Here is a 57,671-nt window from a genome sequence, read left to right as displayed (position 1 = left end):
TGGGAGCTGATAGTTATAAAGATGTATTTAAAAAAATGCACGAAAGCAATTGGGATGAAATAATTGGGCTTACTGATGCGTTTACATTAACTAAGAGAAAACAGTTCTTTCAGGAAATTGATGATATCGAAACTTTTGATTTGATTTATTTTGATGCTTTTGGATATCGGGTGCAACCAGAGCTTTGGAGTACCGAAATATTCAAAAGAATGTATGATGCTTTAAAACCTAACGGAGTTTTGGTAACTTATGCTGCGAGAGGAGTCGTAAAAAGGAGTATGATCGAGGTAGGATTTAGTGTTGAAAAACTTGCTGGGCCACCTGGAAAAAGAGAGATGTTTAGAGCGCGTAAAGTGATGTAAATCACGCTATTTAGATTAATTTTAAATTGCTATATGTGTATTTTAAAAAACGTTTTCGTGATAAATAAAACAAAAAAATAAGTTAAAAGCTGACTAGTTGTGTGTAAAATGCTTATTTTTACGTCGAGTTAAAAAATAATGAGATAACCCCATAATCTTAAATTATTATGTCTAAAATAATGTTTGATTACACGAAATCAATACTCGAAAGAGTAAGTTTCGACCCGATACTTTTCTTAAAAGAATTAGAGAAAGCTATCAAAACACTATTACCATACGAAATGGAACAATTGCAAGAGTGGTTATTAAATTTTACAATCGGAAAGCCCGAATTAAAAGAATGTCTACTGATAGCTAAAGTATAGATAAAAAAAAGGAACCTAATTAGGTTCCTTTTTTTATTTCTTTTGGATTGGACTTATTATCTGAACGTTTTGAAAAACAATAGCTCCTTTTACAACACCAGCAATTGTGCTTCTTATGGCATCGATAATTTGAATTTTTAATTCGCTTTTTGGGTAAATTAAACTTACCTCTCTGGCAGGTTTAGGTTCCTTAAAGTGGCGAAGCTTTAATTTGTCTGTTTCTTTTAGATCTAATGTATGTAAATACGGCAACAAAGTTGTGCCCAAGCCTTCGTCGGCTAATTTTATAAGTGTTTCAAAACTTCCGCTTTGTATCTGGAAAGCATTATTTTCTACATCTGTACCGTTTTTACATAGATTTAAAATACCATCTCTAAAACAATGTCCGTCTTGTAGAAGCAAGATTTCATTGATATTTAAATCTGATACTTCGATTTCTTCTTTCTGAAAAACAGAATGTTGTTCTGGAATATAGGCGACAAAAGGCTCAAAGTACAGAACGATTTCTTTTATTTTTTCGTCTTCTAATGGTGTTACAGCGATTGCAGCATCAAGGTGCCCGTTTTTTAATTTGGTAATAATTTCATCCGTATTAAGTTCCTCAATTAATAGTTTAACCTTTGGGTATTTCTTAATGAAATTATTTAAAAACATAGGTAGAAGAGTAGGCATAACCGTTGGGATAATTCCTAGTTTGAATTCGCCACCAATAAAACCTTTTTGTTGTTCTACAATATCTTTTATTCTATCGGCTTCGTTTACAATGTTCTTTGCTTGATTTACAATTTTTTGTCCAATTTCTGTAAGTTGGATTGGTTTCTTGCTTCTGTCGAATATCAAGATACTAAGTTCTTCTTCTATCTTTTGTATTTGCATACTAAGTGTAGGCTGCGTAACGAAACATTTTTCGGCAGCAAGGGTAAAATTTTTGTGTTCAGCTACAGCAAGAACATATTGGAGTTGAGTTATTGTCATTGTTTTAATAGTATTTTCTGATACAAAAATAATAAAATATAATTTTTTTTTATGGCATTTTTGAAAAACTTATTTTAAATTTACAATTAATAGAATTAAAAAATAATAAGTATGAAAACTAATATTTTAGGATTACCAGTAAAAGAGTCAGAATTAATTGTAAAAGAATTGAATGTCTTACTATCAAATTTTCAGGTTTATTACCAAAACTTGCGAGGACTTCACTGGAACATTCGTGGAAAACGTTTTTTTGATTTGCATGTAAAATTTGAAGAATTATATACAGATGCCCAATTAAAAATAGATTTAATTGCCGAAAGAGTTCTCACAATTGGAGGAACACCACTACATACGTTTGAAGATTATATTAAAAATAACAAACTTGTAATTGGAAAAAATATCTCGAATGATGAGAAAGCGGTTCACCTAATTGTAAACTCATTAACTGATTTACTGAAGATTGAAAGAGAAATTTTAAAACAATCGGATGAAATTAATGATGAGGGAACTAACTCGATGATGAGTGATTTTATCTCAGAACAAGAAAAAACGATTTGGATGATGAAAGCGTGGTTAGAAGAGGATTTGGAAAAATAGTATAACTAAAAAACCAGAGTAGCATTAAATAGCTAGTCTGGTTTTTTTTTGTTAATGTTAAATTTGTTTAAAATTTTTGACCTACAGTTTTGATTTTATCAGTTTAACTCTATTTTTGCACTAATGAAAAAAATTGCATACATATTATTAATCATATTTATCGCTTTCTTATCGACGCCACCTATCGTGACGATGATTGAGAAAAAGAGTGATGTGTCTGCATTTTATAGCTTATCAGAAGAAGAACATTCGCATAAAGAAATTAAGGTGTATGTATTTCATCCTGTATTTCAAGGTGAGTTTGTTTTACCATTGTTTGATAAGTCAAATCCTATATTGTCAGAGAAATTATCTAAGCATGATAAGATTTCTGCAAGTATCTTTGCCCCACCCCCTAACTTCGTATAGTACATCCGGTTAATTTTTTAAATGTTCGCTGTGTTTTAAATAACATAGTAAACCTTTTATGAACTTTTTACTATTGTATTATGAAAAAAAGAGTAAATCTTTTTGCTAACCTTAAGTCAGATTTTGCTTCAGGGTTAGTAGTGTTTTTGGTTGCCCTCCCGTTGTGTTTAGGTATTGCAATGGCTTCTGGAGCACCATTGTTTTCTGGAATTATTTCTGGAATTATTGGAGGAATAGTTGTAGGATATTTGAGCCAGTCACATATTAGTGTATCTGGGCCAGCTGCTGGTTTAACAGCAATTATCCTTACTGCAATTACCGATTTGGGAGCTTTTGACGTATTCTTAACCGCAGTTTTTATTGCTGGATTAATCCAGTTAGGGTTAGGTTTCTTAAAAGCAGGAAGTATCTCTAATTACTTTCCTACTAATGTTATCGAAGGTATGCTTGCTGGTATCGGAATTATTATTATTCTGAAACAATTGCCACATGCATTTGGATACGATGCTGATTTTGAAGGAGATCAGGCATTTGTTCAAAGTGATGGAAGTAACACAATTTCTTCTTTGTTTGAAATCTTCAACCATATTCATATGGGAGCTGTTATCATTACTTTAATCTCTTTTGTAATATTAATTGCTTGGGATAAGGTTTCTTTCCTGAAAAAACTTAAATTAATTCCTGGAGCTCTTGTAGCAGTAATTGCAGGGATCATTTTAAATGAAATTTTCATTTCATCAGGAAGCGCTTTTGCTATTGGGAAAGAACATTTAGTATCATTGCCAATTCCTACTTCATTTGAAGAATTTAAAGCAATTATTGTAACGCCTAATTTTGCAGGAGTAACTAATCCTCAAGTTTGGGTTGTAGGTTTAACGATTGCTATTGTAGCTTCTATCGAGACATTATTATGTATCGAAGCATCAGATAGAATGGATGCGCAAAAGAGATATACAAATACTAACGTTGAGCTTAAAGCACAAGGTATCGGAAACATGGTAAGTTCACTTTTAGGAGGTTTACCTATGACATCAGTTGTTGTAAGATCTTCGGCAAATAATAATGCTGGAGCAAAATCAAAAATGTCTGCAATTATCCATGGTGTTTTGTTATTGATAAGTGTATTGGCAATTCCAGTAATATTAAATAAAATCCCATTAGCAACTTTGGCTACTATATTAATATTAGTAGGTTATAAACTAGCTAAGCCTGCAACTTTTATACACTTCTGGGAAAAAGGAAAATACCAATTTGTACCGTTTGTTGCAACTTTAGTATTTGTTGTAGCGACAGATTTACTTAAAGGTGTTGCTATTGGAATTGTAATTAGTGTAATTTTTGTTTTAAGAGGAAACTTAAAAAGAGCTTACAGTTTCAAAAAAGAAGAATACGAAGATGGAGATGTAATTCATATAGATCTTGCTCAAGAAGTTTCTTTCTTGAATAAAGCGGCTATCAAGCTTACTTTGAACTCTGTTCCAGAAAATTCAAAAGTAATTATCAATGCACAGGACACAGTGTATATTGCTCACGATATTCTGGATTTAATAAAAGAGTTTAAAGAAACCAGAGCAGTTGATCAAAACATTAAGGTGAAACTTAAAGGATTTAAGAAAGCTTACGAGTTAGAAAACACACCAGATTTACCTAATCATGTATCTATAGAGCATTATTATGATGTTGCAAAAAGAGCTATGGTTAAAAGAACAGAAAAAGAGAAGTTTTAAATAAGTTGGTTAAATAAAGCTGTAGGGAAGTGTTTATTGAGGATTAAAAATAAGTAACTTTACGAGAACCTTTTTGGAGTCCTCATAAACACTGAAATACTCAGCAACAAAAAATTAAAAAAAAATGAAAGAGTTTTATAAACAAATATTAGAAAATAATAAAAAGTGGGTTGAAGATTCATTAGCTAAGGATCCTAATTTTTTCGCAGATTTAGCCAAAGGACAAACTCCACCATTATTGTGGATTGGTTGTTCTGATAGTCGTGTTCCGGCAAATGAAATTATTGGTGCAAAACCAGGAGAAGTTTTTGTACACAGAAATATTGCTAACATGGTTGTTCACTCAGATATGAACATGTTAAGCGTTTTAGATTATGCAGTAAATGTTTTAAAAGTTAAGCACGTAATTGTTTGTGGACATTATGGTTGTGGTGGTGTAAAAACAGCAATGGGTAACCAATCTGTGGGAATCATTGATAACTGGATTCGTCATATTAAAGACGAGTACCGTTTACATGACAAATACTTAAACTCAATTGAAGACGAAACGGAGCGTTTCAATGCTTTTGTTGAGGTAAATGCTAAAGAGCAAGTTTACAATTTAGCTAAAACTTCAATTGTACAAGGAGCTTGGAAAAATGGACAAGACCTAATGTTACACGGTTGGGTTTATGGTTTAAATTCAGGATTTGTAACAGATTTAAATGTGACTATTAGTTCTAATGATGAACTTGATGATGTTTATCAATTAAGTAATCTATAAAATTTAAAAATCGCCTTAATTAAGGCGATTTTTTTTTTATTCGTTTTCTTCTAAGTTTTCATTAAATGCCGATGGCAATAAGGTAGGGATGAACTTAATTAGTATTGGTAATAATAAGCTTCCGCCTGGAAGTAAGAATATTGTTAATGATGGAATCGTTTTACAGATATCCAATAATTGTTTTTTTATTTTCTTCTTTTCGCTAGGTTCCAGATCTCTACGAGTAGAATAGGCTAGGAGAAGCATTAATTCCTTACTTTGGATAATTTCCTTTATTAACCTGTTTTTATTGCGCTTTATAAGCGTAATAACTCCCATAGTCATTTGATCATAAAAATGTTTTACAGGATTGGAGTAATTAAAATATGGAATCTCTTTTTTATGTTCGTTGATAAAGGCATCCGTACTTTTGATACTTTCGGATACAAATTCATCCGATACATTTAAGATATTAGCCAATGTATGTAAAAAATAAGCTTCTTCATTCTCTACAACACCATCACTCCACAAAGCCATTCCAGCCATATCTATTAAATAGTATCTTTCTAATTCATTAGAAAAATGGTGTAATTGTAAATTTTCTAAAGTTCCAACTGTAACTTTTGAAAATTTGCTGTAGCGTATCGATGCCTCAAAAAGTTTAATCAGTAAATCATCGTATTGAGATTTATTGGTTTTGGTTTTTAATGCCAATGCCACAATGCTCATTACCGTTTCTTCTATTTTCTTAAGATATTTTTCGGGAATAGACCCATGTATAAGATATTGGCGAAAAGCTAAAACATCTATAAACAAAAGAGCATTTGTAACTAGATGAGAGAAGTTTTTGCTAATAATACTGTCGTTGGTCTGAACTCGTTCATCGATTATATTCTCTAATGTTAGAGAATCACTACTTTTTGGGAGTAATATCTTGAAGAGGTTAAAACCTTCAGGATTCATTTGATTGTAAAAAGCTAATGCTTCTGTAATAAAACGTTCTGAATTAGTATCATTTTTGGTAAGGGAATAAATGCCGAATAAAGTGTTTAATAAAGCTACTTTTGAAATTTCGGTTTTAAACCAACCTTTTATTTTTATAGGAACAGGAGTTTCTATTGTTATTATATGTCCATAAATAAATCCTGTTGCTCTAACTTTTTGGTAAAAGGAATTGCTAGTTTCAGTAACTACTTTTTCTTGGAACTTTTGTTCACTAAAAAATTTATCTATCCAACCAGTTGCCGAAGGGTTAATCATTACTTTAATTTGAAGCTACAAAGCTATCTTTTTTTATGATTTGAATATTGATTAAAATTAAAAAACCATCTTACTTTGTGAATAAAATGGTTTTTTAATTAAAGTTTTTATTTTATAATTGCAGAACAAGCTACTCTTGCACCAGCATTACCTGTTGGTTGAGTCGTAAAATCATCTGGATCTTGGTGTACAATTAATCCTTTTCCTAATATATCTTTAGTTGCATCTCCACAACCAATGCACCATTCGTTTGTTGTTAACGTAATTGTACCGTTTCCTTTATCATCTGCAGTAAAGTTTCCGATATCTCCTTTATGATATTCTCCAACACCCCATTTTCCGTGTTTTTTAAATGTTGGATTCCAGTGTCCACCAGCAGAAGTTCCATCAGCAGCAGAACAATCTGATTTTTCATGAATGTGTATTGCATGAACTCCTGGTTTTAAACCACTAATTTTTGCTACAAAAGTTACTTCTCCTTTTTTCTCTACAAAAGTTGCTGTACCAGATACCGAACTGTTACTTTTAGGTTCAAGTGCGATGGTTAATTTTTTAGAATCATCAGTATTATTTTTGGTTTTACATCCGATAATAACTGCAGCAATTACTACAAGAGATAGAATTATTTTTTTCATAATTATGTGTTTTTGATTAAATCTAAAGTAAAGTTAGTTTAAAATTATTGAATGAAAATCATCTGAAAGTTAAAATACATTTCTGTATTAAGTAAAAAATAAGTTTAAATTTACAAAAGAAGATGAAATATTGCTTAAATTCGTGTTTATATATTTAATAGTAAATAATGCTAAACTTGTTCATTGATAATTGTTTGTAAAACTTAAAACTTTAAATTATGATAAAAAAAATAGCAATGTTCGCTGCAATTGGAATTGTTTTATTTTCTTGTAATTCTGCTCAAAATAAAACTGCAACAAAAGATTCTGAATCAAAACTTAATGGTACTTGGGAGTTAAACTATGTAACTGGGCCAAGAATTACCTTTGATGGTTTATATCCTAATAAAAAGCCAACAATAACTTTTGATACGAAAGAAAATAGAGTTTCTGGAAATAATAGCTGTAACTCTTTTACAGGAAAATTAAATGTAGATGGTAATAGCATCAATTTTAGAGATGGATTGGCAACTACTAAAATGATGTGTCAAGGCAATCAAGGTGAACAGGTTTTTATGGATGCTTTGCAAAAGATAACTTCATATGATGTTACTGATGATGGTAAAACCTTGAATTTTATTTCTGGTGATATTGCAACGATGCGTTTCGTTAAAAAATAAATTAATCAATACTTTTTGCTCACATTCAATATTTTGTTGAAGCTAGTTTCTTGTGATGTAATAAAGCCAATTGAGAATAAATCAATAAAAATATTATAAATTTTAAATCTTAAATTATGAAAAAGTTCCTTATCGCATTGTTATTGGTAGTTTCAGGAAGTTCTTTTGCTCAATCTTTAGCAAAAGAAGATGTAGATGTTATACAGAGTATTTACGGAAAATCAAAATCTGACCTTGTAAAGCAATATATGAATTTGTCAGATGAGCAAACACTAGCTTTTCAAAAAATATATGATGATTATGAAACAGAACGTAAAGCGTTGGGACAAAATATAATTAAGGTAGTTGATGATTATGCTACCAATTATGCTACTCTTACTGATGCTAAAGCTGATGAATTAGCAAAAGGAACATTAAAAAGCAATCTTGGATATGAAAAATTATATGATAAAACATATACTAAAGCCAAAAAGGCAATAGGGGCTATTAATGCAGCTAAATTTATTCAATTAGAGGTTTATTTACAAACTGCAATTCGTGGTCAAATTCTGGATTCTATTCCTTTCATTGGAGAAATTGAAAAATCTAAAGTGAACTAAAAAGGGTAATTTTAGTCCAAAGAAAATGCGTTAACAATTCAAGAAACTGTTAACGCATTTTTATTTTATTGTAATTCTTATTTTTTAGTTTTCAATTCATAAATGGCATCAACCATTCCGCCTTTGAAAGTGTCTAAAGGTAATTCCCAAAACATGATTCCGCCTAATTTTTTATTTATAGCGTATTCTGTTTTTTCTTTTATAGAAGGAAGATCATCTCCAGTAGCAAACATTTGTTCCTTTTCGTTATACCAATATCCTGCTTTTGCTTTATTATCCCAGAAATACTTCCAACCTTTTGCTTCAGTAAAATTTGCTGCATAGTCTCTAAATGGAATACCTTCAATGTGTTCCCCAGATTGGTATAAACCATTATTTATGTTGGCAACATTTTTCCAGACTCTAGTGTAAAAAGCACCACCAATTACTAATTTATTAGCAGGGATTCCCAATTTTAATAAATACTCTACCGCTCTGTCTGTAGATTGAGCGTCTGGAGTTCCGCCATATAAAGGAGCATGGTGACCAGTTACTTTTGAATATCCATTTACTAAATCATAGCTCATTATATTTACGCGGTCTACTAATGGCATAACAATTTTCCATTCTATAGATTCGTCTAAGAATTTCTGAAATCCTCCAGCAGCAAAGCTAAGTTCATGTTTTTTGCCTAAACTTGTACGTAATGCTTTTACAAGTTCAGTAAAGTTTGGTTTATCTGCAGCTTGATATAAATGTCCAGGAAGACCTTCGATTGCTGGATATTCCCAATCTAAATCTAAACCATCAGTTTTAAAATAATCATTTATTTCTTTTACCGATTTAGCAAAAACATTTCTTCCTTGTGCAGTCGAGAAAACTTCAGAACAAGGTTCGCATCCTCCCCAACCACCTAGAGAAAGCATGATTTTAAGCTTAGGATTAGTTTTTTTTAAGCCAACTAAGTGCTTTATAGAAAGAGAATCTTTAGGAGTGTCTACGCTTAGTTTTCCATCTTTTAGGTGACAGAAACTAAAAATTATGTGAGTAAGCTTGCTTACATCATATTGATCAATAAGTTTATCATCGCCAGTGTAATATGCGATAACGTCAATTTTTTTTCCTGATTGCGCAAAAGTGTTCGTGGTAAAACAACACAGAAAAAAGAAAATAATCGGTTTTAATCTTTTCATTTTTTTAAAATTTTTTAGTTTTTAATAGGTTTTTGAATGCTAAATATAGAACATTTCAAACTAAATATTAATTAAATAGATACACAGTATTGACCTAATTTGTTACAGTTTTTGTTTTGTGAAGTAACTTTTCTGGCGTTTTAAGAGAAAAATTATTTCTTTTTCGTTAGATTTACAATTCTTCTGTATACAAATTATCAAAGTTGTATTAATAAAAAACTTCCTCAATCTGAATTTAAAATTTGGATTTACTTTAGATAATAACAGTGAAAAACCATTTTATCATGAATAAATCTACAAGCTCAAAGGTCTTTAAAACCAATTTTACAAAATCTGTTGCATTACCAAGTTTAGCCATCATTATTGCAATCTCATTGTTTTGCATTTTCTTTTCAAAGGATGCAGAGCAGGCACTTAATTTTGCAAAAAACATAATATTTAAAAACTTAAGTTGGCTTTATGTATTACTAGTGACCATTTTTGTTTTGTTTTTAGTCACATTAGCCATTAGTAAATTTGGTAAAATTAAATTAGGTGCAGATGATTCTGAACCTGAATATTCTTTCTTTTCATGGATAGCAATGCTTTTTGCTGCCGGAATGGGAATTGGGTTGATGTATTTTGGCGTAGGGGAAACCATGGCGCATTATGCAACTCCAGCCAACGCTAATTTGGCAGATAATTTACGAGCGAAAGAAGCGCAATTGTACACTTTTTTTCATTGGGGTTTTCACGCATGGTCTATATATGGTGTTGTGGGACTCTCATTAGCCTATTTTACTTATAGACACAATTTACCTCTTGCAATTCGAAGCGGATTTTATCCAATTTTAAAAAGTAAAATTCATGGAAAGTTTGGAAACATTGTAGATGTTTTTGGCCTGTGTAGTACTTTTTTTGGTATTGCAACAACTCTTGGTTTCGGAGTTGTGCAGTTAAGTGCCGGATTAGTAAGTCTTAATATAATTCCAGAATCTAGTTTTAATTACCAAATTATTATCGTTTTGGTGGTTATGATAATTGCTGTTTCTTCGGCGATTTCGGGTTTAGGAAAAGGAGTTAAAAAACTAAGTGAGCTAAACATTATTATGGCCGTTTTATTAATGTTGTTTATACTTGTTTTTGGACCAACTATTTATATTCTAAGTACTTTTACAGAAGGTTTAGGACACTATATAAGTCATTTTATTTCGCTAACGTTTAATACTTATGCCTATGAAAAAGGAAGTCAGGAATGGTTTTCTAATTGGACTATTTTATATTGGGCATGGTGGATTTCCTGGGCGCCTTATGTAGGTTTATTTATTGCTAAAATTTCTAAAGGAAGAACGATACGAGAATTTATTTTGGCGGTATTATTTATTCCTGCCTTTTTTAATTTTTTGTGGATGACTGTTTTCGGGAGTAGTGCCGTATGGATAGATGAGCATATTGCGCATGGTGCCCTAAGTGTATTTGCTAAAAATCCAGATACACTTTTGTTTAATTTCTTTACTTATTTCCCGTTAACCACTTTTTTGAATATTTTATCAATTCTTATTATTTGCGTGTTTTTTATCACATCTGCAGATTCGGGGATTTTTATAATGAATGGTATAGCATCAAAAGGAGCCGTAAATTCACCAAAATGGCAAAGTATATTCTGGGGTGTTTTATTGTCTCTTCTGTCTTTGAGTTTGTTGCATTCCGGTGGTTTGGCTTCTTTGCAGACTATGACATTAATTACCGCTTTGCCCTTCGGAATTATTATGTTGTTGTTGTGTTATAATTTATGGAAAGCGTTAGTTGTAGATAGTGAATACAGTGCTAAAAAATATTCGCATGGAAGTTTAAATTGGAATAATACGAATTGGAGGGAACATTTAGAAAAGATTGTGACTGTCTCTAAAAAGAAAGATATTCATGAGTTTTTGAATGGAACTGTAAAAAAAGCTTTTGAAGAATTAGTGGTTGAATTGGCTAAAAATAATATTGAAGCACATATAAATTCTTTTTCTACTCCTCAGCGAGCTATCGAGTTAGAAATTGAATATGATGAGCTGAGAAACTTTAAATATGGTGTAATGGTTCAGGGGCAAACTGTTTCTGAAACATTGCTAAAGGAAAAAAATACTCCGGATATGGATTTGGAAACTATTTTTCAACCCATTACTTACTTTGGAGATCATCGTAAAGGATATGATATTCAATATTTGACTAAAGATGGAATTATCTCAGATGTTTTGAGGGAATATGAACGTTTTTTAAATTTAAGTTCAGAAGGTGATCATGATTTGATTATGAAGCCAAATAGTTAATTGTTAATTGTGAATGGTTGATTGTTAGTTGTAAAAAAAAACATTTTAATCTTGTAATCTGTGGCAAAAAAATAATTCAAGTTGTTATTAGGTCAATAATGAAGAGACGCACAGCAGTGCGTCTTTTTTTTGTGCAGATATGTTGATGTGTGTCTCTACTGTTTGATAGTAATAAAAAAACCGCACTGTTTTCGGGACAGGTGCGGTTTAAACAAATTAAAATTGACTAAAAACTATTTTTAATTTAGTAGCAGTATTCGTTTTCTGCAACTAATTTTGAAGTAATTGTTTCTCTAAGAGCCACCACATTTGGATTGTTTGTGTATTTTGTAAAACGTTTTAATCCCATTAACATCATACGTTGTTCGTCACCCTCAGCAAAAGAAATAATTCCTTCTTTTCCTTTTGAGTTTACGATATCTACAGCTTTATATAAGTATAATTTTGCCATAGCAATTTGCTCTTGTACTTTTGCTTCTCCTTCTTTTTTAGCTAATTTTTCAGTTCTAAGAATAGTACTTTCAGCCATATAAATTTCGATTAAGATATCAGATGCAGCCATTAATAATTGTTGGTGAGCATCTAAGTCTGGACCGTATTTTTGTACAGCACTTCCAGCAACCATTAAGAATACTTTTTTAAGGTTTGCAACGATTCCTTTTTCCTCAGCAAATAATTCAGAGAAATCTGGAGTGTCAAAAGATGGAATACCCATTAATTCTTCAGATACTTTCATTGCAGGACCTAATAAATCAACATGGCCTTTCATAGCTTTCTTGATTAACATACCAACAGAAAGCATTCTGTTGATTTCGTTTGTACCTTCGTAAATACGAGCGATACGAGCATCTCTCCAAGCACTTTCCATTGGAGTATCTTCAGAGAATCCCATTCCACCAAAAATTTGAATTCCTTCGTCAGCACAATTCTGAACATCTTCAGAAACAGCAACTTTAAGGATAGAACACTCAATAGCATATTCTTCAACACCTTTTAATTCTGCTTCTTGATGCGTAGATCCTTCAGCTTCACGAGCGATAATTCTATCTTCGATATCTTTTGCAGCACGGTAAGAAGCACTTTCTCCTGCGTAACAGTTTGTAGCCATTTCTGCTAATTTAGAACGAATTGCTCCAAATTGAGAAATTGCAGTATTAAATTGGATTCTTTCGTTAGCATATTTTACAGCTCCAGAAGTAACTCTTCTTTGAGCATCAAGACAAGCAGCAGCAAGTTTAATACGACCAACGTTTAAAGCGTTCATTGCAATTTTGAAACCGTTTCCTCTTTCAGAAAGCATATTTTCTACTGGAACTTTGGTATCATTAAAGAAAACCTGACGAGTAGATGAAGCACGAATACCTAATTTGTGCTCTTCTTCATTCATCGAAATTCCATTATCAGCAGTATTTTCTACGATAAATCCAGTAATATTTTTATCATCACCAATACGAGCAAAAACGATAAATACACTACAAAAACCTGCGTTAGAAATCCACATTTTTTGTCCTGTAATTTTGTAGTGAGTTCCGTCTTCAGATAAAACTGCTTTAGTTTTTCCTGAGTTTGCATCAGATCCAGCTCCTGGCTCAGTTAAGCAATAAGCTCCAAACCATTCTCCTGAGGCTAATTTAGGAACGTATTTTTTCTTTTGTTCTTCAGTACCATATAAAGTAATTGGCATAGTTCCGATACCTGTATGAGCACCAAAAGCAGTTGAGAATGAACCTGTAGCTCCAGAGATATAATCACAAACTAACATAGTCGATACGAATCCCATTCCTAATCCACCGTATTCTTCTGGAACAGCAACTCCTAAAAGTCCAAGTTCACCAGCTTTACGCATACTTTCTTCTGTAAAAGCGTAATCTTTTTTCTCGAAACGATTTTTGTTAGGCCAAATTTCTTTGTCTACAAACTCCTTTACAGAGTCACGCATCATTAATTGCTCTTCCGAAAAATCTTCTGGTGTAAAGATGTCTTCGCACTTTGTTTCTTTAACTAGGAATTGACCTCCTCTTGTTTTGTCTGACATGGCTATATTTATTTTTTAAGATGATAGATAATAGACGAATAGATGATAGACGTCAAATTATTAATTATTTATTTAATGTATTTTGAAATGACATTGTTGCTTTTTGAAACTCCTCAATCTTTATTTCAATCTGATTCAAGAATTCGTCTGTTAAATATTTTCTATGATTTGCTAATAAAAGTTGTGTTTGTAATTCAAAAGATGAGCCTAGAGATATATCTAGAAAATGACTGAAAGATTTATTAGTTCTACTTGATCCTTCAGCTATGTTTGAAGGCATCGAAACTGTTGACCGATCCATTTGACTTTTTAATCCAAATTTTTCAGAAATTGGAAATGTATCTGTTAAGTCTAAAATTACTTTAGACACATCCATTGCCATTTGCCAAATCTTTAATTTTTTGAAATTATGTCTTTTAAATTCGGTCATCTGTTTTTATCTCGTAAAAGTCTATTATCTATTCGTCTTTCATCTTTTAGTCTCTCTTACAACACCTCGTAAATCCCAGCACTTCCTTGTCCAGTTCCTACACACATAGAAACGATTCCGTATTTACTACCTCTGCGTTTCATTTCGTCGAATAATTGAACAGAAAGTTTAGCACCAGTACAACCTAGTGGGTGACCTAAAGCAATTGCTCCACCATTTACGTTTACGATATCAGGGTTTAAACCTAACTCACGAACAACGGCTAATGATTGAGAAGCAAAAGCTTCGTTTAGCTCAACTAAATCAATATCTTTTAATTGTAATCCTGCTTGTTTTAAGGCTTTCGGAATTGCTTTTACAGGACCAATACCCATAATTCTTGGTTCAACACCAGATGAAGCAAAGTTCACTAATCTTGCAATAGGCTCAAGGTTTAATTCTTTTACCATATCCTCGCTCATGATTAAAACAAAAGCAGCACCATCACTCATTTGAGAAGAGTTACCAGCAGTTACACTTCCGTTAGCAGCAAAAACAGGTCTTAAGCCTGCCAAAGCTTCTTTAGAAGTTCCAGCACGAGGACCTTCGTCTTTATTTACGATGTATGATTTAGTTTCTTTTTTACCATTTTCATTAATGAAAGTTTGCTCAACAGTAATCGGAACGATTTGTTTGTCGAATTTACCTTCAGCTTGCGCTTTTAATGCTTTGATATGAGAGTTATAAGCAAACTCATCCTGGTCTTCTCTAGAAATTTTATATTGGTTTGCAACCGCTTCAGCAGTTAATCCCATTCCCCAGTAATAATCTTCGTGACCTTCGGCAGCAAGTTTGTAATCCGGAGTTGGTTTGTAACCTCCCATCGGAATAAAACTCATGCTTTCGGCACCACCAGCGATGATACAATCTGCCATTCCTGATTGGATTTTTGCAGTTGCCATTCCGATAGTTTCTAATCCAGATGCACAGTAACGGTTTACAGTTACACCAGGAACATCTTCTACTTTTAATCCCATAAGAGAAATTAAACGACCAACGTTCAAACCTTGTTCAGCTTCTGGCATGGCATTTCCTACCATAACATCATCAATACGTTTTTTGTCAAAATCAGGCAATTCATTCATCATAAACTGAATGGTTTCTGCAGCTAATTCATCAGGTCTTTTAAATCTAAAAACTCCTTTAGGTGCTTTTCCTACCGCAGTACGGTATGCTTTTACTATATATGCTGTTTTCATTTGTTTTGTTTTTAAGAGTATAGAAGATAGAGTATAGAAAATAGACTTTACCAAGTCTGAAATCTATATTCTATTCTCTTTGTTCTATTTTCTAATTTCTTAGTGGTTTTCCTTTAGTTAACATATATTGAATTCTTTCCAATGTTTTTCTTTCAGTACAAAGAGATAAGAAAGCTTCACGTTCGATATCCAATAAATATTGCTCAGATACTAAAGTAGCTTCAGATAAATCACCACCAGCCATTACGTAAGCAAGTTTGTTGGCAATTTTCTTATCATGCTCAGAGATGTATTTTCCAGCTTCCATTTGATCTGTTCCTACTAAGAACATTCCAAGAGCTTGTTTTCCTAATACTTTTACATCTGTTCTTCTTATTGGTTGAGTATAACCAGCTTCAGCCATTAACAATGCATGTTTTTTAGCTTCGGCAATCTGACGATCTTTGTTTATTACAATAATATCTTTACCATGTTGAAGAAGTCCAGTATCAAAAGCTTCGTAACCAGAAGTAGATACTTTTGCCATAGCAATAGTTAAGAAATACTCCTGAAGAACGTTTAATTCCACATCGTTTTTACGGAAAAGGTCAGATGCTCTCAAAGCCATTTCTTTAGATCCACCACCACCAGGAAGTACACCAACACCAAATTCAACTAATCCCATGTAAGTTTCAGCAGCAGCTACAACCTTATCAGCATGTAAGCTCATTTCGCATCCACCACCAAAAGTCATTCCGTGAGGCGCTACAACAACAGGAATTCCTGAGTAACGTACACGCATCATAGTGTCTTGGAACATTTTGATAGCCATATTCAACTCATCATATTCTTGTTCAACAGCCATCATAAAAATCATTCCGATATTAGCACCTACAGAAAAGTTTGCAGCTTGGTTACCAATAACTAAACCTTGATATTCTTTTTCAGATAAGTCGATTGCTTTATTGATAGCTTGTAGTACATCGCCACCAATTGTATTCATTTTAGATTGGAATTCTAAGTTCAAGATTCCATCTCCTAAATCTTGGATAATTGCTCCACTATTACTCCAAACTTTTTTGCTTTCGCGAATGTTGTTTAGGATGATAAATGAATCTTGTCCAGGAACTTTAGTTTGAGATTTTGTCGGAATGTTGTAAAAATAAGTAGCCCCTTCTTTTACAGTATAAAAGCTTTTGCTTCCAGAAGCTAACATATCATTTACCCATGCAGCAGGAGCTAACCCCTCAGCTTTCATGATTTCGATTCCGTTTTCGACACCAATAGCATCCCAAATTTTGAAAGGACCATTTTCCCATCCGAAACCAGCTTTCATAGCATCATCAATTTTATATAATTCGTCTGAGATTTCAGGAATTCTGTTTGATACATAAGCAAACATTCCAGCGAAACTCTTACGGTAGAATTCTCCCGCTTTATCTTTTCCTTTAACCAACACTTTAAAACGATTGATAGGTTTATCGATAGTTTTAGTTAGTTCAAGCGTAGCAAAATTTGCTTTTTTAGCAGCACGATATTCCAGAGTATCTAAATCAAGAGTAAGGATATCTTTATCTACTTTTTTGTAGAAACCTTGTCCTGTTTTACTTCCTAACCAATTATTCTCCATCATTTTTGTGATGAAATCAGGAAGTTTAAACAATTCGTGTTGCTCATCAGTTGGACAGTTTTCATAAATACCATTAGCAACGTGTACTAATGTATCTAAACCAACAACATCAACTGTACGGAAAGTAGCCGATTTTGGACGACCAATAACTGGGCCAGTCAATTTATCAACTTCTTCTATAGTTAATCCCATTTCTTTAACTAAGTGGAATAAACTTTGGATTCCGTAAATACCAATTCTGTTTCCTATAAACGCTGGAGTATCTTTAGCAACAACAGATGTTTTTCCTAAAAATTTAGAACCGTATTCGTTTAAGAAATCCAATACTTCAGTTGAAGTTTTTGGACCAGGAATAATTTCAAATAATTTTAAGTAACGCGCAGGGTTAAAAAAGTGAGTTCCGCAGAAGTGTTGTTGAAAATCTTCGCTTCTACCTTCACTCATAAAATGAATCGGAATACCAGAAGTGTTAGATGTTACTAAAGTTCCAGGTTTACGGAATTTCTCGATTTGTTCAAAAACTAGTTTTTTAATATCAAGACGTTCTACAACAACTTCTATAATCCAATCAACATTGGCAATTTTTGCCATATCATCAGTCGTATTTCCAGTCGTAATTCTATTTGCGAATTTCTGACTGTAAATAGGAGAGGGCTTAGATTTTAATGAGTTAGCAAGATGTTCGTTTACAACTCTGTTTCTTACGACTTTGCTGTCTAGAGTTAAGCCTTTTTTAGTTTCGGCCTCTGTTAACTCACGGGGAATGATGTCTAGGAGTAAAACTTCCACACCAATGTTAGCAAAATGACAAGCTATTCCTGAACCCATAATTCCGGATCCAATTACGGCAACTTTTTTAATTGTGCGTTTCATTTTCTATTTTTTCTGTTTGATTAAATATATTTTTATCTTGTATTAATTCATTTATGATTTCTGCCACCTCAATAAAATGTTTTAATTTTTCTTCAGAAACGTGGTTTCTAACTGTTTCATTAAATTTCAAGACAGTATTTTTAGATAAGTCTCTTTTTTCTTTTCCAAATTCAGTTAGATAAATCAAAACACCTCGGCCATCGGTTGGATTTTTCTTGCGAACAATCAATCCTTTGTCTTCCATAGATTTAAGCGTTCTGGTTAAGCTAGTAGCTTCCATACCCATTCTGGGACCTAATGCTGTCGATGGGGTACCTTCCTCTTTATCGATGCTTAATAAGGCAAAACCAGTTGCCATTGTCGCATCATATTTTGCAGCCTCTTCATTGTACATTCTTGATACAGCCTGCCAGGTCGCTCGTAAAATATAATCTATAGTTTTTTCTTTCATTTGGTAGATCGTATTTGTTTATTTAATTTTAATGTGAAATACATTAGATAATATTCTTTACATTAATTTAAATCGAATTCGTTTTTGGCAACTATATCGATTTCAAATATAATAAAAAAATATTATGCATGCATAGTATTTCTAAAAATATTTTTTGGTTATTTTAAAATTTGTTATGAAATAGAACTTGTTAAGCTCTGTTTTTGAATGAAATATAATATTTTTTTTTGAAATTTTAGTTATTATAATATGCTAAAAATAAAATCATTACAGTAAATTAAGGATTTAGATTATTATATCTTGAAAGATAATTCTTCGATTTAAAAACAAGAGCAATCAATCATCATATTTAAGTAAAGCTTTCCTAAGTTTATCTTTTATTCGCAAACGCAAACCATTGGGGCTAATAACTTCCAGTCCGTCTCCAAACCCCAAAAGCAAACGCTCAAATTCATAATTAGTTTTAAGCTTTAAAGTAATTACAATACTTCCGTCTTCATTTTCTTTTTCCAGTTTTTGCGAAGCATGAAAAGGTTTTGTCAAAACATAAGGAGCATTATCTTTATCAATCCAGAGTTCAATTTTTTTAGCATGCATTCCTTGGTTTACCGTAACCCCAACCACATCTTTATAAAATTCTTCGGCATCAAAGTTTTCTTCTATATAAGGTAGCGTAAAATCAAAATCGATGCTGGTAATTCGGTCAAGGGCCAAATTGGTTATCGGTTGAGAACCTTTTTTCTTTCCAACCAAAAACCAACGATTATTAAACTCTTTTAAAATAAAAGGATGAAAAAAGAATTTTTGTTCCTCTCTCGATTTAAAAGATTTATAAGTAATAACTAGAACAATCTTCTTGACAATAGCCTGATAAATTTCGTCTAGATAATGCAAACCTTTAAGATTCTCGTTTTTATCCAAATAAATAACCGAATTGGTATGCGATTTCTCCGAATAGATTTTATCCTCCAATCGCTGTAAAATATCCGAAACATCGCTAAACAAAGAGAAATCCTTAAATTGTTTTAGCATCGATACCGTTTCGGTTAGGACATTCATATCCGTTTCTGTAAGCGGAATATCGGTAATCGAGAAATCTTCCTCGTCATACTTATAAAACTTCTTATCATATACGACAATAGGAGCATTATACCCCAATTTCTCACTTCGCATAAGTTGAATATCCATTTGTATAGTCCGCTTGCTTATACGGTTTTCGCGACCTTCATATTCAAATAAAGCATCCGAACAAGCCTCGATTAAATCATCGAGAGTCCAAGTACGATATTGATTCTGCAAGCATTTATCGATTGTTTTATAGCGTATTAAAGCATTCTTGTTTTGTGACATATTATATTTTTTGTCGTTGAGACACTAAGTTTTTTTTTGGCAGATTAAACAGATTTTTTTGAATCATTTTAATCCTTTAATCTGTGGCTTAAAAACTTTGTGACTTTCTGTCTTTGCTAAATTAATTTGGGCAATAATTATTTGGGCGTGTCCCTTCGGGTCGGGCTTTTCGTTTCAATCTTTTGTTTTTTAAAGGAAAAAACAAAAGGATTTTCACTACAATCCCTCACGCAAAACAACTTTTGTGATAAAAATAAGTCTAATGATCTTTGTACGCAAGAGGTTTGCGTACAAAAAATAGATTTTTATAATAAAATGAAATTATACTTTAAAAATAGAAAGGTTATTGATGTTCAGATTCATAAGAAAAAATGCTAATATTTTGAATATTATTCATTTTAAAAATTAAAAAAATAAGGGATTATTACTAGTGTTCCCTTTGATTTCAAAAAAAACGCACATACTTTTGCCACCTTAAAAAATTGATTTACACTATATGGGGAAACTTTACTTATTACACCTACATTTTTTTTTTATAATTACAAGTTCAGTTTATGGATTTAATACAACTGATAAAAGTAATTTCCCCACTAACAAAGATTATAAGAGTCTAGTTTTACCACCCAATGTCGATTTTAATTTTACCAATGACGGAACTTGTTCTGGAACCCCAGTAACATTTAATCCAGTTGTAAGTGGTATTGCCCCTTATACCTATCAATGGGATTTTGGCGATGGGAGCACATCTACAAATAATAATCCAAACCATACATTTAATGCAGTTGGTTGCGGAATTCAAAACTTTAGCGTAAGCTTAACCGTTACAGATGCCAATGGTGCATCAAATACAATAACAAAAACTATTTCGGTAAAGGAAAAACCAGATTTAAAATTCGGAAATACAAATGCTCCGGGCTCACTCAAGCCTTTTGAGCGATGCGGAGACAATAATTCTAATCCTAAATACAGTATTAGTGTTGCAAATAATTCGGCTTCAGTAGGATGTATTACATCTTATAATGTAGATTGGGGCGATGGTAATTCCGAAACTAATGTTACTTTTCCTAAAATACACGAGTACCAGAAATTAGGTTCTTTTAATATGGTAATAACGGGAATAGGAAATAATGCTTGTAGCAACTCTATTACCTATGTAGTTAAAAATTCCAATAACCCAATCGGAGCACTTATAGCTCCAGGTAATACAATCAATTTATGTATACCAGTAGATCCAATGCAATTTGCTATTGGCTCATGGGGACTCAATCCATCAGATACTCAATATTATGTTAATTATGGAGATGGAACAAACGATACTTATTCGCAAGCGCAATTAGAAAGTTCTCCTTATTATAATTCGGCAAATCCAGAAGCTTCGCGCAATTTCCCTATACCACATAAATATATTAGAGCAAATTGTGATACTAACGGAAGTACGGTTAGCTTAACAATAATGACATCTTGTGGAACCACAGATCTTAAGGCAGGGCCAATAAAAATATTAGACGTACCCCAACCAAATTTTAGCGTACAAAGCATAGCATGTGTAAATTCAGCTGTTAGTTTTAGTAATTATACTTATGCGGGATATACTAATAATTGTAGCACATTTAATGTTTATACGTGGGATTTTGGTGACGGAACTACTTCTAGAGATGTTAATCCTTATCACGCATATTCTGCGCCAGGTAAATACACAATAAAACTAAATGCAACAACACCTTGTGGAGTTGGTGTAGAGACAACAAGAACTATTTGTGTTGAGCCTGTATTGCAGCCAGACTTTACTTTTGGTAATGCGTGTGCTTCAACCAATGTGCAAATAACTAATACTACAGACACAAGTTTTAGTTGCGGAACCGAGAGTTATTATTGGGATGTTACTAATTACTACGAAGGATATTGTGGTAAAGAATCAGTACCAGGATTAGGAAGAGGACAGTGGAATTTTGCAAATGGAACTTATTCATCATCAAAGGATCCTGTTTTTAACTTTACAATGCCGGGAACTTATTACGTAAGGTTAACAACTAGAAATTCTTGCGGAATAGTGCGAGAGATTATAAAAGCAATTCCAGTAAAAAAACCGCCAGTTACGACTCTAAAACCAATTTCAGATTATTGTAATTCGGCAACAATAAACCCAGTAGGAACAGTAGAAGAAACTTGTTCACCAAGTTCAGAAATTACTTATCTATGGACTTTTGTAGGAGGAACACCATCTACATCTACATTACTTAATCCAGGACCAATAAATTATACGACTAGTGGTAAGTATGAAGCTATCTTTAGTGTTAGTAATAGTTGTGGAACTACAACAAAAACAGCCCCTTTTTCTGTAGATTTAGTGTTATCTCCAGTTATAAAGGATAAAACAGTAAAAATATGTAGCGGTAATAGTTTTCAGATTACGCCAGTTACAAACGGGATAGATAATGTACCTGCAGGAACAACCTATGTTTGGTCTACGCCAGTAATTTCTCCGGCAGGAGCGGTGAGTGGTGCGAGTGCGCAAGGAACACCAAGAACAAGCATCGGCCAGACATTAGTAAATAACACGCCCATTCCGGCAACAGTAACCTATACGGTTTCGCCAATATCTACAGTTTGCCCTGGGCCTAATTTTACAATTACAGTAACAGTAGATCCATTAATAAGTGTAAAAGAAACAATAAAAAATAGCACGTGTTTTGGTGCAAACGATGCATCTATTGCAATAAATGTAACAGGAGGAATTCCTTTTGCAACAGCAATTCCTTATACATTTATCTGGACAGGTCCTAACGGGTTTACAAGTACCGATAAAGATATTTCTAATTTAAAACCCGGAGGATATAATTTAAGAGTTGGCGATAATGGCAATTGTCCATTTTCAATGACCTATTATGTCAGTGAGCCAGGGCTATTCCAATTTTCAGATGGTAAAAACGATATAACTTGTTTCGGGGCAAATAACGGAAATATCAACCTATATGTAACAGGAGGAACGCAACCCTATACTTATGTATGGACAAAAGACGGAAATCCATACAGCGCAACTACAGGAAACCCTAGCAATCTAGGGCCAGGAGTTTATGGAGTTACAATTACCGAAGTTAATAATTGTAATATACTTAAAGGTAGCTATACAATCATCGAGCCACCACTATTAAAGGTAAAATGGGAAAGCCAAGTAGATATTTTATGTTACGGATATTATACTGGTGAAATTAATGTAAGTACAACAGGTGGTCGATTTACCGAAACATCGCCAGGAGTTTTTAATTACAGATATAGCTGGACTGGACCAAACGGATTTAGAAGTAATCTTCAGAATTTAAAAAATTTAGCAGCAGGAACTTATGATTTAACCGTTACAGATAATTCAGGATGTACTGATAAACTGAAAGTTGTATTACTACAAAATGATGAAATAGTTCTAAATTACAGTAAAACCGAAATTGCCTGTTATAATTATGCCAATGCATCGATTACTATTAATAGTATAAAAGGAGGAGTTCCGTTTGCAACAGGAGATCCATATATTATAAAATGGAGCAATTTAGGAACAGGCTTGGTACAAAACAATTTGTCAGCAGGAACTTATATTATTACCATTACAGATGCATTAGGTTGTCCTAAAGTATTTCCTATAGTAATAGATAATGCGCCAGTTTTTACCATAAACCCAGATGTAAAGAACGTTTCATGTTTTGGTGCAAATGATGGTCATATCCGATTAAACCTTATAGGCGGAAAAGCACCCGTTTCTTTAGTTTGGGATGATAACTCTACAGCAGGAATCGAACGTAATAATATAGGACCAGGAAAATATAGCGTAACAATTACCGATGGTAAAGCATGTGTAATAAAAGAAACCTTTATTATAATAGAGCCATTGTTGCTAGAATTAAGAGCCGATGTTTTAAATCCGTTAGATTGTGTTGATGCTAATACAGGAGAAATCAACTTAGTTGTAACAGGAGGACAGCCACCATTTAACTACTCTTGGTCTAATGGCGCAAAAACCGAAGACTTAACTAAACTTCCACCGGGTACTTATGCAGTTACCGTTACTGATGCCAATGGTTGTAAAAAATCAGAAGAATGGAAAATTACTCGATTCGATCAACTTACACCAACAATCGAAGTCTTAACAGATTTTGATTGTAATACCAAGTACGTACACCAAACCTATGTAGGACACGTAAAAGGAGGGATTCCACCATATACCTTAAAATGGTCAGATGGTGTTGTTTCAGGGCCTAATAACGAGATAATGAATACCGAAAATAATGGATTAATCATATTTACTGTTACCGATAGTTTTGGTTGTACAGCCGATTTTCCATATAATGTTAATAAACCAGTTTTAGGAATAGCCAATTATTCTACAAGCTCATACAGCAAAGATGTTTATGACTTGTATTCTATTTACGACCCAATTTTATTTACAAACTTGGCAACAGGAGATTTTACAAATATATCTTGGGATTTTGGAGATGGAAATTTTTCAAACGAAGAAAATCCAAAACATATCTATACCAGAGAAGGAACTTATACAATAAAACAAACGGCGACATACCCTTTTGGATGTCAATATAGTTACACCTCTACAATAATAGTCGAAAAAGGATATAGTTTAGTAATGCCAAATGCTTTTACGCCAAATAATGACGGTTATAACGACACCTTTGCACCCGTATTTTTAGGTTTAGAAAACATCACCCTCGATGTTTATGATACTTGGGGAGGAATTGTATACTCCGAAACAGGAAAAAATATTAGTGGATGGAACGGGCAGATAAAAAATCATCCAGCCGAAAACGGAAACTATTATTTTAAAATCACGGCAAAAACCTTTTACAACCATACAGTAACCGAAAAAGGAGCATTCACATTACTTAAATAAAAGCAACAGATTACAATGAGATTAAAACTATATATTACAATAATTATTACCTGTTGCTTTTTTTCGGAAACGAGAGCGCAAGACCCAATTTTTACACAATATTTTTTAATTCCCGAAACACTAAATCCAGGTTTTTCTGGATTTATGGAAACAACATATGCAGGTATTGTCCACCGCGAACAATGGCCAGATTTAGATTTAAAAATAGATACCGATTATGCATTTGTAAATACTTGGAACGAGAATATAAATAGCGGTTATGGTATAAGTGTTTTAAATCAAAGAGAAAACCTGACCAAGTATAATTACACACAAATAAATGCCAATTATGCTTATAGGGTAAAACTAAATGATAGTTGGTATTTTAGACCAGCTATCGAAGCAGGTTTCGGATTAAAATCATTTGCATTTCAAAACCTATTGCTAGAGGATCAAATTAATATAAGAACAGGAGTTATAAATTCAAGTTCAATGGATCCAATGTTAAAAAACGATAAAGTCAGCTTTTTCGATTTCTCAGCAGGAATGGTTTTTAATACCGAAAGTCTATGGATTGGTTTATCAATGAAACACCTTAACAGACCCAATATTTCCTTTGCTTCAAACGGAAATGTACCTCTGGATACGTTCTTCTCTTTAAGTTCGGGTTACGAATTTCTTCTGGCAGATTATGTCGATGTATTATTCCTTCCGTATGAAACCAAATTGCTTATTACCTCAAATTATATGCAACAAGGGCGTTATAATCGATTTGATTTAGGAACATCAATCCAGTTCGAAAAAATATTTTTTGGAGCAACAGCAGTTACCAATCCATCAAAAAACGGAATAAACAGAGAGTTACTTACCTCAATAAATCTTTTTACAGGACTACAATATCAGAACCTAAAATTAGGACTTTCTTACGATGTAAATACATCAAACATGGGGAGAACAGGAGGTGTTTACGAAATCTTGTTAACCTACCAATTTAACCTAAGTGTAAAATGTTTTGGTTGTCCTAATTATACAGGACGATAAACAGGAAGTTATTTATTGAATTACAGTTTTTAGCCTAATAAGGGCGTGTCCCGCCGAAAAAGGCGGGTCGGGCTTTCCGTTTCAATCTTTTGTTTTTTAAAGGAAAAAACAAAAGGATTTTCACTACAATCCCTCACGCAAAACCGATAATAGAATAAACTACCGTTTTTATTTTGTTGTAAACGATTTGTTTTTCGTTCCCAATTTTCCGTAGAGACGCACCGTAGTGCGTCTAACACTTTGTAGATAATCCTTACGTAGACGCACTACGGTGTGTCTCTACATTAATAATGAAATCTCTTTTTCGATATTCATTCTTGCTTTCTCCTCATATAAATTTCTGAATTCCTCCGTCTGGAAAATATATTCATTCTCAAGGAAATGTTTTAAAGCTTTCGCACGTCCTGGTTTATAGAGAAAATCAGGATAAATGCGATATTCTTTTCTGATTTGTTCAAAATAAATTTGATAATCCTCCCAATCTCGGGCGAGAATCTTCAAATCAAAATCAATTAACCAATTGATATCTTCAATTTCATTATGCTGATGAAGTTGCGTCGCACAAATAGCATCAAAAACCAATTGTTTATTAAAACTGATATTTTTAGGTAAAATCGATAATGTATATTCAGCACTTTTCAGTTCATTATCTTTTTTAGAACTCTTATACACATAATCATGATAAAAAATAGAAAATAATATTTCATCAGGATTCCGAAGTTTGTCTTGATATGTTTCAAAACTTAAAATCATATCCGTTATATGCGATAAGTTGTGATAATGCCTTGATTTACTAGAATACGCCTTTTCCAAATCTGACCAATTTTTCTGAATCTCATTCTCTTTAAAACCAATATTTAAGAGTAATTCTCTATACTTTTCTTTTAAATCCATAAGGCTAATTTACATAAAAATAGAATTATTTTTTATTACGCAAAATAATTGCGTAGTGCTTCTGAAATCTTTGTATCATCAAATTAAGATAATTAACATTGAGAAATACTTTTCCATACCCGTATTATATTTATGGTTCAGATGATTCTACAGACAAGGATGTGATTATTGTTGTTCCAAAAGAAGAAATGCCTAAAACGCAAGAAGAAAGAAAAAACAAAGTACTTTTCCTTTCTAAAGAATATAATTTGAATTGGAATGCAACCTTAGCCGTTATTGAATATGGAAAAATTTCAGATACTATTTTTACAAAATCATGGATAGATTCGCTCAATAATGCATTATTAGAAACGTATAGTTTCCATCAGCAAGATTATCCTTTATTGGTAACCGAAAAGCATATAAGAAATAAAACGTTGGCAATTTATAAAGCCGTTCGGACAGTTTTGACAATGTTGACGCGAACAGAATACCGAACTCAGATTCGCCCCATTATAAAAGGAATCCATGATTTTAATCTGAAATTGGAAGCACTTGGCAAAATAGATTTTGTTTCACTTTCAGAATTCAATCAAAAGAATACAAGAGATTCTGATATTTGGAAAATTATAGCTTTTTATGTCGGGCAAAATATAGCTTTAATTGAAAATGATATTGAAATATATACCAAGAAAAAATTAGTAGAGTATTATAATGAATTGGATATATTTATTTATAGAAAAACAATTACAGTAGATGATAAAATGATTTTGCAAGGGTACATTAACTATTGGTTAAAATTGCTTCAGAATTTTGGAGAGTTTAAATCTTCTAATGGCTTTTTGACTTGTAATAATGAATGCATTGATATGGTAAATGAAAAGTTTTAATTCTTCAGTTGTCAAGAAATCTTTGTCAAAGATTTAAAACTTTGACAAAGATGGCGATAAAGATTTAAATAATGTATTGAATTGCCTCCTGCTTTAGCTGGAGGGAAAAATAAAGTTTATCTAATTGACTTTAGTCAAAACTTATATTTTAGCTAAAGTCCCTTGTTCACCCAAAATCAAAATTTTAATTATGGATATTAATAAACATTTACCGTATATAATAAGAGCTTTACTTTATCATATTACTAAAAATATGAGAATTATTTATATTACTAAAAATAAGTACGAAGAATTCTGTCTTAATATTATATTTGAAGAAATTCCAACTCAAGATGAAATAGAATTGTTGATTGATACAACAGGAGAAATGGACTGTGATTTGATTTTTAAAAATACTACTTATAAATATTTAGTAACAAAAGAAAGTACTGGTGAAATATTTAAATCAATTAATAATGATTTTTATTTAGTTTACGCAAGAAATGAAGACTAGATGAAGTGTCCTTGCTAATAAAATTATCGTATACACTGGCAAACATCTCTGACTTCGTATCCACTGCAATTAGTTACATGCATAATTAAATAATAAAAGCAACCTCTAGATTGGTTGCTTTTGTTGTTATTAGGATAAGTAAAAAACTAAATAATAAGAAGAGAACTAATCCCTATGAATCTTATTATGTCAAAGAAGTGTATTTCTTTTTTCACTGCGCAAAATAATTGCGCACCGGTTATAAACCTTTGTATCATCAAAATAAAGGCCTTGTAGCTTAAAAGGAAAAGCCTACAGAAAAATTACTGGCTGTAGAGTTTGCGGATATTCCGGTTAGACCCGTGCGGACTAATGGGTAGAATTTACAGAAGCACCGAAATCGTTAGGGAAAGTAGGGAAGCGTATTTAGAGCCGCAATGCCTGAGAGGGAATATGAGTTCGAATCTCATCAGGGTCACAAAATAAAACAAATGAATGTTTACGAGTAATTTCGATTACTCAAAATAAGATTCCTTTTTTCTGCGTAAAATAACTGCGTAGTAATTTTTGAATCTTTGTTTAAAGAAAAGAAGAAATGAATATAGTACTTTTAAAAGAGATGATATCCCAAAATTATATTAGAGTAAACAAACACCCTAATTATGATTTATATATCTATAATTATACCCAAAGTGCTCAATTCGAAAGAATATGGAATGATGTTACATTAAGTTGTAGAGGATTAATCTTAGATGAAAACTTTAAAGTTGTTGCAAGACCATTTCCTAAGTTTTTTAATTTGGGAGAAATGGAAAATCAAGTGCTTCCTGATGCAACTTTTGAAGTTTATGATAAAATGGACGGTTCAATGGGAATTTTGTATTGGATAGATGAGGTTCCGTTTATGGCAAGTCGAGGTTCTTTTGCAAGCGACCAATCCGATAAAGCAAACGAAATGTTGCATAGAAAATATAAAGACTCATGGACATTATTGGATAAAAGAAAGACGTATTTATTCGAGATTATTTATCCAGAAAACCGCATTGTTTTAGATTATGGTGTAGCAGAAGAATTAGTTTTACTGGCAATTATCGATACACAAACAGGAGAAGAATTTCCGCTAGAAGATATTGGTTTTCCAGTAGTAGAAAGATATGACGGAATCAAAGATATTCTGACTTTAAAAGAAATGGATATTATGAATAAAGAAGGTTTTATTATTAAATATTCGAATAATTTTAGAGTGAAAATCAAATTTGAAGAATACCTTCGTTTACATCGAATCATTACACAAGTTTCTAATTTGAATATTTGGGAATATCTGAAAACTAATCAATCAATGGAAGAAATTTTGGAACGTGTTCCAGATGAATTTTTCGATTGGGTTAAACAAACCAAAGCCGATTTAGAAAATAAATATTTGATAATAGAGAACCAGAGCAAAGCAGATTTTAAAATATTAGAATCTCGGAAAGAAACAGCCTTGTATTTCCTGACTTGTCAACATTCGGGAGTATTATTTGCAATGCTAAATGGTAAAGACTATTCAGAGATTATCTGGAAAATGATTCGACCAACATTTGAAAAACCGTTTAATAAAGGAGAAGAATAAAATGAGAAAAGTAATTTTAATGAAAGGATTGCCAGGAAGTGGAAAATCGACTTTGGCAAAAAAGATAATTTCAGAAAATCCAGAAACATATAAAAGAATCAATAGAGACGATTTGCGTGCAATGTTTGATAACGGAACAACGAGTAAAAATAACGAGAAGTTTGTAAAAAAAGTTCGTGATTTATTAATCGTTAAATGTCTAGAGGAAGGAAAAAATATTGTAGTAGATGATACAAACTTATCCGATACAAACTTGAAACGAGTTACACAATTGGTTCAGGAATACAACGCTAAATTTAGTGAAAACGTAACTGTTGAGGTTATCGAAGTAAATACAGATGTTAGGGTTTGTATCGAGCGAGATGCTTTAAGAGAAAAGCCAGTTGGAGAAAAAGTGATTAAGAAAATGCATCGACAATTTTTTAAAGATTCTCCTGAATACGCAATCCAAGACCCAGAATTGCCAAAAGCAATAATCTGTGATCTTGATGGAACATTGGCTTTAATGAACGGAAGAAACCCTTTTGATGCTAGTAAATGTGATCAGGATTTAATAAATGAGCCTGTGGCAAACGTATTAAGGAATTATAAGAAATTGGGATATAAAATATTATTGGTTTCAGGAAGAGAAGATAGATACAAAGAACCGACTTTGCGTTTCCTTGAAAAACATGCCATAGAATTCGATGACTTAATTATGCGAAAAAGTCAGGATAGTCGAAAAGATTCGATTATAAAAACTGAAATCTATAATGATTTTATCAAAGATAAATACTTTGTAGAGTTTGCTCTCGATGATAGAAATCAAGTAGTTGATACCTGGAGAAACGACCTGAAATTACCATGCTTTCAGGTGTATTATGGGGATTTTTAAAAATAGGAACAAAGGTTCAGAGAGGCAAAGGTTCAAAGGCTTTTAACCGCAAAGTTTGCAAAGATTTATTTCACGCAGATTTTGCAGATTTCAGCAGATTTAATTCGATTTTTTTAGAATAATTTGCCAACATCTGCTGAAATTTTTTTAAATCTGCGTGAAACAAAAAAACTTTGTGCCTTAGCGTCCAAATGGCAAAAAAAAATAATAAAAAAACAGAAAGACTCAAAGAGCTAAAAACTCAGAACCTTAGTTTCTTAGAATCTTACTAACTAAAAAAAAAATGAATACATATATAGATATCGGAATTAATTTAACCAATAAACAATTCCAAAATGACATAGACGATGTCGTACAAAACGCTTTAGATGCCGATGTATCGCAAATGATACTAACAGGAACAAGTGTGAAAAATAGTGAAGCTTCGGCTGAAATAGCAAAAGAATATCCAGGAATATTATACGCAACAGCAGGAATTCATCCGCATGATGCGAAGAGTTTTGACGCACAAAGTATCTCACGACTGCGAAATTTATTAAAACAAAAACAAGTCGTTTCGGTAGGTGAGTGCGGACTCGATTTTGATCGTGACTTTTCGCCCAGAAACGTACAAGAAAGCTGTTATAAAGCGCAATTAGAATTAGCAATCGAAGTTCAGAAACCTTTGTTCTTGCACGAGAGAGCTGCTTTTACAAGATTTATGAGTATTACTAAAGACTATTTACCACAATTACCAAAAGCTGTGGTGCATTGTTTTACAGGAAGTTTACAAGAAGCCAAAACTTATCTTGATAACGGATTTTATCTTGGTTTTACAGGAGCAATATCAGATAGTAAGCGTTTTGACCTTTTAAAAGAAGTGATTCAATATACACCGCTTGACCGAATAATGATCGAAACCGATGCGCCATTTATGCTGCCGAAAAATGTTCCAAATAGTCTCATGAAAAAATACCACGAACGCCGTTGTGAACCTGCTTTTCTGCCTTTTGTTGCAGCAACAGTTGCTCAGTTTAAAGGAATTTCAGGAATTAAAGTTGCAGAAGAAACTACTAAAAACGCTAAAAGCTTTTTTGAGATTTAGAGTTTCTTGTTTTTTTTAAATTCCAAATAATAATAATAATAATAATAATAATAATAATAATAATAATAATAAGGTTAATTTACAACGAGTAAAAAGATGAATATAGTTGCCCTTTTTAATGAATTTAAAGCAGTAATTCCTGATTTAAGTAAAGAATGGAAGGACAAATATAGTATGTTTTTAACAGACGAAAATTTGCTTCTTTTTTCAGAAAATCTAGTTACTTTTTACAATCAAAAAACGGAGATTTCGAGATTGCCTTATTTTAATGATGAAATTATAATTTCATTGCAAGACAGTATATTTTACTTTAGTAAAGTTTTGGAAGCTTTAGAAAAGGATTTGAGTCTATTGAAATCAACTATTATTGAGGCTTTAGAAGAAACTCCTTTTGAGATTATTCTGCTTATTTTGGGACAACGGCTGACTTCGGCAAGCAGACGTGACGAAACAGGAATTCCACCTAGAAAAGAGATTCTTTTAGAAAGTTGCTTTCTACCTTTCAACACCGAAATATCTATCGCTGCAAGAGCTTGGGAAAAACATGTGGGCAGAAAAAAAGATAGTATATTTGGAACAATAAAGGGCAATAGTAGCCAAAAACAACAAGCCGTAGAAAAATTGATAAATTATATCATAAACCATAAAACATGGTGGAACGTATTTTATCATTATAAACATGATTTGGTATACGAAATTAGAGTAGAAAACGGACAAGGAATGCGTTGGTCATCTGATGGAAAACGATTCATAGGATTTTTAGAAGACTTTTTAGAAGAGTAAAATGGAAGAAAATAAAAATTATGCTTTTAGCGATGAAGAATGGAAAACTTGTATTAAGGTTTTAAAGACTTTGAAAGAAGCTCCGTTTGAAAATCCTGATAACGATTTGTTTGCTGGTTTGATTACTAAAATTCATAAAAATGCAAAAAAGAATATCCGTAGTACGAGTTATAGTTCTAAAAAGCAGGAAGATCTTCAAACAAGTCTAAATGCTGAACTGGTATCAAAAGCTTTAAACGGAGAAACATTATTTTCGGAAAAAGAAAATCCAAACGAGCAGCAGTTTACAGCATTAAATCTGCCTAAAAATTGTTACTGTTGCAACCAATCGTATAAATTGGCACATAGTTTTTATACAAGACTTTGTCCGGAATGTGCAGAAGAAAATTATGAAAAGCGTTTTCAGAATATAGATTTAAAAGGACGAAATGTAATTTTAACCGGTGGTCGGGTAAAAGTTGGGTTTGCAACAGCTTTAAGGCTATTACGAAATAATGCCAATGTGGTGCTTACAACACGTTTTCCTGCTTTGGCGTTAGAACAATTTAGTCAGGAAAATGATTTCGAACAATGGAAAGATAATCTGATTATCTATGGTTTAGATCTAAGAAATCTCAATGCTATACATGAGTTTGTATCTTTTTATAAATCTAAATTTAAAAGTTTAGACATTTTGATAAACAACGCAGCACAAACAATAAAATACCCAGACGAATATTATTTGCCTTTAGTTAAAAAAGAAGACAAATTACTTGGGGAATTCATATCAAATCTAAATTTAATTTCAAATCAAACAGCGATTGGTAAAGAGATAAAAGCTTTAGAATATGGCTTGGAAGAAAAAACCGAAATAGCGCTCACACGTTTTGGACAACCTGTAGACAATCGCGAAAAAACAAGTTGGAATTCGACTTTGGAGGAGATTAGTATGTATGAATTGGTTGAGGTTAATTTGATTAATCAGATTGCGCCTTACCTTTTAATAAAAGAATTAAAACCATTGTTCTTAAATTCAGATTTTAAGGAACGTTTTATTGTAAATGTGACATCATCAGAAGGGATTTTTAGTTATACCAACAAAACCATTTTTCATCCGCATACCAATATGACAAAGGCAGCGCTAAATATGATGACGCTAACTTCTGCCAAAGAATTTGCTGATGATTCTGTTTTTATGACCAGTGTAGATGTTGGTTGGATTTCGACAGGAGCCAAAGAAAGTCTGCGAAAGAAACAATTTGAAGAAGGGTATATTCCGCCATTAGATTCTGTAGATGGCGCAAGCAGAATTTTTGATCCAATAGTACAAGGAATCAAAGGAAAAAGTATATTTGGAGTCTTATTGAAAAACTACAAAGTTTCTCAATGGTAAAATACGGGATAGTAGTTTAACTGGAAAAACAATTGCTGCCACTGTGGTAGTTTTGGGTTCGAGTCCCAATTGTCCCACTAAGGTGTTAGCTCAATTGGAAGAGCGTCTGTTTGCTAAACAGGAGGATGCAGGTTCGAGTCCTTGCACACCTTTTTTTGTTTTAAAACTTAAAAACTTTACTTCATAGTGCCTTCGTAGAAAATCATACAAAGGTGTTAGCTCAATTGGAAGAGCTCTTGCCCATCAAGCAAGCGGTTGCGGGTTCGAGTCCATGCACACCTTTGTTTTTTAGAATCAAAGAAACTTCTAGAAATGCTAAAAGCTTTTTTGTATTAAAATAAATCACACTATTTTTTGAAGCTTAAAATCTAGAGAGAGTAAAGAATGAACTTACATAAATTCTTTTCTCATTTTTGAATAGGCTCCTGTACCTAATAAATCTCACGCAAAGTCGCTAAGTCGCCAAGTTTACGTGTAAAATCTTTGCGCTTTTGCGTCTTTGCGAGAAAACAATTAACCATAATTAGCTCAAAAAGGCTTAACTTAATGACATTGAGCTAAAGCAGAAGGCGATTCAATATTTTAAAATCAATATATTTTAGAAACTAATTTGGTTTTACATTTAAGCGAATTTATTATAATGATTTGTGGTTTTTTATTTGTTAATTTGGAATTGTATTACATCTAATAAGTGCCAAAAAAGCATTTAAATTTAAATATTTTAACAGATAAAAGATAGATTAATTAATGAGTTTTAAATCAGTATATTATAATAGCAGTAAAATAATTCTTCTTGTGTTTGTTGTTTTAGCATTTTCATGTAAAAAAGAAGTTAAAACAAAACACAAAAAAATCACTAAGGATACCATTTCGGCTGTAGAACCTGAAGAGGAAAAAGTAATTCCGACCGAAATAGAAAGCAAATTTTTAAAAAGACTTATAAACGAAGAAATTGGCAGCCAGAAATATGAAGAAATGCAAATAAACGAATCGCCTTATTATGTTTCATTTGCTAATGATGGCGATCCTTATACAGTTTCATTCTCGATTTTTGAAAAAGGAGATTTTAATAATGACGGAATCATTGATTATGTAATTAACAGATCATCTGAAGGAATGTTGGGAGGAAATGCAAACACAAATCGAGATTTTATTTTTTATATTATGAAAGATGAAATTAAGGAGAAAGAATCGCATAGTATTCTTGGATATGCACCTTTTTCTTATAATATAATTGATGAAGCAAATTTTATTGGTAATAAATTTAAAATTAAGGTTTCACAAAATTTCAGAACGTATTCTAATTCTGTAGAAAATTTAAAATCGGCTTCATTATCATTTATATACAAGAATGGTAATTTATATGAAGAATCGTATTTGTCGAGTTGCAAAGTTGCAAAATTAAAATCTAAAACCATTTTTAATGATATTCCTGGAGTAGAAACGCGTACCAGAAGTATTGAAATACATAATTATACCGAAACTATCTTTGAACTATACAAGAAGAATGATACCATAATTAATGCAAGTGTAGGAGGTTGCGATAATTTAATGTTAGAGTTTAATGCGTTTTATAAAGTAGATCCGGATATAATAAACGATACTGAATTTAGAGAAGAAACTGCCATGCAATTTTTAGAATTCTTAGCTAAGAATACGCAGTTTTCAAAAGAAATTAATGTTGCAATAAACTATTATGAAAACAATGCCATAACCGATAAATACATCGAAAAAATAAAAGGGTATGGATTTAGGATTTTTATTCGAAAAAATAAGGAAGACAAAGAGGAATTAGAAATTTCAGTTCAAATTGATAAATTAGATAATCCATATCAAAAAGAGAATTGGGAAATTACAACACGCAATAAAACTGCTCCACCTGATGATGAAGATTATTGATTATATGATGGCAAAGAATAAAACTTAAAAATTTTGTGTTTTAGTCTCGATAGCTATCGGGGGATGGTGGCAAAAAAATTAGGCTTTAAATCAGATATTTGTACTTGGTTTGAAGGCTATTTGGGTTAATTATATTGCTTAAGAGTTATTATATGAAAATTTTTAAATAATTAGCAAAATGTTACGCGCCTTTGATTAAAGTAATTTTAGTAAAAAAGAAAAATTAAGACGAAAAGTATCTATAGTCAAAAGAAGATTATTGAGGAGTGAAGTTTGTTTTGTGAGAAACGATTTAAAAGTAAAACATGAGTATAAAAAAATTACATATTTTTTCAAAAAATACAGATGCTTTTGCATCACAGAGAGGATATAATTATCAGACGTTGAAAACTCTTGAAACATGGGTTAATAATTTTTCAGAAAATATTGAAGAAGATATTTTTTGTGAATATGAGGAAGATATATTTCAAAAAAATAATCTAAATGATAGTATTAAATTTAGACAAATTAAGCTTTATTCAAGTAATTTTTCATTTAAAAGTGATGAGATAAAAAAATGTATTTCACATTTTTTTATGCTTCATATAAAAACTGAATATAATTCTTTTGATAAAGAATTTATATTTGAAACTAATTCAGAAATAGCAAGAGTTCATTTAAATAATGAAGCAGATTTATTAAAAGAATGGTTCGAAAATCAAAATAATTTAAGTGAAGAACAAACAAAAAGAATTGCAGTTAAAGTTAAAGATATTGTCACCAAATATGTAGAGGAACAAGAAAAAAATATAACAAAAGATAATAATAAAGAAATTGTTAATGAAGCGGTAGCTTTATTTAATACAATAGAGGAATCTTTTTGGATTGAATTTATTAAATTGATAAAGTGGAAGTTTCTTGGAGAAACATCGAACATTGAATTTGAAAACGCCAAATCCAGAACAGAACAACTATTATATAAATTAGATTATAAAATAACAGGGGATAATATACAGCAAGTATTTGGAGTCTTGCTTGAAAGAGTATTTACAAAAGCTTCTCAAGAAAAATCAGAGGATAGAAAATTAACAACAAATGAACTTGATTTATTAATACTTGATGTTGGAAACAAAGAAGATAAGTGGTATTCTGAAAAGTATGCATATTATAGTAAAATTGGAAAGATAGAAGAGTTTAGGATTGGAGAGTTTTATGAAATAATAGATTTAGTTAATTATTGTCGAAGAAAGAAATATTTGATTAGGCATAAAATCAATTGGAATCTTCTTTTGGGTTTTTATATAAATAATGAAGAAATAGATGAAACTTATGTAAGAAAAGCAATTTATGAATGTATTTTTTTAAATAGTGAATCTCATGAAATCGATTATGATAACTTAAATGATAGAGATCGTTTAAAAGGAAATTTATCAGGTATAGAAGATCGAATAAGGTATTATTTTCAAGATTTCTCATCTTTTAAGAGTACAAATGAATTAGAAAAAGCTCAAAATATTTTAAATATTTTATTACCATATATATACAATGAGAAAACAAATATCTCAAAAGATGAGTTTAAAATATGGAATGATTTATTTTATGAAGAGATTTGTAAAAGGTTACTTGAAGTGCAAGACAATAGTGAAAAATGTCATTTATTGGAAGAAAAAGGTAATTTTCTACTTTTAAGAAATTCTAGTGGAAATGAATTTGATTTTATAGAATGTTTTGAAGAGATTTTAAAAATTATTGATGTTTCTCCATTGTATAAAATTTCCCAATTTGGTGACAGAATAAATAAATATATTAAAATTTTTATCAATATTGATCCGATTGATCAAAAAGGAATTATTAATTCATTAGAGACTTTTTCTGAAAAACTTTACCCTTATGTTGAAAAACGTGAAGGAAAAAGTAGAGTGGCTAAACAACAAGTAGAAAAAGGAATTTCATTTTTGAAGACAAATACCTCATATGGATTGTTAAAAGCATTGGAGAATTTCCATAAAGCTAAAGATAATTATCAACAAGAAGATACGATTGAAGGATTTATATTGGCGTTATTAAATATTTCTAATCTGTATAATAATATTGGAATGTACTTAGCTGGTAAGTACTACGCACTGAGTGTGTTTAGAATAAGTATTAATAAAGAATTCATTAAATATATAGAAAAAAGCTTAGGTCTAATGTTTCACTCTGATTATAAACAGGGTTCTTGGTTCAATGCGATTGATATTTACGATAAGTATATTTATTTACGGAATCAATCAAATTTAGTAGTAGCAAATTATGAAGAGGAAGGAAAGATAAATCAAAGATTATCCTTTATATTATATTCAATAAAGAAAATGTCATCACAATTTAATTATTTTATTGATGATTATATTAAATATCTTGATTATATAGGTGATGAAATTGTTAAGCCAATATTTAATCACTTAGATATAGAATTAGATAATGATGAAAAATTTGGCAAATTTTTAGAAAACAACTTTGACGATGTACCTTTAAATGATGTGGGAAAACAAAGGATAATTTCATTTTATGCTTTAGGGAGTTTATGGGAGATTATTTTTGATAATAATCATTATATGTTATCTATAGCGGAAGAATATATTGCAACGATTCAAATCATTTTAGCAGAAATTTCATTGTTTAATATGGATTTTCATTTTATAAAGAGTAAAGTAAATATAGAATTAATAATTTCTGAAAATGATGATTTTCCAATTTTAGAACCTTCAAATGAAAGTATTAATTGGAAAGTACATGTTCATTATTTCGACAGTTCAAATGCATTAGAATCTAATAAACATATTATTTTTAATTTAATGTCTTTACATATTATTTTAGATAGTATTAGCTTATTGGAAAAAGAAGAATTCCAAGAATTGTTTTTCGAATTTATTAAAGAAAGAGATTTACACAGTAAACAGACTTCCATCAATTTATATCAAAGAATTCATAGAGATATTTATTTAGAAGAAGATTTTAACTTTTCTCAAAGAGAAAATTTTCAAAAAGAAGATTTTGAAATGACTTTTTTAAAAGAAAATAAAGTTATGCAATGGAATGATTCTATAAGTTCTAAATATAATCAAGAATTTGCAATTGAAGCAATAAAAAATAGATTTGAAAATACATATATATCTACTTATAAAACGTTAGAAGATTTAAAAGAAAATAAAAATTTTCATCACTTGATCAATGATTTAAGAAGAGAGGGGTGGAAGGATTGGCAAATAATTACAAATATTCATAATTTTATTATAAATTATAAAATAAATAAATTTGAAAAAAGTAAGTTTATTGATGAAGAAGAAGTTTTGAAAAATTTTCAGGAAATGTATATAAAATATTGTGAAATAGATGAGAAGGATCGCTATGTAAAGTTCCCTTTAGAAGCATTTAAAACAGTAGAATTTTTAAATCAATTTGAAATAAGCTTTGGTTCTATCATACAGACATATGGTTTGGAATTTAAATCTATAACACCAAATTTTAAAGCAATAAAAGAATTTTTAGATGTCAAGTTTAATTTTATAAATGATGATTATAATGAAAATAATCCGTTGAAAGATATTAAATTTGAGTAAATGATTATTTTAAATCTTCAATATTACTCTGCGAAGTCTATCAAGTTTGTGGCAACAACTATAGACAAACAAACGATTCTAAATTAGTAAAAGGCTATTAGTAATAATCTGAATTCCAATAAACAAAAAAATGCGCAATGGGAATTGCGCATTTTATATATAATCTTGAAAATAAAATATTATTTCCCTTTCAGCAACTTCTCTAAATATTCAACCTTTTCTTTTTCAGCCTGAACCAAACGTTCGTAAAGCTCGACAACTTTATCAAGAGGATTGAAATTACAAGTATTTCCAGTTCCTTGAGGACCATTATTAGAACTGGTATCGTAATAAGTGTTGAAATAATTAAAAACAGATTCTTCCGAGAAATTTTCAATAGCTTCTACAGTAACGCCAAGTGCTTTTGCAATTTCTAAAAGTTTTTTAGAATCAACTTCTTCGCTTCCTTCAATTCCGGAAATAGCTTGTTGGTTTGAACCAATTGCCATTGCAAGTGCTTCTTGTTTCATCCCTCGAAGCTCTCTTATTCGGCTTATATTTCTGCCAATATGTTTTGGTTTTGCTGCTGTGCTCATAATTCAAAGGTATTTAAAATTCTTTAAAAAAATACTTAACGGTAAAAAACATGACAGATTTGATAAAATACTCTTCGGTTGTTTTTTTGTACTGTGTAAATATATGCTTTTTCTTACTTTGATTAATGAGGTATTTTTCGATTCTGGAAAACTTAGGAGATGATTTTTCTTACCTAAACCTTCTTTAAATTAACTCGATTTTCACTACAAAACAGGTGTTTATACGCTGTTTTTTATTTTCAAATAGCTCTAAATTTGATTATAATATCAAATAATTAATGTTGGGTACTAACTTGAGTTTAGAAATGGAAAGACGGAATAAAATCATATTAGTATTTTCTTTTTTGTTCGTTAGTACATTTTTGTTTTCTCAAGATGAAAGATTAATTATTGGGAGAACAACGGGAAAGTTGGTTATTAATAGCAATTTAAAAATAAGAACCTTTGGCTTTGCAAACTCGCTTTCGGGACAAGTTACTTTACCAGGATCTTATATTGATGTAAAGGAAGGTGATAGTGTAAATATCGATTTTTGGAATATTTCTCAAGGTAATCCTGTCTCATTGTATTGTAAGGAAATTGAATTCTTGCAACGGAATAAGGAAAAGGAGGTAATGACGAAGAAAGAACCGGTTCATCATATGGAACACGGTTTTTATTCTTTTCAGGCCAAAAAAGCAGGAACATATCTTTATTATAGTCCAGAAAATTATCCTTTTAATCTTCAGGCAGGTATGTTTGGAGTAATTGTTATACGCCCAAAAGAAACAGATAACGCAGCGGTTAAACTTCTGAATGAGCTACTCTGGTGTAGTTACGAAATAGATACTAAATGGCATACTGATGCTATTATGGGAACAGAATATGATGCTACAAATAAGCCAATAATTCTTCCCGACTATAAGCCTAATTACTTTTTTATTAATGGCGAAATAGCCGCGAAAAATAAAGGATTACAATCGATAAAAGATAAGAAAGAAGCAGTTTTTGTTCGTTTGGTTAATGCTGGATTATACCTTCATGAAATTGTGTTTCCGGCGCATACAAAACTTAAGTTAATCTCAGGAAAAGAGACTAATATAACAGGATTGTCAGATGGATATAAAGTACAGCTTCATCCGGGAGAATGTCTTGAATTAGTCGCTTCTCTAGAAAACGTAGGAGAGAAAGAAGCTATTATGTATCATTTTATAGATCCGATTTCTAAAAAGGAGTATTACAAGGCTATTATTCCAGCTTTTTATTAAAATGTAAAACAGTTAATCATGAAAAAAATAGTCTTCTATTTTATTTTTCTTCTTTCTTTTTCCCTTTCGTTTGCGCAAAACAAACCGACTTTTTCTGTGGTTGGTAATGGAATAAATAAGGAAAGTTTATTGAAAAATAAGCGATTAGATCTTTCGAAAATTAAAGTTGAAAATATCTCTAATAAACCCATATATCTTGTTTGGGAAACAGTCTCGAATACATTTCCTAAAGAATGGGATTGTTCTATGTGCCAGCATGGAGCTTGCCAAATAGGAATTCCAAAAGGATCTGCTTTTAGTAAGCTAAATCCGGATCAGCAAGGTTTTATTGCAATTCATGTTATTCCTGTAAACAAGATAGGTAACGGAACCGTAAAATTTAAAATTTATGACAAAGCAAACCCTAAGTACGCTAAGATTTTAACCTTTGAAGTCGAAGTACTTTAATGCAAATAAGCAATTTAATATTCACCCTAAAACTATCAAAATGAAGAAAATTACTAACCTATTTTTAATTATCCTGATTACAGGACTATCCTATGGTCAGAGTAAAGCCAATGCGAAATATACGCGTTGGAATGTTAATACGCCCGAAGGAAAAGAAAATCTTAAGGCAATGAATATCGCTTTTGAAAAAATGCGTGAATTAGGCTGTGAGAACGGTATTTCCTGGTATTACCAAGGCGCAATACATAGTGTTCCGGATTCAATTTATGGAAATAATAAACTTTGCCCAAAGTATCAAACTATTAACGATAAATTATGGGCATGGGCAGATTGTACACATAATGGATCTGAAAATGCTGCTTTAAATTTTCTTTTGTGGCATAGAATGTACATTTGGTATTTAGAAAAAATTGTTCGCGAATTATCAGGGAAAGCTGATTTTGCCCTTCCATATTGGAATTACGGAAGCACTCAAACGGTAGATAACATTATGGCAGAACCTATAAGAGATAAATCGGGTTCTTTGTATACAGCAGCGAGGTATAGTATTCTTAACAATGGTAAACCAATACTTCCTAATCAGGTTAATGACATTCAGTTGGCACTTAAAGAATTGCAAAAAAATCCTTCTTTTAGCGGAAATGGTGGATTTACTAAAAGTTTAGAGCGCGCACCTCATGGTTATATGCACAATCTTATAGGTGGGGTATATGCAGTACCAAGTGAAACTTATTATAATGAAATATTCCAGACAGATACTTCAGGGTTGATGGCAAATGTTGAATCAGCTGGATTTGATCCCGTTTTTTGGCTACACCATAGTATGGTCGATCGTATTTGGGAATCTTGGGATGTATCAGAATATGGCCAGCGCCCAACATTAGCAGAGTTAGAAGCTAAGCCTTGGCCTTATGAGTTTATTACTCCTAATGGCAAGCGTGTTACTTATACGATGAAGGAAGTTTACGATATCGTTTTTAACTTAGATTATAAATATGATACTTTGCTTTATGGATCTAAAACTCCAGTTGTAGCGGCAAATGAAACGAAAGGAAAGACTAAAATTTCATTTCAGGATGCTAAAGAGGAAGTTATTTGGGAACAGAAAGTAGGTAAGGTACTTGAGCCAACTGGTTTTACTCAGAAAGTAACTAGTAAATTGGCAAAAAGTACAAATAAAGCTTTTAAAAGTGTTAATTCTAAAATACTGCTAAATCTGGATGTAGTAGTTTACAAAGAACCTAAAGATTATTATACTGTTTACCTTCGTTATCCTGGAAAGGCGGATATATATGTTGGAACAATGACTTTCTTTGGGATTGCCCACGATCACGGAATGAATAAGAATCACTCTAAAGCTGAAAGCGGAATTAAACTTAATTTTGCCTATTATATTTCGGATAATTTATTAGATAATGATAAAGATTTTGAAGTTATTATAAAAAAGAGTGGAGGTGGAGATGCTAAAGTAACACTAGAAAAAATTAGTGTAGTAAAAGCCAACTAAGACTAAAGCTAAAAAAGTAAAAAATCGCCCCGTTTATCAGGGCGATTTTTTTATAAGAGTAAAAATCTAATTCTTTAAGAAATAGTCATTTTTACGCCTAGAATATGTTTGCAAATACCTCTTTTGCCTTGATACGCAGTAAACCAATCGCAAGTACATCTTTGGTTTGCTCCTTCGATAATTACTTTGTGTATTACGCCCGAACCTTTTACTTTGGCTTCGATATAATCGGCTCTGCGCTCTACGATTTCTATATCCTCATTATCTATTAATTTTTTAGCATTTTTTAGCCTTGGATTTAAAGATAAAATACGCTCAGTTTTAAAAGGAAGACGACGGTAAAAATGCGCTTTTTCGCTTAAATCATAACCCAATAATCCCATCGACGATAAATTAGAAGTTAGATTATCCATAGTTCCAAAATCAATATCATTCTCGATAGAAAGCATAGTTGGGTCAAAAGTTTCATTCGATTTTAATAAACTGTTTAAACCATAAACCCATTCTATAGGTAAGTTTTCGGTCATGGTTTCGAGAACATTTCCTTCGCCCGAAAATCCGCGGTACGAATCGGGAGAAAAAGCCATTAATAACTGCATTTTTCCAAATTCCGAAACTATAGCACAAGTTTGTTTATCCGAAGATTCATAGATATAAATTTTATCTACAATAGCCAGAATTCCTTCTAATAATCGCAAACGTTGTACGCCGCCAATACGTACACTATCATTTGTAGCCAGAGTCGAGAACATAAATTTCCCCGCTCTTTTGGTAATGTAAAAATCTCCTTTTACGCTTCCTTTTGGTAAACTTTGAAATAACTGAATGGTTTGTATTTTATTCAGTTCATATTTCACATCCATATCGGCAAGATAAAGCTGCACACTTGTTAAGCCTTTTATCCATCGCATTGGCAAGGTTACTTTCTTTTCGGTAACTTTTGCTTTGGTAGTAATAACTTGTACTTCTTGCTGACCAACGGCAAGAGTTACTTTTTCATTTTTTTGAATAGCGTTAAGCGCATTCAGCATAGGATCATTAAAATCGACATTGGTAGTTCCGTTGGCAATAAATTCTCCATCTATAGCTTCGGGTTTCATATCTAATCGTACATAAACACCATTGCAGGACGAAAATCCTTCAAAACGCAATCGTTCAGCTCCCGCCGATACAATTGGATCACGAAGACTTGGCGGAACAGGACCAAAACTAGAACGAACAACTTTGGCAATCGTACTCCAGCATTTTGCGGTAACATAAGGATCTGTCAAATTTCCCCAAAAAAAGCATGGGATATTATTTACTTCTTCAATTTCGGTTTGATGTGCCAAAACCAAATTATTGATTCCTTTGGTTTTACTATACGTCGAAATTCCTTTATAATTATATTCTAAATCTGTCATTTTTCTTTATTTTAAAATTTGCTTAATCAATGATTTAAGCGAAGCATTATCCTTCCATTGTTCAAAGAAAACAATTGCTTTTGGCGATGGTTTTTGGTTTGTTTTGGTTAATACATCAAGATAGTTTTCGACCATTTTCTTGAAGTTTGTTGGTAATTTATCGTTTAGATCCAGATTATCAAAAAAGGAATTAAACAACTTCAGTAATGCACTATTATGTAATGGCGAAACATCTTTTATGGCAATTAAACCATCGACCAATCGTAAGAACACGCCATATTTTCCAGAGGTAAGGAAAGCCAGTTTCTGAGCAAATAATTCGATATCTATAGTTTGTTTATCAACCAGATTAATCAAAACTTCAGAAGCCATTAATCGGATGTCTTTCTTTTCCTGAAGGAAACTACAAGCATATAAAAGCAATGTAGTATCTGAAAGCTGAAATTCAGGACGATTTATAATATCCAGAAAACCTTTTAAGTCTGGTTTCGATCCATCGCCAGTGGCACAATTATGCAATAATGTTATAGCGAGAGCATCTGCATTTTGTGGCGTTAAGCTATGCCAATAATAGGTGTTTCCTGCCGAATTGAGTAAATAATCCCAACTATTTGGTCGCTGATATATATCTAAACTGTACAATAAATAATTTGGAATTTTGGAGTAATTAGGTAAGTCAAATCGTAATTCGTACCAAGATGGTGTTCTTACTTTTTCTTTGGTTTTGTAATCAACCCATTCGTTCCATTTTTCTTTAAACGCTACTTTAGGTATAAATGGAGAAACTACAAATGGAACTTCTTTTAAATATGTGTTTTCAAATTCCGTAAAAGTATCATTAGGATAATGAGTTCTTGCCGCAACCGCCCAAAGAGATAAAAATCCCGTTTCTTTGGTAGTTTTCCCCATTGTTGCCAATGCTTTTGATAATAAAGATTCAGAACTTAGATTTATTTTTTCGTTTACTCCCAAACAAAAAGATAACAACTCTTTTAGTTCTCCTTCTATTTTATCCAATAACGGAATGGCACTTTCGATATTTTCCCTTGGCATTCTAGAGATTGCAATACTTAAATCTAGTAAATCAATTTCTTCATTGGTATTTTGGTATGCAATAACTCTTTCTAATAAAACATTTGGTGCAACCCAATACGGTTTATGAGTTGGGAAAGAGAGTAGTGGCAAAACCGAATTGTCATCAATTTTTCGTTGTACTTTATTCAGCAACGATTGCATTAATAACAGCGTATTTATTTTGGAATAATGTTTATGCTTACCATTGAATTTAGTTTCGATGTTTAAAATTTTTTCCATCAAAAATGACTTTGCGAAATCCTTGTGCACACTTTCAAAATAGCTTTTTTGTAACTGTTTAAAGTATGGTTGCAATTGTGCCGAATAATCAGATGGGAATAAATCCCTTTGCATGATATATACGTTCAATAAAATTTCGGTGTCGATAATTTCCTCAGAACCAATGAAATTTCCAAACTGAAATAAAATATCATTCCAATCATTAGGCAGTTGAACTTCCTCGATAAGTAAAGCTTCTTTCTTTGGCTCAAATTTATAATCTTCCTGATCTGCGTCGTCAATAATTAAGGCATCATCATCTAGAAATTTACTCAATCCCGATTTGATATTACCTTGCATTAAAGTCACGTAAGAAGATAATTTCTCTTTAAGAACAGCATCTTTTTCGGTAGCAATTTTTATAATAATCTTGCTCGCTCGTTCTTGCAAAGCCAAATCAGCGATTACAAAAACATCGGCTATAATCGGCGTAATGGTTTTGTTAAGCTTAGGATTCGATTTATTTATTTTTTCTAAAATGGGTAACACACTTTTTATGGCAGCTTTGCAATCGCTTCGCATCATTAAAGGTTCTAACCATTCAAAAAAAGATTTGGTTTTAAATTTTGGATGTTCGTATATCTTCTTAACAAGTTCGATTCCGTAACTTGTTATCGGCGGATAAGCATTATGTAAAAAAGAGAAAATATTTTCCTGATAAATAATAAGTTCATCTGCAGTAACATTAAACTCTTCTATCCTTTTTCTGAAAAAAGATTTCAGGTTATTATTCCATTCTTTGGTTTGAATCAGGATAGCATTTTCGATAAAGAAAGCGCGATCCATTTTTTTATCGTCTATTAAAGATTTGTAGATAATAGCCCAAGTCTGGAACTCATCATAACTTTGAGAATCATTATCTCTAAAGAAACTATTATGAAGAGTCGTTTCATAATTAAACAATTCCGGAATATCCCTTTGGTAGGTTAATTTATCATTTAATGTATTATCAATGAATTTTCGAGTCTTCATCTTTGCGCGCCATTCATTAGTTGCCGCCAGAGTTAATGCATATAATTCAGGATTAAATGGTAATAAATCGTGCTCTTCTAGTTTGCGCAGCGTATGATAATTAAAATTAACCCAGTCTTGTCTTTTTATCTTGTCTAGAATAAAAGTTTCCAGCCAGTTGGGTTTTGCCCATAATAAAACATCCAGAACCTGTTTCTTTTCGTCTGTTTCGTCTAGTAAATTTAAAGCTTCATCCCAGGAATTTATATCGGTTTTATCAAATAAAGCAATAGCACTTAGCGTGATAATCTCTTTTTGTTTCTCATCTCCACGAGTTCCCCAATTAGATCCCCAATTGTTATTGGTTTTATTTCTCTTAAGGAATTCAGGATCATTAGATAAGTCGGTATAGGTCATCCAATAGCGCTTACTTTTCTTGATGTGCTTTTTTATAGCTTCGATATAACCTTTTGATTTCTCCTGAAGGAAAGGCAATAATAAATCAATGTTTTTAGATTTTATAATAGTGTCATATTCTTCTAAAATAGCATCAGAATTGGAGCTTTTTGCCGTTTTTGGCTTTGAAGCTACAGTAACGTCGCCGTTTTCTGAATATCCTTTTTTTATTTTTTCATCCAATAATTTTTTCGCAACTCTCAGGCATTCTTCATCTGTAGCAAAACTTTTTGTTTGGGATGTTCCGGAAGTTCCGTTTTTACCATAAGTTACTGCAAATTCAAATCCTGTAACTTCTATTTGCCAAAACTTATCGGAATTTCCATCTATGTATTTTAGGTGTTTTTTCATGCTATTTTATTGACTTGTATTTATAGATTCTTGTATTTGTATTCTCTCAAAAATATAAAATTAATAGAGCATAAAAGGTGTTTTTAAGTGAAAATTTTGGTTAAAATTGTTAGGTGAATGATAAATATTTCAGGACTAATTATATAGATTTATTTAATTATATTAATAAAAGACCTACATTTGCCCTCGAAATGAAAATAAAGAATCTACATATCAACCTGTCTTTAAAACAAAATAGCGACCGTTTAGAGGGATTTTACCCTGCTAAAGGCTATGGATGTGGTATGTATTTTATAGAATTGAAGTGTAAATTGTAGTTTCTAATTCAACATAAAAATATAAAAGCGTCCTAATCGGGACGCTTTTTTTGTTTTATAGGTATTTCTCCTGTGCCGAAAATTCGGAATCAGGATGCCTAATATGAAAATTTGAGTAACCTAGAGTGACATAAAAGGATAAAAAATAAACGTTAACTAAAAAAAAATAAAAAAATAAAGCATCAAATGTTTAATGATTAAACCTAATAGCGAAATATAATCTTGAGAAGTAATCTAATGAGAGACAGTCATTTGATACAATTAAGGATCTGCTTAAGTAAGCGGACAGGGATTTTTATGGATTGTTTTAAGGTTTAACTATTTGATTATCAGTAAAATAAATTAAAAAATGATTTGGATAATTGATTTTTTAGACTTTATCTTTGCCGAAGAAAATTTGGAAAACGAATTTCTAATAATAACAATGATTTCAATATATAATACAATACACAAAATGGATTTCAAACATCACACATATAACGTAGAACTGCTAAACCCGAGATTTGATCTTGGATTTATTACAATACAGGTGCATAGATACTGGCAATAGGATAGGTATATCTTATTGAATCTTATGAAGCACCTTTAATCGGGTGCTTTTTTTATGCCCAAAAATTAAATGATTTTGTATTTCAATTGGTAGAAGGGAGGTTAATTAACCTTGAATGAAGGTTCGAATCCTTCCAAAATTACAAGTGTTCTCTAGAAGGAACTGGCTCATTGGGGTTACTGGCTAACCTTCCCGACTGTCTCTCGGGAGAAACGGGTTCGACTCCCGTATGAGCCGCTAATTTTTTTTGAAGATTTAAAGGTCTAAAGGTGCAGAGGTTCAAAGGCTCAAAGGAAAAGAGGTTCAAAGGTTTTAAAAATTTGCGACTTTGCGAGGGATTGATAAAGAGTTTTGTGCCTTAGTTCAGAATGTAAAAATGGTGTTTTTAGTTTATTTGGTAAAACCTCGGGCTGTGAATCCGAAGAACAGGGTTCGATCCCCGAAAACACCCAAAATAACTGAGAAGATAACGGTGGTTGTTTACCCGCCTTGGACGCGGGAGGTCGTAGGTTCGAATCCTACTTCTCAGACTTTTTTTTTAAGGTTGAAAGGTTCAAAGTGGCAAAGGCGCAGAGGTTCAAAGGTTTTAAAACTTGGTGACTTGGCATCTTTGCGAGGGATTGATAAAGAGTTTTTTGCCTTAGTGGGAGAATACAAAAATGGTGTTTTTAGTTTATTTGGTAAAACCTCGGGCTGTGAATCCGAAGAACAGGGTTCGATTCCCGAAAACACCCAAAATAACTGAGAAGATAACGGTGGTTGTTTACCCGCCTTGGACGCGGGAGGTCGTAGGTTCGAATCCTACTTCTCAGACTTTTTTTTTAAGGTTGAAAGGTTCAAAGTGGCAAAGGCGCAGAGGTTCAAAGGCTTTAAAACTTAGCGAGAGTTTGATAAAGTATAATATTATTTTCTCGCAAAGACGCAGAGACGCAAAGAAAAAAGAATAAAATTAAGTTTTTAACCTTGATTACATTAAGATAAAAACAATTATGCAGGAATGGCGGAATGGTATACGCGGCTGACTTAGAATCAGTATTCTGAGAGTTCGAATCTCTCTTCCTGTACAAATAAAAGAATTGATACTGTTTAAACTAAATGTCTTTAAGGCAAATTAAAATAATATAAGATGAAAAAGATAAGTACACTATTTACAAAAGACCCGAATGATTTAGGACGGGTAATTGATAAAATTAATGCAGAAAATAAATGGGTTATAAATGGTGATGCCATTGCAACCAGAAAATTTGATGGTACAGCAGTCGCCATTATAAATGGAGAATTGTTTAAAAGATTTGATGCAAAAAAAGGTAGAGCAATTCCTGTAGATGCTATTCCGTGTCAGGATGCAGATTTAATTTCTGGACATCATCCGCATTGGTTAAAATGCAATCGCTCAAAATCTGAAGATAAATTTTTCTTTGAAGGTTTTGATAATTTGAAAACTAAAACGGATGGTACTTACGAATTATGTGGACCCAAAGTTCAGGGGAATCCTGAGAAATTAGAGCGACATACTTTAATTAAACACGGTAGTGAAGTGTTTGATTTTTCAAGTTTTGCATTTGATGATTTAAGAGAATTCTTGTCAGAGAATGATATTGAGGGTATTGTCTTTCATCATATTTCAGATGGCAGAATGTGCAAATTAAGAAAATCTGATTTTGGTATAAAACGATTAAAATTAGAAGAAGCTTAAAGAGTTTTGTCGCGAAGGAACAAAGGTTCAAAGGGACTGAGGTTCAAAGGGACAAAGGAACAAAGATTTTAAAACTTTGCGTTTTTGCGACTTTGCGAGAGATTGACAAAGTGTTGTTAAAGATAAGATAGCGAGCAATTTTCACGCAAAGACGCAAAGTCGCAAGAGAAAATTGAATAAACTTAGTGTCTTTGAGTCTTAGTGGTAGATTAAAAAAATAAATTATAAACAAGACTAAATTATTAAAATCATGAAACAAAATTACAATAGAATTGCTTTAGTAGGTATTGAACAAGAAGAATATGATACTATAAAAGCAAGTTACTCAGGACATATTATCTGGCATCAGTCTATACCAAAAATTATAGTAAAAGAGGAAGTCCTTTATATGGAAAAGGCAAATGGTATAGGTATGTTGCCAGTAGATAAAGTAGTCTATTATGGTATTTATGATAATGATTTTGATTTTATTTCTGGTTTAGCAATCTGGAAAGGTGCTTGTTATCCTAATGCTGCTGCTATGCTTGATTGTCGATTTAAAATTCCTTGTTTGGTTAAAGCTTTATCTCTTTCAAGATTTAGCGCACCTCGAGGATTTATAAGTGCAGGAGCTTCAATACTTCAATAAATGTAACAGAAGATACTGTTGCTAAATGGGGAAATTGGCATTGTGGCGAAAACAAACATCGTTTTACAGGAGAATGGGAAAGTGAGTTTACAGCAACTACTGAACCTTATTATGAGGGCGAAGCTGTTCGTATTATGATGATTGGCGATACGTATTGGCAAATTAAACTAGAAGGTGATACTTGGTTAAAATCTATTCATCCTGATAATGCTGGTTTTATGACTGTAGATCCTGATTTGCTTGCAGATACTTTGCATATTAAAAACACTTTGCAAATGGATATGATTGGGAATGATTATATCGTAGCAAAAGATGGTTCTAAATATTTGTTAGAAGTAAATCATATTCCTAATATAACACGATTTGAGGAAGTAAGACAAGCCTATTTGGAAACTATTATGGAATGGATAAAATAAGAATTTTACACTGCGCAGAATAGTTGCGTAGTATGATTTGAATATTTGCTCAAGAAATAAAAACACGTTCTTTTAAATAAAATAAATAAAGAAAACCATAGACATAATTGTTTATGGTTTTAAAAAATATCAAACGAGTCTTGTTGCGTGTTTCTGTATAGCACCATTGTAGAGAACTTTTCGCGGAAGCGTATTATGTTTTTCTATGCAACTTGATTTGGAGGTTTTGATGGTTTTCCAAAAAACTATCTCACTCTATAAGTCATGGGTTCGAATCCCATTCGCAGTAATGTGATAGTTCAGTTGGTTAGAACAATAGAAAGCTGCAGGTTCGAATCCTGCGCCGAATTCAGATTCGGTTGGACGATTGGTATGTCAACAGACTTTTATCTGTGTTTAGAGCGCATCACTCTTAAAAAGATGCATAGCCAAAGAAAACTGATTTGTCTTTGTCTGTAAAACTAGGATTGCAAAGTCCAAAATTTTACACTCACGATAAAACCAGTGCGAACAGAAATGTATTTTGAAAAACTCGTTTTCTTTTCGGTTTGATTGTTTGAGTGATTTTTTTAGAATTTAGAATCACTTTCACAAAACAGAATCGCAAAACAATTGGAGTAAACAAACCACAAACTATTCGTCCGTTTTTCTCGGAGGAGAGAGACAATGAAGTTTTTTTATTTAGAGAATAGAGAATAGAGAATAGAGAATAGAGAATAGAGAATAGAGAATAGATGTAAGAGAATAGAGGAATGAAGTTAGAAGCAAGAGAATAGAGAAAAGATGATTTATAGAGATTAAAGAAAAGTGAAATAGAAGAAATCATTTTAATCTGTGGCAAGAGAATTTAACCGCAAAGATCGCAAGGATTTACGCAAAGGGCACAAAGTTTTAAAATTCGAGCTGATTCGAGCAATTCGTGGCTGCTTTTTTAAAATCAGTCTAATCTTTTTATCTGTGGCAAAAACAAATAGTAAAAAAAATATTAAAGATATATAGTGATGATAAATAGAATTAAAATTAATGCATACCAAGTAGGGTTGGTATTTGAGAACAGAAAATTGGTTAAGGTATTAGAAGATGGTTCTCATTGGATTTTGGGTAATAAAAATGTTATGATTTATGATATGGGATTGATGTTTCAGGCGCCATACGAATTGAATATATTATTGCAAAATGAAGCATTAGCTTCTATGTTAGAAATTGTTGAGGTTGCCGATAACGAAATTGTATTGCAATTTGTAAACGGTAATTTTAAAGAAGTTTTAACCGCTGGTAGATATGCTTTTTGGAAAGGTGTTGTAAAAAATGAATTTACTAAAGTAGATTTATCTAAAATTTATATCACCGAAAATATTCCAATGAATTTATTGGAGAATGCAAAATTGAGGTTGTATGCAAGAAAATTTATTGTTGCCAGCAATGATAAAGCATTGTTGTTTGTTAACGGAACTTTTACAACCGAATTAAGAGCAGGAACTCATTATTTTTGGAACAATGCAATTACTATCGAAGTAAAAACGGTTGATGCAAGACAACAACATGTTGAAATTTCAGGACAGGAATTATTAACGAAAGACAAAGCAGGATTGAGAATTAATTTCTTTGTGAGATACCAAGTTGTTGATATCATGAAAGCTTTGGTAGATAATAAAGACTTTGAAAAACAATTATATGTTGCCATGCAATTAGCTTTAAGAGCATTTGTAGGAGGTTTAACTTTGGATGAGTTGTTGGCTAAAAAAGATACAATTGCTGATGCTATTTTGGGCGAAGTAACGACTAAAATAAATGAGTTAGGATTGATGATTTCTGATGCTGGAATACGAGATGTAATCTTACCAGGTGATATGAAAGAAATCATGAATCAGGTTTTGGTTGCCGAGAAAAAAGCACAGGCCAATAGTATTATGCGAAGAGAAGAAACTGCAGCAACAAGAAGCTTGTTAAACACTGCAAAGTTGATGGAAGAAAACGAGATGTTGTGGAAATTGAAAGAGATGGAATATGTGGAGAAAATTGCTGATAAGATTGGAGAAATTACCATTTCTGGCAGCGGAAACGTCATAGGTCAATTGAAGGAAATCTTCGTTAAATAAGAAAAACCTACTAGCAAAAATAGCTAGTAGGTTTTAGTATGAAATTATGAATAAAATTAAAAATGAATCAAAAAATATTTTTTACGTCTGATCAACATTTTGGTCATACAAATATAATTAGGTTTAGTGAACGCCCATTTGCTTCGGTTGAAGAAATGGATGCTGAACTCATTAAACGATGGAATGAAAAAGTAAGTCCCAGAGATGTTGTTTATCATTTAGGTGATATTTCTTTAGAGAGATCAGAACGAGTAAAAGAGACTTTAGACCAATTAAATGGTTCTATTTTTCTGGTAAAAGGAAATCACGATAAATCGGCTTTGAGTTATCCCAAGCGATTTGAATGGATTAAAGATTACTATGAATTAGGTGTTCCAGATGAAGATGCACCAAATGGCAGGCAAAAAATAATCCTGTTTCACTATGCTATGAAAGTATGGAAAAGCTCTTTTAGAGGAACATGGCATTTATACGGTCACTCTCATGGTAACTTGCCAGATGATCCAACATCCCGCTCTTTTGATGTGGGTGTTGATTGTCATAATTATGAACCTCTTTCTTATGATGAGGTAAAAGCTATCATGATGAAGAAGGAATGGAAAGCGCCTTTTGGCGAAAGAGAAATTTAATTAATATAAAAAAGCTGATAATTTTTTATACCACATAGAGACATAGAATTTTATTTTTAAAAGAAGAGAGTTTAAGATAGCTATATTTCTTTCGCATAGTAACTATGCGTATTTAAAATAAGTGAAACGTCTATTTTTAGGTTAAACAAAACTATGCTTCTATGTGTTAGAAAATTATACGCAATATTTAAAAAAAGAAAAAATGAAAACTACAGATAAAATTATTATCATAGATTTAGAAGCCACGTGTTGGCAAGGTGAAGTCCCGAAAGGGCAGCAAAATGAGATTATTGAAATTGGATTAGCCGTATTAGATTCCCAAACAGGAACGATTACTAAAAATCAGGGTATTTTAATAAAACCCCAACGCTCCAGTGTGAGTCCGTTTTGTACAGAATTAACGACCATTACTCAGGATTTACTGGATAAAAATGGAGTAAGTTTTGAAGAAGCGATTGAAAAATTAGCAGACGAATATCAACCCGATTTATATACTTGGGCAAGTTACGGTCAGTACGATCTTAATATGCTTAAAAAACAATGTAGGTCATTTGGTGTTCCATACCCAATGGGAGAGGAGCATATTAATGTAAAAGTCCATTTTGCGGAGAAATTCGGTTTACAAAAGCCAACCGGAATGAATGGTGCTTTGCAATTATTGAATATTCCGTTAGAAGGAACCCATCACCGAGGAGTAGATGATGCAAAGAATATCGCTAAAATTTTGCATTGGTGTTTGCATAATTAAAAAGACACGATGTTATGCATTAAATAAAAAAACCACGAATAGTACATTCGTGGTTTTTCCGTTTAATTGAGTTAATCTAGGTTTATGAATTGATATGAAATTAGTTTTTAATTATTTTCTTGGTCGTTACAGTTCCGTTGTTTGATACAAACTGAACAACATAAATTCCAGGAATTTGATTGGCTATATTCACACTAAATTCTTTTTTCTTGCTCGTTTTTTCTTGGAAAACAGCAACGTTATGAATGTTAGTTATTCTTAAAGTTCCTTGTTCCTCACTATTAATGCTAATTTTAAATATTCCATTAGTAGGATTAGGATAAATTGTAATTATTCGGGATTCGGCAGTTTCAGTTGCTAGAGCCGTATTTGGTTTAGTGTTTGGTTTGCCTTCTCTTACAAGTGCAAAACGTTCACCACCTTCAAGTTCCCCTTTTAGAGCATCTTCCTGAATAAAATCTACAGTAATTTGTTCATCGGCAGGTAAGACAGTTGCAACTCTAAAATCGAATGCTATTGCAAAAGTTTCTTCTAGATCGATAGGTAAATTTGCAATTGCTGATTCTCTGGATTTTATCAGAATTTTATTTTTGCCAATAATCTCAACAGCTTTAAAAGAATTATTTGCCTGAGCTCTTTCAAATAATTTATCATCTAGTGTAGCTTCTATTACTCCGCCTAAATCAAAGAAGTTATTTTTTAATTGCTCATTAAAGCCCTTATCTATAAATCTTAGATTTACAACATTAGATCTTATACCTCTCACCAATACTGTTGTAGGAGGAACAATATCTGTTGTATTTAAGTTGTAAACGCTTAAATTTTTCCAGGCAATATTATTGTTAGCTTTAGTATTTACACCTATACCTACACCAGTTAATTCGCTAAACATAGGATCATTTGGAGATTCTATTCTTGCAGCCAGACAGAAATGATGTTGGTCTGAAGGGTATAATGCTGGATTTGGCGGATACCAAGGAACCATCACAATAGTATTACCTCCGGCAGGAATAGACGGAATACTTACTTCGCCTATTTCATCTCCATATTTTAGAGCACCAATACTATAGTTTACAAAATTAGTAGGCCAGGTTAATCCAGAAGAAGCTTTGGCAAAATACAATCTTACTTTTGCAGATGCACTTGTATTAGTACTTCTATTATAAACTCTCATATAAACCCCGTTTGGAGAAGATAATTTAAATTCAGGATTTTCATGTACAAGTCCAGCATCGATATTTTGTCTTACCCAGATATCATCGCTTATCCACATAGGACCTGAGTCAGGGTTTGGTTGTACACCAGTGTCAAAAGATCTGTCTTTTATGTACAGATCGGTAGTAGGCAATGCAATTCCGGTAACAATTACCGAATATTTTTGCAAAGCGTTTACCAATGTTCCTTTATGAGTAATGGTAATGGTATAAATACCAGCAGCCCCATTAATATTAATACGCTCAAAAGGATCTTTGGTATTATCACCTAATCCATTTGTTGTAGCCGATGTAAGTCTGTAAGGTAAAAAAGTAGTTCCATTACTAACACGTATATCTAAGTCATTAACTAATCTAGCTGTGCTAAGATTTGGTGTGCTGCCAGAGTAGGCTACCCCCGCAGGATCTGTCCATGATATAGAAGCAATAAGCGGATTTATCCCATCAGAAACTACTTTAAAACTATAACTAGATCCTGTAGGTAAAGTATGCTCTTGAATAATTGAGTTCGTTCCGTTTTTGGTAATTGTTTCGGCAGCAAATTTTGCGTTTAGTAAACCCCAGCCAAAGATAGCATCAGGGCCTGCAGTTCCTGCATCATCTGCTGTATGGAGCGCCAAACCTTTTAGCGTTGCTGCACGCATAAAATTATTTGTAATGTTTTTATAATGTTGCTGCAACAAGAGCAAAGTTCCTGTAACGTTTGGAGCCGCCATAGAAGTTCCTGTAGCATTACCATAACTACTGTTTGTTAATGGTGTAGGTGTCGAAGTAAGTGTAGCTGTAGAATATACGGAAGTTCCGTTTCCTGTTATGTCTGGCTTTATTCTTAAATCATCTGTAGGGCCTTGACTGCTCGAAGTGTTGATAGTTACACTCGTAAGCACTCCTGTTGCACTTATAACGGCATCATTTGCATTAGCAATAACCAGATTATTTTTGGCAGTCGAGAATCCTGTAAGTTTATCATAACCTGCACCTCCCAAAGGACTTGGGTTTGCAGTATTATCCGTTCCATCATTACCAGCAGATTTTACCTGTAAGTAATATGGAGCATTAAACATTAGATTATCCCAATCTCTTGCAACAGTTTGGTAAGATCCAAATTGCCATGGAGCTATTAAAACTGCTCCTGTAGATGGATTTCTTGTGCCCCAGCCGTAAGAATGATTAGATAATAACATTCCGTTTGTTGCAGCTGCTGTCGCTTCGGGTAAATCACTATTCCATTCATTGGTTTTTGCATTTGCCTGATTGGCCATACCTTTTGCGGCAGCAACAGCTCCTGCAGCTACAATAGTACCTGTAACATGATTTGCATGTTGGCTATTGTTGCCTGCGCCAATAACTGTAACACCATCCAGAATAGAAACTCTTCCTCCAAACTCATTGTGCGTAGGAAGCGTAGCTCCACCATCCCAAACATAAGCAGTCATGGTTTGTCCGTTAAGATTGAGTCCTAAACCGCCACCAGAGTTCAAAAAGTTTGCTCGGGTAGACTTGGCTGCATTTACGTTGTCGGGAGTATAATAAATAGGAGATTTTCCATCAGGGCTAATATCTATCAATTCGCTGGTTGTTCCATCTTTGTTGGTAAAAGTTGTGCTCCAACCATTGGTTCTTGCTGTGCTTAAGATTCTTTGTTTTTTTTGCTCAGCTTCAGATCTAAATTTTTGACTTAACGATTCTAATTCAGTTACATTCGAGTTAGATCGAATTACTTCTATGTCTTTTTGCGTTTGCGAGTAGGTAATTCCGCATACACAAAATAGAGCAATTTTGTATAAATTTTTCATATAGTTTGATTTGGGGGTTAATCACTTTTTTATAATCTATTGTATTTAAGAATAGAATTTGGGGGACTTTTGTCATTAATCATTCCTGTAAACTCATAAAATAAGGTTGGTTTCATTTTCATAATTTTTAGTTTTAATAGGTTATTAAATAGACTT

The 57,671-nt window shown here is 32.2% G+C and carries 44 protein-coding genes and 10 tRNA genes (1 of these 54 running past the window's edge); 39 read left to right on the top strand and 15 right to left on the bottom strand.

The window, feature by feature from the left end:
• Positions 1–362, top strand: the 3' portion of a protein-coding gene (gene mnmD / locus IW20_RS16180) for a tRNA (5-methylaminomethyl-2-thiouridine)(34)-methyltransferase MnmD (RefSeq protein ID WP_035624544.1). Its footprint begins 304 nt before the window's first position; 362 of the gene's 666 nt are visible here — the last part of the coding sequence; the start codon falls outside the window, past its left edge; the stop codon is at positions 360–362.
• 167 nt (positions 363–529) lie between these two features.
• Positions 530–727 (top strand): hypothetical protein, encoded by a 198-nt coding sequence (locus IW20_RS16175; RefSeq protein WP_035624542.1) that lies wholly within the window; start codon positions 530–532, stop codon positions 725–727.
• A 33-nt stretch (positions 728–760) separates the two neighbouring features.
• Here IW20_RS16175 and IW20_RS16170 read toward each other — a convergent pair whose 3' ends face one another.
• A complete protein-coding gene (locus IW20_RS16170) occupies positions 761–1,702 on the bottom strand; it encodes a LysR substrate-binding domain-containing protein (RefSeq protein WP_035624539.1) in 942 nt (313 codons plus the stop codon).
• Between the two features lie 111 nt (positions 1,703–1,813).
• Here IW20_RS16170 and IW20_RS16165 point away from each other — a divergent pair, with 111 nt between their 5' ends.
• The 4 genes from IW20_RS16165 to can all read left to right on the top strand — a co-directional run bounded on the left by IW20_RS16165 (position 1,814) and on the right by can (position 5,197).
• On the top strand, positions 1,814–2,299 hold the full coding sequence (locus IW20_RS16165) for a Dps family protein (RefSeq protein ID WP_035624536.1): 486 nt from the start codon (positions 1,814–1,816) through the stop codon (positions 2,297–2,299).
• Between the two features lie 123 nt (positions 2,300–2,422).
• Positions 2,423–2,707 (top strand): hypothetical protein, encoded by a 285-nt coding sequence (locus tag IW20_RS16160; protein WP_035624533.1) that lies wholly within the window; start codon positions 2,423–2,425, stop codon positions 2,705–2,707.
• Between the two features lie 80 nt (positions 2,708–2,787).
• Positions 2,788–4,434: a SulP family inorganic anion transporter gene (locus IW20_RS16155; RefSeq protein ID WP_035624530.1), complete on the top strand. Its 1,647-nt coding sequence runs from the start codon at positions 2,788–2,790 to the stop codon at positions 4,432–4,434.
• 124 nt (positions 4,435–4,558) lie between these two features.
• On the top strand, positions 4,559–5,197 hold the full coding sequence (gene can / locus IW20_RS16150) for a carbonate dehydratase (protein WP_035624528.1): 639 nt from the start codon (positions 4,559–4,561) through the stop codon (positions 5,195–5,197).
• 36 nt (positions 5,198–5,233) lie between these two features.
• Here can and IW20_RS16145 read toward each other — a convergent pair whose 3' ends face one another.
• Both IW20_RS16145 and IW20_RS16140 read right to left on the bottom strand, forming a co-directional pair.
• Positions 5,234–6,436 carry an LETM1-related biofilm-associated protein gene (locus IW20_RS16145; RefSeq protein WP_035624526.1) on the bottom strand — a complete coding sequence of 401 codons (1,203 nt, stop codon included), beginning with the start codon at positions 6,434–6,436 and terminating at the stop codon, positions 5,234–5,236.
• Between the two features lie 107 nt (positions 6,437–6,543).
• Positions 6,544–7,071, bottom strand: coding sequence for a superoxide dismutase family protein (locus IW20_RS16140; protein ID WP_035624525.1), 528 nt, complete (start codon positions 7,069–7,071; stop codon positions 6,544–6,546).
• Between the two features lie 218 nt (positions 7,072–7,289).
• On the opposite strand from IW20_RS16140, the gene IW20_RS16135 reads away from it, so the two are divergent.
• Positions 7,290–7,730, top strand: coding sequence for an META domain-containing protein (locus tag IW20_RS16135; RefSeq protein WP_035624522.1), 441 nt, complete (start codon positions 7,290–7,292; stop codon positions 7,728–7,730).
• A 116-nt stretch (positions 7,731–7,846) separates the two neighbouring features.
• The gene (locus IW20_RS16130) at positions 7,847–8,329 is read left to right on the top strand and encodes a hypothetical protein (RefSeq protein WP_035624519.1); all 483 of its coding nucleotides are present in this window, start codon (positions 7,847–7,849) and stop codon (positions 8,327–8,329) included.
• Positions 8,330–8,406: 77 nt separating this feature from the next.
• Here IW20_RS16130 and IW20_RS16125 read toward each other — a convergent pair whose 3' ends face one another.
• Positions 8,407–9,501, bottom strand: coding sequence for a glycoside hydrolase family 18 protein (locus IW20_RS16125; protein ID WP_035624516.1), 1,095 nt, complete (start codon positions 9,499–9,501; stop codon positions 8,407–8,409).
• 284 nt (positions 9,502–9,785) lie between these two features.
• Here IW20_RS16125 and IW20_RS16120 point away from each other — a divergent pair, with 284 nt between their 5' ends.
• On the top strand, positions 9,786–11,798 hold the full coding sequence (locus IW20_RS16120; protein WP_035624513.1) for a BCCT family transporter: 2,013 nt from the start codon (positions 9,786–9,788) through the stop codon (positions 11,796–11,798).
• 244 nt (positions 11,799–12,042) lie between these two features.
• Here the strand turns inward: IW20_RS16120 and IW20_RS16115 are convergent, their stop codons facing one another.
• From IW20_RS16115 to IW20_RS16090, 6 genes are all read right to left on the bottom strand, one after another.
• Positions 12,043–13,833 (bottom strand): acyl-CoA dehydrogenase family protein, encoded by a 1,791-nt coding sequence (locus tag IW20_RS16115; protein WP_035624511.1) that lies wholly within the window; start codon positions 13,831–13,833, stop codon positions 12,043–12,045.
• Positions 13,834–13,897: 64 nt separating this feature from the next.
• Positions 13,898–14,263 carry a four helix bundle protein gene (locus IW20_RS16110; RefSeq protein WP_035624509.1) on the bottom strand — a complete coding sequence of 122 codons (366 nt, stop codon included), beginning with the start codon at positions 14,261–14,263 and terminating at the stop codon, positions 13,898–13,900.
• A gap of 56 nt (positions 14,264–14,319) precedes the next feature.
• Positions 14,320–15,501: an acetyl-CoA C-acyltransferase gene (locus IW20_RS16105; protein ID WP_035624506.1), complete on the bottom strand. Its 1,182-nt coding sequence runs from the start codon at positions 15,499–15,501 to the stop codon at positions 14,320–14,322.
• A gap of 91 nt (positions 15,502–15,592) precedes the next feature.
• Positions 15,593–17,983 (bottom strand): 3-hydroxyacyl-CoA dehydrogenase/enoyl-CoA hydratase family protein, encoded by a 2,391-nt coding sequence (locus IW20_RS16100; protein ID WP_035624503.1) that lies wholly within the window; start codon positions 17,981–17,983, stop codon positions 15,593–15,595.
• A complete protein-coding gene (locus tag IW20_RS16095) occupies positions 17,967–18,434 on the bottom strand; it encodes a MarR family winged helix-turn-helix transcriptional regulator (RefSeq protein WP_035624500.1) in 468 nt (155 codons plus the stop codon). The genes IW20_RS16100 and IW20_RS16095 overlap by 17 nt, the downstream gene beginning before the upstream one ends.
• Positions 18,435–18,770: 336 nt before the next feature.
• Positions 18,771–19,784, bottom strand: a complete 1,014-nt coding sequence (locus IW20_RS16090) for a helix-turn-helix transcriptional regulator (protein ID WP_035624497.1) — start codon at positions 19,782–19,784, stop codon at positions 18,771–18,773.
• 496 nt (positions 19,785–20,280) lie between these two features.
• Between IW20_RS16090 and IW20_RS16080 the strand changes: the two genes are divergently transcribed.
• Together IW20_RS16080 and IW20_RS16075 are read left to right on the top strand one after the other, a co-directional pair.
• Positions 20,281–24,675 carry a T9SS C-terminal target domain-containing protein gene (locus IW20_RS16080; protein WP_035624492.1) on the top strand — a complete coding sequence of 1,465 codons (4,395 nt, stop codon included), beginning with the start codon at positions 20,281–20,283 and terminating at the stop codon, positions 24,673–24,675.
• Between the two features lie 15 nt (positions 24,676–24,690).
• Complete coding sequence (locus IW20_RS16075; protein WP_035624489.1) at positions 24,691–25,695, top strand: PorP/SprF family type IX secretion system membrane protein; 1,005 nt, start codon at positions 24,691–24,693, stop codon at positions 25,693–25,695.
• A gap of 279 nt (positions 25,696–25,974) precedes the next feature.
• Here IW20_RS16075 and IW20_RS16070 read toward each other — a convergent pair whose 3' ends face one another.
• Positions 25,975–26,589, bottom strand: a complete 615-nt coding sequence (locus tag IW20_RS16070) for an HD domain-containing protein (protein ID WP_035624487.1) — start codon at positions 26,587–26,589, stop codon at positions 25,975–25,977.
• Positions 26,590–26,687: 98 nt separating this feature from the next.
• On the opposite strand from IW20_RS16070, the gene IW20_RS16065 reads away from it, so the two are divergent.
• From IW20_RS16065 to IW20_RS16010, 12 genes are all read left to right on the top strand, one after another.
• The gene (locus tag IW20_RS16065) at positions 26,688–27,458 is read left to right on the top strand and encodes a hypothetical protein (protein ID WP_035624484.1); all 771 of its coding nucleotides are present in this window, start codon (positions 26,688–26,690) and stop codon (positions 27,456–27,458) included.
• A 190-nt stretch (positions 27,459–27,648) separates the two neighbouring features.
• Positions 27,649–27,951: a hypothetical protein gene (locus IW20_RS16060; protein WP_035624482.1), complete on the top strand. Its 303-nt coding sequence runs from the start codon at positions 27,649–27,651 to the stop codon at positions 27,949–27,951.
• 574 nt (positions 27,952–28,525) lie between these two features.
• Entirely contained in the window at positions 28,526–29,542 is a 1,017-nt protein-coding gene (locus IW20_RS16055; RefSeq protein ID WP_051885817.1) for a T4 RnlA family RNA ligase, read from the top strand.
• 1 nt (position 29,543) lies between these two features.
• Positions 29,544–30,416, top strand: coding sequence for a phosphatase domain-containing protein (locus IW20_RS16050; RefSeq protein WP_035624479.1), 873 nt, complete (start codon positions 29,544–29,546; stop codon positions 30,414–30,416).
• Positions 30,417–30,699: 283 nt separating this feature from the next.
• Positions 30,700–31,500, top strand: coding sequence for a TatD family hydrolase (locus IW20_RS16045; RefSeq protein WP_035624477.1), 801 nt, complete (start codon positions 30,700–30,702; stop codon positions 31,498–31,500).
• Positions 31,501–31,596: 96 nt separating this feature from the next.
• Complete coding sequence (locus IW20_RS16040) at positions 31,597–32,283, top strand: hypothetical protein (protein WP_051885812.1); 687 nt, start codon at positions 31,597–31,599, stop codon at positions 32,281–32,283.
• Between the two features lies 1 nt (position 32,284).
• Positions 32,285–33,655: an SDR family NAD(P)-dependent oxidoreductase gene (locus IW20_RS16035; protein WP_035624474.1), complete on the top strand. Its 1,371-nt coding sequence runs from the start codon at positions 32,285–32,287 to the stop codon at positions 33,653–33,655.
• A gap of 5 nt (positions 33,656–33,660) precedes the next feature.
• Positions 33,661–33,732: transfer RNA gene (locus IW20_RS16030), tRNA-OTHER, on the top strand.
• Between the two features lie 2 nt (positions 33,733–33,734).
• Positions 33,735–33,808: transfer RNA gene (locus IW20_RS16025), tRNA-Ser, on the top strand.
• Between the two features lie 56 nt (positions 33,809–33,864).
• Positions 33,865–33,938: transfer RNA gene (locus IW20_RS16020), tRNA-Asp, on the top strand.
• 464 nt (positions 33,939–34,402) lie between these two features.
• Positions 34,403–35,554, top strand: coding sequence for a hypothetical protein (locus IW20_RS16015; RefSeq protein WP_035624470.1), 1,152 nt, complete (start codon positions 34,403–34,405; stop codon positions 35,552–35,554).
• Positions 35,555–35,859: 305 nt separating this feature from the next.
• Complete coding sequence (locus tag IW20_RS16010; protein ID WP_035624465.1) at positions 35,860–39,132, top strand: hypothetical protein; 3,273 nt, start codon at positions 35,860–35,862, stop codon at positions 39,130–39,132.
• A 179-nt stretch (positions 39,133–39,311) separates the two neighbouring features.
• Here IW20_RS16010 and IW20_RS16005 read toward each other — a convergent pair whose 3' ends face one another.
• Positions 39,312–39,707 carry a helix-turn-helix domain-containing protein gene (locus IW20_RS16005; protein ID WP_035624462.1) on the bottom strand — a complete coding sequence of 132 codons (396 nt, stop codon included), beginning with the start codon at positions 39,705–39,707 and terminating at the stop codon, positions 39,312–39,314.
• A gap of 305 nt (positions 39,708–40,012) precedes the next feature.
• Between IW20_RS16005 and IW20_RS16000 the strand changes: the two genes are divergently transcribed.
• From IW20_RS16000 to IW20_RS15990, 3 genes are read left to right on the top strand one after another with little or no spacing between them, the layout of a single operon-like run.
• The gene (locus IW20_RS16000) at positions 40,013–40,954 is read left to right on the top strand and encodes a multicopper oxidase domain-containing protein (protein ID WP_240478502.1); all 942 of its coding nucleotides are present in this window, start codon (positions 40,013–40,015) and stop codon (positions 40,952–40,954) included.
• 18 nt (positions 40,955–40,972) lie between these two features.
• Positions 40,973–41,401 carry a hypothetical protein gene (locus IW20_RS15995; RefSeq protein WP_035624459.1) on the top strand — a complete coding sequence of 143 codons (429 nt, stop codon included), beginning with the start codon at positions 40,973–40,975 and terminating at the stop codon, positions 41,399–41,401.
• A 40-nt stretch (positions 41,402–41,441) separates the two neighbouring features.
• A complete protein-coding gene (locus IW20_RS15990) occupies positions 41,442–42,908 on the top strand; it encodes a tyrosinase family protein (protein ID WP_035624455.1) in 1,467 nt (488 codons plus the stop codon).
• Between the two features lie 74 nt (positions 42,909–42,982).
• Here IW20_RS15990 and IW20_RS15985 read toward each other — a convergent pair whose 3' ends face one another.
• Together IW20_RS15985 and IW20_RS15980 are read right to left on the bottom strand one after the other, a co-directional pair.
• Entirely contained in the window at positions 42,983–44,311 is a 1,329-nt protein-coding gene (locus IW20_RS15985) for a hypothetical protein (RefSeq protein WP_035624452.1), read from the bottom strand.
• A 6-nt stretch (positions 44,312–44,317) separates the two neighbouring features.
• Positions 44,318–47,422 carry a DUF6493 family protein gene (locus tag IW20_RS15980; protein ID WP_035624449.1) on the bottom strand — a complete coding sequence of 1,035 codons (3,105 nt, stop codon included), beginning with the start codon at positions 47,420–47,422 and terminating at the stop codon, positions 44,318–44,320.
• A 938-nt stretch (positions 47,423–48,360) separates the two neighbouring features.
• On the opposite strand from IW20_RS15980, the gene IW20_RS26370 reads away from it, so the two are divergent.
• The 13 genes from IW20_RS26370 to IW20_RS15935 all read left to right on the top strand — a co-directional run bounded on the left by IW20_RS26370 (position 48,361) and on the right by IW20_RS15935 (position 54,505).
• A tRNA-OTHER gene (locus tag IW20_RS26370) sits at positions 48,361–48,431 on the top strand.
• A gap of 22 nt (positions 48,432–48,453) precedes the next feature.
• Positions 48,454–48,526: transfer RNA gene (locus IW20_RS26365), tRNA-Asp, on the top strand.
• A gap of 142 nt (positions 48,527–48,668) precedes the next feature.
• A tRNA-His gene (locus tag IW20_RS15970) sits at positions 48,669–48,739 on the top strand.
• 8 nt (positions 48,740–48,747) lie between these two features.
• Positions 48,748–48,819 (top strand) — tRNA-Pro (locus IW20_RS26360).
• 132 nt (positions 48,820–48,951) lie between these two features.
• A tRNA-His gene (locus IW20_RS15965) sits at positions 48,952–49,022 on the top strand.
• Positions 49,023–49,030: 8 nt separating this feature from the next.
• Positions 49,031–49,102 (top strand) — tRNA-Pro (locus IW20_RS26355).
• A 178-nt stretch (positions 49,103–49,280) separates the two neighbouring features.
• Positions 49,281–49,353: transfer RNA gene (locus IW20_RS15960), tRNA-Leu, on the top strand.
• Between the two features lie 62 nt (positions 49,354–49,415).
• A complete protein-coding gene (locus IW20_RS15955; RefSeq protein WP_035624444.1) occupies positions 49,416–49,985 on the top strand; it encodes an RNA ligase 1 family protein in 570 nt (189 codons plus the stop codon).
• A 250-nt stretch (positions 49,986–50,235) separates the two neighbouring features.
• Positions 50,236–50,613, top strand: coding sequence for a hypothetical protein (locus tag IW20_RS25415; protein ID WP_051885810.1), 378 nt, complete (start codon positions 50,236–50,238; stop codon positions 50,611–50,613).
• A 134-nt stretch (positions 50,614–50,747) separates the two neighbouring features.
• Positions 50,748–51,029: an ATP-grasp domain-containing protein gene (locus IW20_RS25410; RefSeq protein WP_051885809.1), complete on the top strand. Its 282-nt coding sequence runs from the start codon at positions 50,748–50,750 to the stop codon at positions 51,027–51,029.
• 1,001 nt (positions 51,030–52,030) lie between these two features.
• Positions 52,031–53,128: a slipin family protein gene (locus IW20_RS15945; protein ID WP_035624442.1), complete on the top strand. Its 1,098-nt coding sequence runs from the start codon at positions 52,031–52,033 to the stop codon at positions 53,126–53,128.
• 62 nt (positions 53,129–53,190) lie between these two features.
• Positions 53,191–53,757: a metallophosphoesterase gene (locus tag IW20_RS15940; protein ID WP_035624439.1), complete on the top strand. Its 567-nt coding sequence runs from the start codon at positions 53,191–53,193 to the stop codon at positions 53,755–53,757.
• Between the two features lie 202 nt (positions 53,758–53,959).
• Complete coding sequence (locus IW20_RS15935; protein WP_035624586.1) at positions 53,960–54,505, top strand: 3'-5' exonuclease; 546 nt, start codon at positions 53,960–53,962, stop codon at positions 54,503–54,505.
• A gap of 100 nt (positions 54,506–54,605) precedes the next feature.
• Here the strand turns inward: IW20_RS15935 and IW20_RS25405 are convergent, their stop codons facing one another.
• On the bottom strand, positions 54,606–57,515 hold the full coding sequence (locus tag IW20_RS25405) for a S8 family serine peptidase (protein WP_051885808.1): 2,910 nt from the start codon (positions 57,513–57,515) through the stop codon (positions 54,606–54,608).
• Positions 57,516–57,671: the final 156 nt, after the last annotated feature.

Origin of the sequence: Flavobacterium hydatis, from assembly GCF_000737695.1 — a bacterium.
Taxonomy (GTDB): Bacteria; Bacteroidota; Bacteroidia; order Flavobacteriales; family Flavobacteriaceae; genus Flavobacterium; species Flavobacterium hydatis.
Note: the sequence above shows the minus strand (reverse complement) of the source record. Positions and strands in the feature narration are given on the sequence as shown.

Coding starts and splice junctions, on each gene's coding strand:
- IW20_RS16175 (WP_035624542.1), top strand. CDS start 530: ATGTCTAAAATAATGTTTGATTACACGAAATCAATACTCGAAAGAGTA.
- IW20_RS16170 (WP_035624539.1), bottom strand. CDS start 1,702: ATGACAATAACTCAACTCCAATATGTTCTTGCTGTAGCTGAACACAAA.
- IW20_RS16165 (WP_035624536.1), top strand. CDS start 1,814: ATGAAAACTAATATTTTAGGATTACCAGTAAAAGAGTCAGAATTAATT.
- IW20_RS16160 (WP_035624533.1), top strand. CDS start 2,423: ATGAAAAAAATTGCATACATATTATTAATCATATTTATCGCTTTCTTA.
- IW20_RS16155 (WP_035624530.1), top strand. CDS start 2,788: ATGAAAAAAAGAGTAAATCTTTTTGCTAACCTTAAGTCAGATTTTGCT.
- can (WP_035624528.1), top strand. CDS start 4,559: ATGAAAGAGTTTTATAAACAAATATTAGAAAATAATAAAAAGTGGGTT.
- IW20_RS16145 (WP_035624526.1), bottom strand. CDS start 6,436: ATGATTAACCCTTCGGCAACTGGTTGGATAGATAAATTTTTTAGTGAA.
- IW20_RS16140 (WP_035624525.1), bottom strand. CDS start 7,071: ATGAAAAAAATAATTCTATCTCTTGTAGTAATTGCTGCAGTTATTATC.
- IW20_RS16135 (WP_035624522.1), top strand. CDS start 7,290: ATGATAAAAAAAATAGCAATGTTCGCTGCAATTGGAATTGTTTTATTT.
- IW20_RS16130 (WP_035624519.1), top strand. CDS start 7,847: ATGAAAAAGTTCCTTATCGCATTGTTATTGGTAGTTTCAGGAAGTTCT.
- IW20_RS16125 (WP_035624516.1), bottom strand. CDS start 9,501: ATGAAAAGATTAAAACCGATTATTTTCTTTTTTCTGTGTTGTTTTACC.
- IW20_RS16120 (WP_035624513.1), top strand. CDS start 9,786: ATGAATAAATCTACAAGCTCAAAGGTCTTTAAAACCAATTTTACAAAA.
- IW20_RS16115 (WP_035624511.1), bottom strand. CDS start 13,833: ATGTCAGACAAAACAAGAGGAGGTCAATTCCTAGTTAAAGAAACAAAG.
- IW20_RS16110 (WP_035624509.1), bottom strand. CDS start 14,263: ATGACCGAATTTAAAAGACATAATTTCAAAAAATTAAAGATTTGGCAA.
- IW20_RS16105 (WP_035624506.1), bottom strand. CDS start 15,501: ATGAAAACAGCATATATAGTAAAAGCATACCGTACTGCGGTAGGAAAA.
- IW20_RS16100 (WP_035624503.1), bottom strand. CDS start 17,983: ATGAAACGCACAATTAAAAAAGTTGCCGTAATTGGATCCGGAATTATG.
- IW20_RS16095 (WP_035624500.1), bottom strand. CDS start 18,434: ATGAAAGAAAAAACTATAGATTATATTTTACGAGCGACCTGGCAGGCT.
- IW20_RS16090 (WP_035624497.1), bottom strand. CDS start 19,784: ATGTCACAAAACAAGAATGCTTTAATACGCTATAAAACAATCGATAAA.
- IW20_RS16080 (WP_035624492.1), top strand. CDS start 20,281: ATGGGGAAACTTTACTTATTACACCTACATTTTTTTTTTATAATTACA.
- IW20_RS16075 (WP_035624489.1), top strand. CDS start 24,691: ATGAGATTAAAACTATATATTACAATAATTATTACCTGTTGCTTTTTT.
- IW20_RS16070 (WP_035624487.1), bottom strand. CDS start 26,589: ATGGATTTAAAAGAAAAGTATAGAGAATTACTCTTAAATATTGGTTTT.
- IW20_RS16060 (WP_035624482.1), top strand. CDS start 27,649: ATGGATATTAATAAACATTTACCGTATATAATAAGAGCTTTACTTTAT.
- IW20_RS16055 (WP_051885817.1), top strand. CDS start 28,526: ATGAATATAGTACTTTTAAAAGAGATGATATCCCAAAATTATATTAGA.
- IW20_RS16050 (WP_035624479.1), top strand. CDS start 29,544: ATGAGAAAAGTAATTTTAATGAAAGGATTGCCAGGAAGTGGAAAATCG.
- IW20_RS16045 (WP_035624477.1), top strand. CDS start 30,700: ATGAATACATATATAGATATCGGAATTAATTTAACCAATAAACAATTC.
- IW20_RS16040 (WP_051885812.1), top strand. CDS start 31,597: ATGAATATAGTTGCCCTTTTTAATGAATTTAAAGCAGTAATTCCTGAT.
- IW20_RS16035 (WP_035624474.1), top strand. CDS start 32,285: ATGGAAGAAAATAAAAATTATGCTTTTAGCGATGAAGAATGGAAAACT.
- IW20_RS16015 (WP_035624470.1), top strand. CDS start 34,403: ATGAGTTTTAAATCAGTATATTATAATAGCAGTAAAATAATTCTTCTT.
- IW20_RS16010 (WP_035624465.1), top strand. CDS start 35,860: ATGAGTATAAAAAAATTACATATTTTTTCAAAAAATACAGATGCTTTT.
- IW20_RS16005 (WP_035624462.1), bottom strand. CDS start 39,707: ATGAGCACAGCAGCAAAACCAAAACATATTGGCAGAAATATAAGCCGA.
- IW20_RS16000 (WP_240478502.1), top strand. CDS start 40,013: ATGGAAAGACGGAATAAAATCATATTAGTATTTTCTTTTTTGTTCGTT.
- IW20_RS15995 (WP_035624459.1), top strand. CDS start 40,973: ATGAAAAAAATAGTCTTCTATTTTATTTTTCTTCTTTCTTTTTCCCTT.
- IW20_RS15990 (WP_035624455.1), top strand. CDS start 41,442: ATGAAGAAAATTACTAACCTATTTTTAATTATCCTGATTACAGGACTA.
- IW20_RS15985 (WP_035624452.1), bottom strand. CDS start 44,311: ATGACAGATTTAGAATATAATTATAAAGGAATTTCGACGTATAGTAAA.
- IW20_RS15980 (WP_035624449.1), bottom strand. CDS start 47,422: ATGAAAAAACACCTAAAATACATAGATGGAAATTCCGATAAGTTTTGG.
- IW20_RS15955 (WP_035624444.1), top strand. CDS start 49,416: ATGAAAAAGATAAGTACACTATTTACAAAAGACCCGAATGATTTAGGA.
- IW20_RS25415 (WP_051885810.1), top strand. CDS start 50,236: ATGAAACAAAATTACAATAGAATTGCTTTAGTAGGTATTGAACAAGAA.
- IW20_RS25410 (WP_051885809.1), top strand. CDS start 50,748: ATGATGATTGGCGATACGTATTGGCAAATTAAACTAGAAGGTGATACT.
- IW20_RS15945 (WP_035624442.1), top strand. CDS start 52,031: ATGATAAATAGAATTAAAATTAATGCATACCAAGTAGGGTTGGTATTT.
- IW20_RS15940 (WP_035624439.1), top strand. CDS start 53,191: ATGAATCAAAAAATATTTTTTACGTCTGATCAACATTTTGGTCATACA.
- IW20_RS15935 (WP_035624586.1), top strand. CDS start 53,960: ATGAAAACTACAGATAAAATTATTATCATAGATTTAGAAGCCACGTGT.
- IW20_RS25405 (WP_051885808.1), bottom strand. CDS start 57,515: ATGAAAAATTTATACAAAATTGCTCTATTTTGTGTATGCGGAATTACC.